This window comes from Phytoactinopolyspora limicola (assembly GCF_011320225.1).
GTDB lineage: Bacteria > Actinomycetota > Actinomycetes > Jiangellales > Jiangellaceae > Phytoactinopolyspora > Phytoactinopolyspora limicola.
Genome location: NZ_JAAOEN010000001.1, coordinates 1 through 53,846, shown reverse-complemented (window position 1 = coordinate 53,846; position 53,846 = coordinate 1). Strand labels below are relative to the sequence as shown.

The window sequence follows — 53,846 nt, the reverse complement described above, 5'->3', positions numbered from 1 at the left end:
CTGGTGTGGTGGCTTGGGGGTTGGCCACGCGCCGTCCTCCTTCGGTGGGGTGTGAGTGTGCCCCGCCCGGCGCGTGTGGCCGGGCGGGGTCGTGTGCTGCGGGGTTCGGGTTAGGCGGGTTTGCCGTGCATCACCGTCCGTTCGGTTTCTTCGGCGATCTGGGCGACGGTTTCGTTGAACGCGAGTTCGAGGACGTCTTCGGGGCGGTCGAGGGCGTAGGACATGAGGAGGTCGCCGTTGTTGAGGCGGTAGCGGAACCGGGCGGGGACGCGGTAGTGGGGTGTGCCTTGGTAGGGCTGGAGGAGAACGGTGAACTGCTGAGGGATGGTGAGGTCGCCTTTGCGGCCGGCTTTGGCGTCGGTGTCTTCGCGGTAGACGAGGTGAACCTCGCCGGTGGAGAGGCGGGTTCCGGACTCGAAGGTGACGCTGGTGGCGGCCTGGATGCTTTGGGCGATTTCCAGCATGGTGGCTGCTGCTGGTTCTTGGATGTGGACCTGGTTGTCTTCGATGAACTCGGCGAAGGTGGCCTGGTTCATGGGTTTCTTGTCGTTGGCTAGCCAGGTGGTCCAGGCGGGGGTCTTTTGGAGTTGGAGGATGGCGCGGTGGTCTCCCCAGCCGGCTGGGCCTTCGGTGTCGCCGCGGTCGTTGATGCCGTCGTGGGCGTTGATGACGGCGGTGATGGTGGAGGTGTTGAGGTCGGCCCAGGTCTCGGTTTCGGGGAGGCCGTGCTTGTCGACGTAGTGGATGAACGAGGTGGCGGTGTCGTGCCGGACGACGCCGGTTTTGCGGCGGGGCCGGTCGCGGCGCTTGTCGTAGAGGTCCTCGAGGTCGATGGTTTTCTGTGCGGCGCCGGCGGGGACGACGGTGCTGTAGAAGCGGCCTTCATCGTCGAGGGGTGCGGGTTTGGCGATGGCGGTTCCGGCGTCGATGGCGGCTTGGGTTTCGTTGGCGCCGGCGGTGAGCGCGGTGGTCTGGTACGTCATGGCGGCGGGTGTGCTCCTTTGTCGGTTCATCGGGGGTCCCGGATGTCCCGGTGGTGTTCGGGGGTGTCGCGGACGTCGAGGGTGAGCTGGTTGGGGTCGTTGCGGCTGAGGTTGTTGTGCTCGTCGGCGTAGTACAGCGACGCTTTGCGGTCGTGTTCGGGGAGGTTGAGTTTGATTTCGTCGTTGACGACGAGGGGACCGTCGGGGTTCTTGTCGAGTAGGCCGACTTTGACGGTGAGGACGATGGAGCCTTTCTTGCCGGTGTCTTTGACGCGGGCGATGAGGTCGCGGAGGCCGTCGGAGAGTTCTTCGTGGGTGCGTCCGGCGGATTGGGTGAGGAGCCATTCGGCGAAGGTGCCGTCGAGTGTGTCGGGGTCGGTGGTACCGCTGTTGGTCATTGCGCGTTGATCTCCTTCTTGGGTCGTTTGGGTGTGGGTTCGCTGGTGAGGTGCCATCCGTGTCGGTCGGGGCAGCGGTAGGGGCGCAGGCGCATGTCGCGGAGTCGGCGTTGTGTACGGGCGCCCTTCTTGGCGCGGGTGAACGACTGGTAGGTGCCTTTGCCGCAGGTGGGGCAAAGGAGTTCAGGTGGGGTGCGGCTCATGGGGCTTTGCCTTTGCGCGCGGCTGGCGTCGTTGTCATGTCGGGGATGAGGTCGCGAATGGTGGCGACCTGGCGGCAGTTGCGGGTGTCGCAGGTGTAGCAGCGCCATCCGTCGGCGGGGTGGTGTCCGATGCGGTGGTTGCGGCCGTCTGGGGTGGTGACGACGGCGTCGGCGACTTGGTGGGCGGTGACGACGTGGCGGATGTGAACGCTCATCGTGTGCCCCCTCGGGGGTGCTCGGCGTACCACCTGATGGCGTTGACCAGGGCGGCGGCGTGTGCGCCGCGGTCGCGGCGGTAGGTCACGCTGATGCTCGTTCGGAGTTTGGTCGGGAGTCGGTACCAGCAGGAGCGGCAGGCGAGGTGGTGGTGTGGGACGTTGCGGCCGCAGCCGCCGGGGCAGGCGTGTGTCGTGCTCATGCGACACTCCCGAGCGCTGTGTCGAAGAGTGCCGCCTGCTCATGCGGGTCTTGCTCACTCGTACTCGGCCGGGGCTTGGTCGCCTTCCGGACAGCCCCGCCGGCGTCGCCCATGGCGGTGATGCTTCGCCTCAGCGCGTCGAAGGTGGAGAAGCCTCCGTCGGCGAGGACGCGGGCGAGCGCGTCGACGACCGGGACGCCCTCGGCGGTGACCATGTTGAGCATGTCGGGGACGTTCTCCATGACCATGGTCTTGGGCGAGACCTCAAGAACGAGGCGTGCGAACTGGAAGACCAGCGTGTTGCGGGTGTCACGGGGGGAACGGTTGGGGTTGGCCTTGCTGAACCCTTGGCATGGTGGGCCGCCCATGATGCAGCCGACGTCGCCGCGGTTCATGCCGAGCCAGGTGAGGATCTCGGCGCCGGTGACGTCTTGGATGTTGCAGTGCCAGAAGTGTTCGACGGGGTGTTGATCGGGCTGGGTGAAGATCCAGCCGGTGCCAGCCGAGGGGAAGGTGTCACGGGCGCGTTGGTGGGTCCACTCGGTGGTCTTCTTGCCGTGGCCGAGGTGGATTCCGGGCCCGGTGTGGATCATGGTGTCGGGTCCACCGAGATTTAGCAGGTAGCTGGCGGTGGCATGTAGGTCGTTCTCCACGGCCGCGGCTACGTGCCATCCGGCTTGGTGGAATCCGAGGGAGAAGCCGCCGGCTCCTGCGAAGAGGTCGATGGCCACGGGTTTCGGGTCCGGGATGGCGTTGGCGGGGATGTAGAGTCCGGCGGTGTTGGTGACGAATTCGCTCATGCCGGCACCGCCGCGGGCTCGGGCCAGACGACGGCGTCCATGGCCGTGAGGTTCACCTTCGGCAGCTCGTCGATCGGCTCACCAAGACGGCGGGCTCCCATGGCGGCGAGCACGAGCGCGTCTGCCTCGTCGTTCCCTCTGACTTCGACGTTCGGGTACCGGCGGATCACGGCGGCGAGAACCTCGTCTTTGCTGGTGTTGCCTTTCCCAGTGGCGTACTTCTTCACAGTGGCGGGCGGGACCTCTGCCACTGGGTGATCCCAGTGGAGGAGTTGGGATATGACGAGCCACCACAGACCAGTTCGGTCGTGTTCGCCGGCCTGGCGTCCTTGGCCGAAGGAAGGTCCTTCGACTACGACAAGGTCTGCACCGACGTTGGAGACGGTGAGAGTTAGCTGGGCGACGAGGTCGTCGAGCCGTCGATGCCGTTGAGTGAGGGTTGGCGGGGTTGGTTTCCCGGTGCGCGGATGGCGTGGCGTGGTGGGTGACTTGGTGCGGAAGCGGGTGGTTTCGGCCTGGCTGTTGTAGACGAAGCCGACGCCGGTGGATACGAGGGATAGGTCGAGTCCCACGGCGATCATGGTGTGTCCTCCTCGGGTGGCTCGTGGTCGGGGGCGTCGGTGTGGCGGGGTGGCCATCGGCGGGCCGCGGCGAGGAGTAGGCCGAGCGCTGCAAGTCCGGCGAGGCTGATGGCTTCGGTGGTGGTCATGGCCTGGGGTCGCCTCCGCGGTCGCTGGAGTGTTGGCGTATGCGTGCCTGGTGACGGCGTTGTTGTTCGGTGGCTTTGGTGCGGTATTCGTCGAGGCCGAGGAGCTGGTCGACGCCGTCGGGGTTGGGCTGGTGGTCGGAGGGGTCGTTGCTCATCGGCGTGCTCCGCGTTCGCGTTTGGCGATCCGGTCTACCTTGCGGGCGAGGTCGGGCCGGCCGTGCCGGTAGAGCGCTTTCGCTAGCGCGGCCGCGGTCGTGCCGAGCCGGGTCGGCCATTGCTCGGGTGACTCGCCGGTCTGGACGAGCCATTCGAGGTCGGCGACGTAAACCTCGAATAGGACGCTGCGGGTTGGCCACTGGTCGAGGCGTCCGGCGCGTTTTTCGCGGTGGTAGCAGGTGCCGCAGAGTCCGCGTGCGTAGTGCGGCATGATCCCGGTGTTGGCCTGGTGGCGGTGGCGGGGTGTCATGGTGCGGCGGCAGGAGGCGCACGTCTGGTCAGGCATCGGTGTCACCCCCGTCGAGGGCGAGGACGTCCACGCAGTCCCTGCACATCTCTGGTTCGGTCGTGACGATCCCGCAGCGGGAGCAGCGGCGCACCAGGTCGTCGGCACCTGTGGCTCGGCCGTGTTGGTCGATGGCCCTGTGGCCTTCCGCGCCGTGTCGTTTGAGCTGGTAGCGGATCGCTCCTGTCGAGCAGCCGTACCGGCGGGCGATGCTCACCAGGGTCTGGCCGGCGTTGTATGCGGCGAGGATGGCGCGGATGTCTTCCTGCGTGAACCTCGGCCGGCCGTAGCCGAAGCCGCCGTTGGTCCCTGGTGTGCGAGGGGCAGGCGTTGGTGGCGGCGGGAGCATGTCCTCGGTGATGTCGAAGATCGACACGGAGGCCATCACTGACCACCCCCGTTGAGGGCGCGGCGTAACGACCTCCGCTGCGCCTCAACCTCGTCACGTAATCCGTTGACCTCTTTCAGGAGCTCAAGCGCGACGATCCGCCACTTGATGTGCGCCAGGTGATCGTCGGTCATGCCGACAGGCTCATCTCCAAGACCTGGAGCGACTTGCAGATCAGTTGGAGTTGCAGACGACGGCTCCACCGCCCGGCGGTACGGGTTAGCCGGCGGGTCATTCGGGACGCCCGATGGGCCACTGGGCCGCCACGTAGCGCCGGCCTCGAATCCCTCATCCCACAGCTCGGCCTTGTCGGGCTCATCTGGGTGGACAGCGACGACGGCTTCGTAGAGGTCGTCTTGGTTGACCCACACGATCGCCGCCGTGCGGGTCATGTCGACGACGGAGATCTTGATCTCGTTGATCTGCGACGACTCCAGCCGAACGCCGGGGTGTCCGTAGCGGCCGGGGATGAGCGCCGAGCCGTCATCGAGGAGACGCCAGTTTGGCCGGTCGCTCATCTCCACCACCTCGCGGGCTTCGACCACACGATCGACAACGACAGATGAATGGGGATGCGCACGTTGGGACCGAACCCGATGTGGTCGTTGATGCTTGGCAGCCGCACGCCGATTCCGATCACTTGCCTGGGGTAGCGGTTCAGCACCACGAGCCGACGCTGCCGATCGGCAGGTCGGTACACCACGACGCGGGGAGCGAACGGCCACCCCAGAGGTGGGACGAACCAGCGGCGTTTCTCCTCACTCGCCATCGGGTACCTCAATCCCGTTCTTCTCGGCACACCGCCGACAGCAGGGAACATCGCTAGCCGTGGAACTCGACGGCCAGAAGTCCACCGAGAACTCGGCAGGCCGATCGCAGTGGGGATCAATCTGACACCTACGCATCGGGTACCTCTTCCCACTCGGTCACCAAGCGGCGGACGACCACGACACCGGTCACGTCCGGGTGCGGATCCGCGTTGATCTCAGCGGCCAGGTAGCGAGCCGTCTCCTCGTCGGGCTGCGGCACGAGGGTGTAGCGACCCTTCGTGGCCCACTCCTCGGTCATCTCTTGGGGCAGCAGGCCAGCAGCGTCAAGCGCACGCGCCCTCGGCAGCCACCTGTGACACGCGCCAGCCCACGAAATGTCGGAATAGGGGAGTGCCCCGCGTTCGGCGGCCTCCGAATCGGCCAACACCCGTGCTGCCTCGCGGATGGTTTCCTCACTCGCCATCGGACACACCGCCACGACGCGCGTCCCCGATCAAACGCGGCAGGAACACGTCATACACCCACCACGCCTTTGTCCCGCCACACTTCCGACCGAAGGTGGACAACTCGGCCGCCAACGCGGCACGCGCATCCGCGAGAACCCTGGCCCGAAGCTCGGCCGACACGCCCGGCTCACGGTTGTCCTCGATGACCTCAGCCAGAATCGTCAGAGACCCGTCGTCCTCGCGTTGCGCCGAGTAGACACGGCCGAAGACCCGATCACCAGCCGTCGCATCGTCGGTCGACACATCGACCGACACCGTTGCTCCGTCGATCAGACGAGCGATGTCGCCTATATTTTCGCCGCTCATAAGGGGTTCCTTCCATTCGCAGAGTCGTAGGCGCGGCGCAACCGGTCCTGCTCGCCGCGTTTCCACGGCGGAACCGGCACCCAGCCGCCCAAGTAGCCGAATCGCCACGGCCGATCCAGCTCCCGACGGGGCTGCTCCTCGAACGGCCGCTCGGTCAACGGGTCGGTATCGGCGAGATCCAACTGACGAAGCAACGGCCGGTTACGCCACCCGCCGCTGATCAGCAGCACCCCCGCCGCAACGACGAGGACAAGCCAGATCGCGATCAGATGCGTCACAGCTGCCACCCCGCTTCCCGCAGGAACTCGGCCGCCGCCTGAACACGGTGGAAACTGGCGGCGTCGCCGCCCCGGTCGGGGTGGTGTCGTTGAACAGCGATTCGGTAGACCACCCGCACCACCGACGGATCAGCCAAGTCCGGCGGGGTTTCCCAGCCAGCCAGCTCGCTAAGCACTCGGAATGCGTCCTGGACCGAGGCCACACCCCCAGGGGCAGCCTCGATCGCGAGCCAACCGCGGTACTGCTCGGCCGAGCGTGTGATCCCGTACCGGTCGACCGCGCGCAACGCCTCCAGGCCAAGCGCAATGCTGCGGATGTTGTGCTGCCAGTACTCGCAAGAATCCGTCGCGTAGCTGAGGGGCCCGTGACGCGACTCGAACGACAGCCGCACGCCAGGAAACACCGGCTGGCGAGCATGGGAACGTGGCATACCGTCGAGACGGATGTCACGCTTGGTGAAGTCGGCCTCGATGACGGCCCGCTCGGCGTCGAGGTAGTACAGCTCCCGGTTGAGCAGGTTCAGGGTGTCGCCCCACGTGGCCTTAAAGGTGTGGCGGGAGCGACGATCCTCGATCGGTGTCTTGGGCCCGGTCCAGGTGATGGGGCGAAAACGCATATCCATCAGCGGGCACCTCCCCTCGTGAGGGCCGGAACGGTGCGAACGTGACGCGCGAACATCGTGTAGAACTCCGCATCGACGCACGCCGCACACGTTGTGCACTGGTGGTTGCGGTGGCGGCGGCGGTGCCGGCCGGGATCAACGTCGACCATCCGGCGACCGGCGTGACGCGGCGAGTAGAAACCCTCGGGGGCAGTCACTGGGACTCACCGCCCTCGCCGTTGCGCAGCCGCATGACCTCGGCTTTACGGAACCGACGATGCCCGCCCGGCGTCCGGATCGACGTCAGCTTGCCCGTCTTCGCCCACTTGGTCACCGTCCTCACGTCCACCCGAAAAAGGCGCGCGACTTCGCCGGTGGTGAGCAGCTCTTCGTACTCCTCGCGGGTCACGACGAACCACCCCCGGACACGTTCGTCAAGCGCGTACCGTCCGGAGCGTCCACACACAACACGACGCTGTACCCAGGCGACCCGTCGCCGCGCTGGCCTTGCTCGAACCGCAGCGGCCACTGCGGCAACGGAACGTCTTCGTCGACCTGGCCGACCGCGACGTGCCAGCAGCCGTCGAACAGCACGTGAACCCGCATCTGCTCCCCGTTCGGGGCGATCAGATCAGCCCGCCACGGACCCTGGTCGTAGTGGCTGAACTCCTCGGCGCCACGGCAGCCCTGAACCTCGACAAGGTCGTCGGACGCGCCGTAGATCAGGATGGTGTCCGTCATGCCGAGACCACCTGTCCGTCATCGATGACCACACCGACCCGGCCCGACTCATCGACCCGCTCAACCCACACCTGGAAATCGCGCTCGGCCGCCATCGCCTCGATCAACTGGAGGTTGTCCGAGTCCAACAGCGACCCGTCGGTGATCCGAATAACCCTGATCTGCGGGTTGAGTGCCATCGCCATCGCCAGGCTGACGCGCAGCTGCTCCGCCGCCGAGGCCTGCTTGAACGGCACTCCCAGGTACGTCACCCCGTCGGCGTCGAACCCGAGACCATCGATCGGGAGCTTCGCCGCGGCGAGACCGTCCTCTTTCGCCCGGTCGATCGCGGCGATGTTGTCCGAGTGCCCCTCATACCGCGCACGGGCATCCTGGAGCCGCTGCGACACCGCTCGCCGCTCAGCCGCCGCGCGTACCGCCGCGTTGGTCTCCTCGACTGTGGCGAGCTGGTCCTCCAGCGGTTCCACGTCGACCGGGTCGGGTAGCTCGGCCTCCAGCTTCTGAACCTCACGCAGGCCGACCTGCGCATCACGGAGCCGCTGTTCGAGATCCGCGACGAGATGCCTGTATTCCTTGACCCTGGCCCGGACCGAGTCAGCCTTGGCCGCTTCCTGGCGCGCCGCCTGGATGCGGGCGATCAGCTCGGACGCCGAGACCTCCTCGTCGGGAAGGTCTTTCGCCGGGGTGGGCATGCCGTCGAGCTGCCCTTCGAGCTGGCGGACCTCGCGGCCGACGATGGTGCGCTCGTCGTACTCGCCCTTACGCTGCGCGTCGAGGTCAGCCGGATCGAACGGCAGCTCAACCACCGACAGCAGCGTGGCAAGCTGGTCCTTCTCCTTGGCGTGCGCGAACTCCAGGGGGTCGAACGACAGGCGCCCAACGAGGGAGTCGAGGAGCTGCTGTGGGCTCTTGTGGGCGGTGGTGCCGTCGGCGTTCTCCACCCGCAATGTGCTGGTTTTCGACCCGGCGACCCACTCGCGAGTGACCCGGATGTCGTCGAGCTCCACGACCACTCGGGCCGAGTCCTCGCCGTCCCGCACGGGCCGGGTGGTCTTGTTGCCGGGCTTCCCGCCGAGGGCTGCCCAGATGCTGTCGAGCACGCTGGATTTTCCTTGAGCGTTGCGGCCGGAGATGGTGACGACGTTGCCGTCGGGTGTGATCTCGACGGCGCGCAGCCTTTTATAGTTTTCGCTGGTCAGCTTGACGATCTTCACCGCCAATCACCTCGCCCCGATTTCTCGTAGGCGGCATCGAGGGTGGCCGAGACCAACGCCAACGTCGCGTGTGCCTGGGCGACCAGCGCTTCCCGAACCGCCCCGAGGGCGGAGTGCAGATCGTGGGAGTCCTGCCACTGGTAGTCGCTCGCATCGATCCGGCGCTCAGCCTCTTCGTAGTGGCGTGGACCGTTCAACTGCGCCATCTGGGTCACCGCCTCTTCCGGTTGACCTGACGCGACCGTCGAGCAACCTTGTTCGCGGCGCGCCGGCGCCGAACGGTGGACTCAGGGACGGTGCCGGCGTAGACATGCTTGCCCGACGAGACATCGGGCTGTAGAGCGCGAAGCATCGCCAGCATGTCTCGGGTAGGGCCTGTTCGTTCACTCATCGGTGTGGTTTCCTTTCGGTGTCGGTGCCCCTTTCGCGGTCCTGCTGTTGGTGCGGCTCCCGCGAAGGGGCACTGGCCTTGCTTCGGTCTCCGGGGATGTCCCGCCCCCGTCATGCGCGGGGCATCCCCGTGGATTGGTCCGGGCGTTTCGAGGGGTTCAGTAGGCCGGCCGCGGGTCCACCCGGAGGCACTAGTAGGGCGGCTCGTCCGGCTGGCCAGCCGGCGGACTCCATGGATCAGCGCCCCGCCCCGCGGCCGACTGCGGTGTCCACGGATCAGCCGGGGGCGGCGGCTGATCACGCCGCTGGGCTTTCGTGACCTTCGCCGTGGCGTACCGCAAGTCGGGGCCGATCGCGTCGACGTTCATCTCCAGCGAGTAACGGGTCTCGCCCTCGTTGTTCTCCCACCGGCGATTGGAGATCCGACCGGTGACGATGACCCGCATGCCCTTCTCGATGGACTCGGCCACATGCTCGGCCAACTCGCGCCAGATGTTGAGCCGGACCCAGGTGGTTTCGCCGTCCTCCCATGCCTGGGTGAGGCGATTAAACGTCCGCGGTGTTACCGCCACCGACGCGTTGCACACCGCCGCACCGGTCGGGGTGAACCGGAGTTCCGGGTCTCCGCCGACGTTGCCGACGATGGTGGTGGTCATGTCTCCGACGGCCATGCTCAGACCTCGATCTGTCGTTGTTCGTTGGCGGGGCGGATCGGCCATGCCCGATCGACCTCGGGGTCGTCCTTGCCGATGCGGCGGAAGTACCGCTCCAACGAGGCGGCCTGATCGGCGTGCCAGTCGATCTGATGGGCGTGCAGCTCCGAGAGCGGCATCGTCCCGACCTCGGGGTACTGCTGGGCGATGCGCCAGGCCACTCGCGCGGCGGCGATCGCATCAAACGACGCGTCGTGGGCTCCGTCGATGCGGACGTTGTAGTGCTCGCAGAGGTCGGTCAGCTTGCGGCTGCCCTTCCGGTACGGGTCGACGAACTTGTCGAGCACACGGACGTCGATCACTGGTGCCAGTGGTGCCCCGTCGAGGCGTTCGGTCACGGTGGGGACGCCGTGGCGGCGGCAATCACGGTCGAGGATGGTGAGATCGAATGGCATGTTCATGCCGACGATGGGGATGCCGCGACGTACCGCCAGGGCAAGGTCGGCGGCGATCAGGTCGAGGACCTCGGGCGGCGGCTTGCCGTGCGTGGCGGCGTACTCCGTGCTGATCCCGTGGACCTCGGAGGCCGCCTCGGGGATCTCGACACCGGGGTTGATCAGGTACGACTCCGTGGTCGGGACGCCGCGGAAGTTCCCGGTTGTGCCGGGTATGTTGATGACGCTCGCGGTGACGATGCGGTCGGTCTCAACGTCTACTCCGGTTGTCTCCGAATCGAACGGGAGCATCGGCCCGTTAGTCCAGTTCATCGGCTTCCCTCTCCAGTTGGCGTCGGTGTCGTTTGCATCGGTTGTTGTGCGGGGCTCCGCCGTGGCGAGGGCAGTCGACGCAGTCGAATTCGGGCCACTCATTGCTGGGTCCCTGACCTCGGTTGCCTCTTGCTGCGCCCCACTGGCAGCAGCAGCCACGGCCGGTCACTGGTGGCCCCGCAGGTGTTCCAGGTAGCCGGCGAGCTGCTCGGCCGTGGCCGATACAGCCATGACGCCTTGGCCGTTCCAGGCGGCGAAGCCGTCCTCGACGTCGGCCGTGCTCATGCCGATCTGGCCGGCGACGGTGAGGATTTGCAGCCAGATGGCGTCCTCCTGCCCGGCCTGCGGGTTGGGGGTGGGCGACGGGGCAGCGGGCGGAGGTGCTGCCCCGTCGCCGTTCTCGACCGGTGCGGGCGCACCACCGCCAGGGGGGCTGGTGGTGGTGTCTTCCCCGGTGCCCGCACCGGGAGCCTGTTGGGCGTTGTCCAGGGCGTTGCCGATCGGGATGAGCTGGGCTTGGAGTTCGTCGGTGAGGTGCCCGGCCTCTGCTGCGCGGTTCCAGATCTTGCGGACCTCGGCGAGGGTCTTTGCGGCTTTGGCCTCGGCGAGGTAGTCCGGCACCGCCGCAGGGGCGGCGGGTTCGATCGCGGCACGCTCCGGACCCGAGATCGCCGCCCGCGCATGTGGGGCCGCGCCGAGCGCGGTGCGCTCCATGTAGCCCGCCAGCAGCTCACCCGTGGTCACACCCCGCAGGTCGACCCACGGCATCAACCAGTGCTTCGTCTTCCCGTCCACCGTCCGCGACCGCGGCACGATCGACAGCTGGATCGGCACGAGCTGCCGGTCACCGACCGCCTCGCGGATCGAGTCGACGATCCCGGCGATCTCGTCCATGGCGTAGTGCGACCCGGTCTCCATCCGCCACACACCGAGGCCGGGCATCTCCGGCAGTAGCACCTTGAGCCGGGACTTGTTCTCGCAGACGTCGCCCTGGGGCTGCTCGTACCAGTAGTCACCGAACTCGGCCAGGCAGATGCACGGCGACCCGGACAGCTGCTCGGTGGCGCCATTGCACCTGCGCTGGCATCCGCTGCCTTTCCACAGCTCGTACGCCTGCGAGAGCGGGTCACCAGGCGGGAGGATCGCGTCGATCTTGGACGCTTCGGTCTTGACCCGCCACTGCTCGGCGCCGTGCCCTAGCGGCTTCCAGCGTTCCGGTGTGCCGCCCCACTGCTCGGCCGCGACCCGGACGTGTTCCTCCGAGTGCGACGTAACGATCCACGTCTGGGACGCGGCGGGCCGCTTCTTGCCGTTCTTCGCGGCGACTGTCTCGCCGAGCCGCAGCCGGCCCTGCTCGGCCATCTGCCGCTGGCGGTCGATGATCCGGCTACCCATCAGCTTGCCTTCCTCAACGCGCCCCGCCGCGTTACGGGCGGGGCGATCGGCTTGTACGGGATCAGGTCCAGCTCATGCGCGAAATACGCGAGCCGGACCATGCGGCAGAACGCCTCGAACGCGTCCCGCTCCACGAGCGGGGACAGCGGCACGAACGCATACTCGGTCTGCCGAAGGTTCAAGATGGCGGCGCCGACGAACGCGGGCGGGACGTCGACCTCGGTTCCGTCGCGGAGCTGCGCGAACTCCGCGAACCGCAGCCCGGCGAGCTGGAGAATCATGTCGCGGTAGATCTGATAGGCGGGCTTGGTCATCGACGTCTTGATGTCGACCAGCCACAGCCCGGACGGCGTTTCCTGCGCTACCGCCCGGCGCCCTTTGTGTTTGGGATGAGGACGCCCGGTGCCCTCGGGAAACTCAAGGTTGATCCAGAGGTCGGCGGTGCCGGCGTAGCGGTGGGTGTGGTTGACCACCGTGATCTCGACGGCGTCGATGTCACGGTCGATGTCGACGTTGAACTCGTCGAAAAACGTCAGGTACTGCTCGACAAACGGCTCGGCCTCGTCGTCCGCGGGCATCGGTGTGCCGAGGACGTGCGCCTCAGCGCGGTCGTGAACGCGGGTGCCGATATCGGCGCGGCGCTCCCACAGGGTCTTGTAGTGGGCCTTGGCCTCCGCGATGAACTCCTCGAACCGGGCCGGATCGCGGGACAGCGCGACTGCGCGGGGCAGGTTGCGCGCGAAGAACGCGGCGGTTTCCTTCGCGGCGGCGGGCGCGAGGCCCTCGATGTGCCACTGGTTGAGGGCGTTGGTGACGGAGATGTACCGTTCGCCGCGGGTGGGGATGTCGTAGTAGCGGCCCTTGTCGGTCGCGATGGCGAACTTCGGAGCACCCATTAGTGGCCTCCTCGACGTGTGCGGTGGCGGCCGCGTTTGGGGCGTCGCGCCTGGGCGACCAGTGCCGCCGCGGCGCCGATCATCACGGGCAGGCCGCTGATCCACATGGGGCTGGTGAGGGCGCTCATGACGTCGTCCATTCCGGAACCTCGGGGTGGCACTCTGGGCACCACCCGCATCCCTCGTGGTCGCATTCCGCGCAGGGGGTCCGGCGGCAGACGCACGAGGCCGGGCACCTCGGGTCTGTCTCGTCTCGGGGCTCGTCTCCGTCGGTGCCGCCGCGTCCGGCCTCGACGTCAGCGATAAGCCGGGCGATCAGGGGAGTGGACCGAAGCCACGTGACCGGGTCAGCGTCGCGGCGCTGGTCTTCCTCGTGCATCTGCCGCTCGAAGTGGTCCACCGTGGATTCGGTCATGTGGGCTTCTTGGGTTCCAAGCCAGATGGATGCACCCCACTCGTACATGCCGGCCCACCGCTTCGCGCGGCGTTCGGCCCAGGCGATGCAGTTCGCTTTGTACCGGACCGACATCTCGCTGATGTCGTGGCGTACCTGGTTCCGGTCGATCCACATCTCGGCCTGGTGCAGGTAGTAGTAGATAGCCAGGAACCTCTTGCGCTCAGGCATCTTGTCGGTGATCACGCCGGTCACCTCCCTTGCCCGTTGCAGGTGCCGCACACGTCGAACAGCACGTGCCCGCGGACACTGCGGCCGAGCTGACCAGTGCCCTCGCACTCGTCACACGGATCGGTGTCGTGGCAGTCGCACACGCACTCGACTTCCTCGCCGTACCAGGTCTCCCACGACCCGCGGCACTCGTCGTGCTCGTCCTGATCACACGACGGCCCGGTGACCTCGATCAACGCCAGCGCACCCATGTCAGGCCGCCGTTCCCGCCGGGTCCAGGACTGCCGGCTTGTCGACGACCTGCTGATCGCCCCAGACACGGGCGTGGTCGGGGCGGGCGGACGCCGCGACGACGATTCCGGATGCCCACTCGGTGCTCGCGGTGGCATAGTCCGCTGACTGGTGAACACTCACGCCGTCGAACAGCTCGTTCGCGATGCGGTCCACGGCACGACGGTCGTTGCCGTAGTCGAGGGTGACCCTGGGGGGCCGGTCGAGAATGGGGACCTCGGCGACCGTCGCTGTTGTGATGCCGACGAATTCTGGTTCGGGGAGGCCGGCGTGGTGGATCGCGTCGAGGACGCTGGCGGCTACGCGGGTGACGTCGTGAATGAGCATTAGACTGTCCTTTCGGTTCGTGAGGCTCCCCTTGCTCTCCAGGCGGTGGGGGCCTCGCGGCTGTTTATGGGCTGGGTGGGGGTGGGGTTGGTGTCACCCCCATTCCGAGCTGGCATCCGATGAGCAGCACGACACACACGACGAACAGCACTGCGGCGAACACGGCAGCTCGGGGAGCGGCGTAGGGGCCTTGCGTGTCCATGTGTCGGCCGGCGCGGTGTTGGTAGTGGGGGTTGTTGTTTGTGATTGGTGGCGTCATGACGCGATGGCCTGTGGGGTGGCGGGTGTGGCGCGGAGGAATCGACCGTGTAATGCGACGAGTCGATTGATCTCTTGGTCGGTGAGTGGCGTGTCGGAGGCTCCGTCGTCCCATCCGGCTCGAAATGCGTCCTCGGGGGTGCGGCAGAGCGTCATGGGTTCACCTCCGGTGGCCCTCTGGGGTGGGTTTGATGGGGGCCGGTTGTCTGGTGGGCGGTTGTCTGGTGGGCGGTTGTCTGGGGGCCGCTCGTGGGGTCGTGGGTTGTTCATTGGGTGCGCCCGTCCGCGGGGATGCGCTTGAAGAGCACGTTGAGCGGCACTCCGAGGGCGTCGGAAATCCGCATCGCGGAGGTCAGCCCTGGCGCGTCGCCGCGGCGAATGCGGTAGAGCGTGCGTTCTGGGACCCCGGTGAGGGCTGCCTGTTGCGCGACGGTGACCGCTTCTGCCTTGGCGGTGAGCCGGTCGAAGACATCGCGCCGCAGGACTAACCTGTCATCGGTGGCAGTTTCGGGACTGGCCGGAGTGCCATGCATGGCAGTCACGGTAGTCCGCCATTAATGGCGTGTCAAACGTTTCGCGGCCACTTGTCGTTGCAGGCTGACAACGGCTAACCTGCCATGCATGGCAGTATCTAGGGGTCCACGTGACCGGCGTCCACCCGGCAAACCTCGGCGCCACAGGCGGTATTCACTGCCACGTATGGCGGCTGACGGACTGCCACGAGTGGCATATGGTGCCGATATGGCCGATGAACCCAGACCGGCATTCGCTCGTGTGGTAGTAGATGCGCGCACCCGCCGCGGCTGGACGCAAGAAGACTTGGCGCTCGCGAGCGGCATCGGCGAGCGCACGATCTCGCGATGGGAGAAGCGCGGGGCCGAGCCACGCATTGGTCAAATCCGCGCCTTCATCGACGCAACGAATGCCGCGCCCGAGGACATCCTCCGGGCCTTGGATCTCCTGCCGGCCGAGCCGACGTCGCGCATCAGCGACGACCCGGACGAACAAGCGATCTGGAGCCTGGGGGAGCGGCGCGGCTGGCCAGAAGATCTGCGCCGGGACCTGATCGATTTCCTACGGGTCCGTCGGCAGCGGTACAGCGACGGCCAGTCGAGTGACCAAGAGGGCGGTCGAACGGCACGACCAGGGGAGCGGCTAGACGCGCTCTTGGAGGCTCGCCAAGCGCAGGCGGCTGCGGCGGAGGCTCGCATCGACGCGGAACCGGGCGACGAACAGCACGCGCCCCCGGTCAGCTCCTAGCACATAGGTCACTCATGTCACGACTTCGGTAACGATCATGTTTCGGCCACTAATTGAACTCTTGATTTCGATCTTCGTCAGGTGAAACGTACCGCCCATGCAAAAGGGCGGAGATCCCCAGAAAATACCCAGACCGAGGAAAACCACCGAAGACCGAAACGAACTAGACCTGGCGATGCAAAAAGCGGCGGAAGATTTGCCGTGGTGGGAACGCCGGGAATGGATCCGCAGAGTCAACCTCACCAGCAAGGCCATACTTCTAGCCGTACTGGGCTGGATGGTCGACCAGATCCGCGACCACACCGCACGGACGGCCGTCGCCGCATCATTGACCCTCGTCGCAGCCGGTACTACCCAAGTAGCGACCAACCCCAGCGTCGGCGCTCCGACGCACGCTCAGCCGGTCGTGATGATCGCAGCCCCGACCCCCACCACCGAACAGCGGCTCGCACCTGCACCACCCGCACCAACCCCGGCGATCACGACGACCGTGACGCTGGCACCCACGCAAGCGCCAACCCGCGACGACCAACCACGGCCAACGGCGACCGTGACAGTTCCCACCGAACCGCGCGAGAGCGAGCTGGTGGTGTCGGCATCGCCCCCCGATGCCGACGCCACCCCGGAACCGACCGAAACGCCGACATGGCGCATTCCCGAACGCGACTACCAGCTCACCCCGCCACCCATAACCCCAACACCGACCGACAAACCTGAACCGACAACCGCCCCACCAGGAACGCTCAACCCGACACGCACACCGGAGTCAACACCAGAGCCGGCATGTACGCCACTTCCCGAGCGGGTCGGCGTGAGCGGCACCGTGTGCGCACCGCCAATCGAGGTTGACCAGGATCGCCGCTGGACCGAATGCCTCGACCTGGAGCGCGCTATTCACATCCTGCGGTGCCTACGTAACCCTGACGGATGGTTCACCTAGGCGCCGTTGGACAAACGGATCATCCGAACGCTTGCCGGATCGAACCCCGGCCCGCGCCACGTCGCAGGCAACACGATCACTCGAAACAGAGCACGGACAGTCTCAGCACGCACATCGATCGGCTCAGCGTCCCACTGGTCGCGGGTAATCCCGGACATCCGTGCGAGCAATCGTTGCCGCGTCGTGGACACGAGGCGCGCGCGTAGCTCGCGAATCCTGCGATCGAATGACTCAAGGGACGCGGCGACGACCTCGGCGCTAACGTCTGGATGATCAGCGAGCGATCGCAGCGTCGCGAGCGCTTCGTTCTTGCGACGCTCCAGCGTAGCGATTTCGGCGCCGACTCCGGGCTGCTCATCGTCGGCATGCAACGCCTCAACGAAGCCGGGTTCGTTGAGCCGGCGGAGCACCCGGCCGGAGACGTAGGCGTCGAGCCTGTCGACATTGCGGGACACACGTCCTGGGCAGTCCCGGTTCGTGCAGTGGTAAAGCCTGGACGTCACACGGTTGCGTCCGCCAGACGGCTTGGTTCGCAGCTTCCCGCCGCAACGGGAGCATTCAGCGACTCCCGATAAAAGGTACCTCCGTTCGCGGCCGGCGTACCCGTGCTCGGCCGCGGAACGCCGGAGGATCGCCTTGACGTCCTCCCACTCCTCGACGCTGAGCAAGGGTTCCCAGGCCGCCTCGTGCAGCTGCCCGCCGTGTTCAATGAGCCCCGCGATCCGCGGCGACTGCATGAGGTTCTTCAAGGACTTCGGCGTCCAGAGTGCGCCCTGTGAGGTCCGCGAAACCTCGTTCATCCAGGCCACGATTCCGCCCTGGGACTGCCCGGCCATGAGCCGATCCGCCGCCTCGCGGAGTACCGAGGCCTCGCCGGGGACCTGTTGCGTCGTGTCATAGATCGGCTTGCCGGTCTTGCCGGTCTTGCCGGACGGCACGCCCCACCCAAACGGGCGTTTGCCGCCGCCGATGGGCTCACCGCGCTGTGCTCGGGCAGCCCAACCGCGCTTTACTCGGCGGGAGGTGTCGGCTGAGGATCGGCAAGCCTGGGCGGCTTCGATGCGGAGAATGAACCGGTCGTCCTCTGAGTTCAGGTCGCGGGTGCCGGTTACCGATGTCAGCGGCAGGCGTCGATCATCGGCCAGCTTGAGCAGCAGCTCTAGGTCCCATGGTTGCCTGATGAGCCGGTCGCCGTGGTAGACGATGATGCCGTCGATCCTCCCGGCTTCAATGTCGGCTAGCATGCGTTCCCACTGCGGCCGCTTCCGGTTCCGCTGCCAGGCGGAGCGTGAATTGTCGGGGTAGATGTCCGCGACGGGCCAGCCGAGGCGCGCCGCGAGTTCCCGGCAGTCCGCCTCTTGTCGCTCCACCTTTTCGAGGGATCCGTCGGGAGCGTAGGAAAGGCGACAGTAGATCGCGGCGGCTCGTGGCGGCATCGGCGCAGGTTCCCTCGGGTCGTCGGACCGGACGTCACTCACAGTAGTGTAGGTGCCATCTTGACATTGGGGGAGACCATCTCCTGGCCGCGGACCTCACCGACCACCAGGCGGTCCGGACGCATCCGTAGTGCCTGCCGGACGAGGTCGTCCAGCCCGACGTGTCCGGCGCCTTCGACGTTGGCCGACCGGCCTTCCAACCGGACCACGTGTGGATGGTCGGGCCGCAACTCGCCGGAGTCTTCGACCAGCACGATGCGCTCGCGGTGATCGGCCTGCGACAACAGGCTCTGCAGAACGGTTGTCTTGCCGGTGCCCGTCCCGCCTGTGACGAGGAACGCCAGCCGGGCCTGGACGATCGCCCGCAGCCAGGGCGCGAGCTCGCCCGGAACGCTGCCGCGGGTGACGAGTTCGTCCAGGCCGAAGGTGATCCGCGCCGGAACGCGCAGCGAGATCAGGGGACCATGAGGAGCGATGGGCGGCAACACGGCGTGGAGCCGCACCCCGCTGGGTAGGCGAGCGTCGACGAACGGCACCGCGTCGTCCAAGCGCCGCCCGGCAGCCGCGGCGAGCCGCTGGGCCAGGCGGCGGACGGCGGGCGGATCACGAAAGCGTACGGACACCCGCTCCGGGCCGTGTCCGCGGTCGACCCACGTTCCCTCCGTGCCGTTGACCAGAACGTCGGTGACACTGCTGTCGTGTAGGAACGGCTCCAGGGGCCCGGCACCGGAAATCTCGGCCCGCAGCGAGTCGGTCACCTCCAGCACCGCGGCGTCGCCGAGAGTGGCCCCGGCGGTGCGCAGGGCGGCCGCTACCCGTGCGGGAGTGACCTCTTCCGCGGACGCCGCCAGGCGCGCCCGCACCTGATCGAGAAGTCGCTCGGGCACCAATGTGTGAACGGTCATGCCGCGCTGGCCGGATGATCGTTGAGGAGCATGTCCAGGAGTTGGCCGCATGCCATGCCGAGCGGGCTGCGTTCGCGAAGACCGGGTGTCTCCCCGCGGTCGAGTTGTTCGGTAAGCCGTCGTTCGGCCCCCATGTGCAGCGCAAGTGGCAACCCAAGCGCGGTAGCGACGTCTGAACCGTCCAGGCCGGCGTGCGAGGGGCCTCGGCTGACAACCCGAACGTCATGGGCGACCGTAGTCAGGGCGGCCGCTACCCGGGACGCGGCCGCGACGGCTCGGACCTCGGCAGGGACGACGAGCACGACGGTGGAGCATACGGATAGTGCTTCTTCGGTGGTGTGGTCGAGGGTGCGGGGGAGATCGAGGACCACGAGGTCGCATCCGCGCCGGGCCGCGGCGAGCACGACCCGTGCGGACTCCGCGGGCACAGCGAGGAGGTCGCCACGGTCCCACGACAGCACAGTGAGCCCGTGCCGGCCCGGCAGTTCGGTCTGTAGGGCGCGGGCGCTGAGCCGGCCCCGGCTGCCCACCAGGTCCGGCCACCGGACACCGGAGGCATCCTCGGCGCCGAGCACGAGGTCGAGCCCTCCTCCCAAAGGGTCGAGGTCGATCAGCATGACCGCGAGACCGCGCCGGCAGCCGGTGACGGACAAGGCCGTGGCCAGCACCGAGGCGCCGGCGCCGCCACGACCACCGACGACGCCGACGACGCACGCGTTGGCGGTCTCGCCTTCGGTGGCGTCGGCCAGCCGGTCGGTCAGCCATGGTTCGTCGGCCGGGAAATGCAGGACACGTTCCGCTCCGAGTGCTACCCCGCGCCGCCAGACAGCGGGGTCGTCGGCGGTCCGGCCGATGAGATACACGTCGTGCCGGCGGGTGGGGGTGAGGCGGGTGAGGCCCTCCGCTTGGTCGTCGCCGATGATGACGACGGGAGCGGTTGGCCAGGCCGATCTGGCCGTACTCGGGTCCGACGCGACGTCGACCTCTGCGCCGGCCGCCGCGGCCAGCCTCAGTAGATCATCGAGAAGGTCGTCGTCCGCGGTGATCAGCAGCGGTCGGGGCCTCGCCGGTGACACGGCACGCTTCGGCCGCGGACCCTGGCTTGGTAGGTGGATCACGGACACCTCCGGATCGGGAATGGGAACGGTATCCACGATGGCCAGCGGCATGACCGTCCCGCCAGACCCAGATTGCGGCTTGTGGATAACCAACGTCCGGAGGGACGTGGACTGTGGATAGACCCGTGTGCGGGCATTGCCGTGGGCGCGCACGTAAGGGCGCGGCCCCCGCCGGGTGGGAGGACGGGGGCCGCGCGGACTCGGTCAGGGGGGTGGACCGAGTCGCGGCGGCGAGGGGGTGCCGCCGGGGCCATCCTGCCCCATACCGACGGCGCCGAAACACCGAACCCCATAGATTCTTGGTGTTGAATTCGTGGCAAGAGTCACGCCGCGTCGTGCCGAACCGGGTGAACCCATATGCTCGATGTTGTGGACAACGAAGCCCACTCAGCCCGAAGTGGATCACCTCACATGACCCAAACCGGTACGGACCAATCGGCCCGGCGAACCGCTGCGTTCTTCGACCTTGACAAGACCGTCATCGCCAAGTCGAGCACGCTGGCCTTCTCTAGAAGTTTCTACCAGGGCGGGCTGATCAACCGCCGCGCGGTGTTGCGGAGTGCTTACGCTCAGTTCGTCTACCTCGTCGGCGGCGCCGATCACGACCAAATGGAGCGCATGCGCGAGTACCTATCCGGTCTCGTGACCGGCTGGGACGTGCAGACCGTCAAAGACATCGTCGCCGAGACGCTGCACACCATCGTCGACCCGATCGTGTATGACGAAGCCATCACGCTTGTCGAGGAGCATCACCTGGCCCGGCGTGACGTCGTCGTGGTGTCGTCCAGCGGAACCGAGGTCGTCGAGCCGATCGGCGAGATGCTCGGCGCGGACCGGATCGTCGCCACCCAGATGGCCGTCGAGGACGGCAAGTTCACCGGCGAGATCGACTTCTACGCATATGCGGAGAACAAAGCTGAGGCGATCCGGAAGATGGCCGCAGACGACGGCTACGACCTCACCCGCAGCTATGCCTACTCCGATTCCGTCACCGATCTCCCCATGCTGGAGGCGGTCGGCCACCCGTACGTGGTTAACCCGGACCGAGCCTTGCGGAAGATCGCGGCGGAGCGCGGTTGGCCGGTCTTGATGTTCTCCAAGCCGGTTGCGCTGCGGCAACGTGGTTCTTCGATTCGTGAAGCGCCGAAACCGGCCATCGCGGCCGCGGCTATCGGTGCTGGAGCGGCCGCCGCTGGCCTGGCGTGGTACGCCGTGCGCCGCCGTGGTCGTTGACCGGGTGGGCGGCGCCCTGGGGAGTCAGCCTCGGGTGATGCCGTACACCATCAGGTCGTGGGCGATGACGAGGCGGCCCCGATAGCCGCTGGCACGCGCTTCGTCGACGAAAGCCTGCTCGTCCGCGACGGAGTGTGGCGCCGGCAACAGATGAGTCAAGATCACATCGTTCAAGCTGAGTTCATGGGCGAGTTCACCAACTGATCCCGCGCTTGCGTTCCACTCCAGCGACCGCGCGGGGACGAGGTCGCTGCGCAAAGCTTCGTGCACCAGCACGTCGGTACCGGCCGCCAGCCCGGCGATGCCGTCGCAGACCGCGGTGTCGCCGCTGACGACGACGCTACGTCCGTCGGCCTCGATCCGATAGCCGACGGCAGCTTCGATCGGATGGTGGTCGACGAGTGCCGCGCTCACCAGCCAGCCGGCGTCATGCCATACCACCTCCGGCGAGCTGTCGGCGCGGAATGTGTTGACCGTTATCGCCGGCCGCTTCGGCGACGATGGTCCGACTTGAGCATGGAACGCCTGGTCCTCGAAGGAATCGAGGCAACTCGTCGCGTAGCGTGCCGACGGACCGTTCGCAGCGACGACCGTGAGCGGATTGGGGGCGCCGGCCACCCAACGTGTGATGGCCAAGGTGGCGAGATCGCTCACGTGATCGCTGTGATGGTGCGTGATCAAGACCGCGTGGAGCGATGGAAGGTCCAATCCGGCTTGTAGGGCCCGCTGGGTCACCCCGCGACCACAGTCGACGAGAACCCATGCGCCGCCCCTGGTCACTGCCGTACCTGACCCGCATCGGGTGGGGTCCGGCATCGGTGTCCCGGTGCCGAGCAGAATCAACTGAACCATGCCCCATTGTGACTGGTCACGAGGTAGGCGTTGTCTGGTACGCCAGACCCTCTGGTGGCTGAGCTCTGGTCCCGGCCAAGCTTGTCGGAAGAGCTGTCGCGATATATCGTCTAAATATCGCGACAGCTTGAGTTGTAAGGCGGGAGAGAATGATGACTCGTGCTACGTACTCGGCCCGAGGGCCACGGACATGGGGCAAACATGGGTCGTGCGGCGGCCCGGTTGGAGAGTGGATGTCGATGATGTCGGGTAAGGGTGACGCCAGGTTCGGCGGCTTCGGGCCCTGGGCCGTCTTCGGGTCCCCGCCGCCCTGGGCCGGCCATGGGCGAGGGCCCCGCGGCTACGGCCGCGGCCCCAAAGCCCGGCGCGGCGACATCCGGGCGGCCATCCTCAGCGTGCTGGCCGAGCAGGCGATGAACGGCTACCAGATCATCCAAGAGATCGCTGAACGCAGCCGAGGCGCCTGGAAACCGAGCCCTGGTTCCATCTATCCGACGCTGCAACAGCTGGAGGATGAGGGCTTGGTGCGGGCGGCCGAACACGCCGGACGACGCGCATTCGAGCTCACCGACGAAGGCCGGGCTTACGTCGAGTCTCACCCAGACGAGATCGCCGCGCCCTGGAAGGTCTTCAGCCAGGCCGACGACCAAGACGAGCATGATCTCCAGCCACTCATCGCGCAAGCGGCTGCCGCCATGTGGCAGATCATGGCCACCGGGAGCACCGATCAGCAGGCGCGCGCCCGCGAGGTGCTCGCCGACATGCGGCGCCGTCTGTACGGCATTCTGGCCGACGGCGACGATACCGACGAGGACGCCGACGGAGGTGGGCGGTGATGGCATCCGAGGGTTCGCTGCGCATCGGTGACGCCGAACGCGACACAGCAGCTGCCGCCCTCGGCGAGCACTATGCGGCGGGGCGGCTGACCAAAGCCGAGTACGACGACCGACTGGAAACGATCTGGAAGGCGCGCTTCGGCACCGACCTGCAACCCGCTTTCGCGGACTTGCCGAGCACTCATCCAGTTGCGCCGGCCGGTACATCGGGTCGTACCGAGCGCACCGCCTCCGGTCGGGTGGCCCCGGCCCGCACCCGTCCTCGCTCAGCGCGGCCGCGCTGGTCCGCCCCGGTGCTGGTCATCGGCTTCCTGGCGGTGGCCTTCGTGGCTTTGCAGGGTGCGCCATGGTTGGCCTTGATCGCGTTCTGGTTCCTCGCCTGTGGTGGATTCGGCCACCGGCACCGACACATCCACCGTCATGGCCATCATCACGCCTGACATCCGAGCCCGGTGCGTCGCGCCGGATGTGACCCCATAAGCTCGGTGGCCGTGGACGATCCCCTCGCACGCGTCGCTGCCCTCGACGGAGTCGGGACGGCTGCCGCCCATGCTCGTGACGCGATCGACGCGTTGCTCCGGCACCGGGTGATGCGTCGCCAGGCAGCCCGCCTGGCAGCGGAATCGGCGGTTCGTGGCGCTCGTGCCTCGGCCGGACTCGATGGTGCCGACGTCGACGATGTCAGCGACGCCCGCGTGCAAGGTGCGCTGCGAGCTGTAGCGGATGTCCCCGAGTTGGCCCGGCTCTGGGAACACTCGCCACATCAGGCGCTGGCGCGGCTGCACGTGTTGGCCGCGCGCGACCTGGTCGCCGACGCCGATCGGCTCGGCCGGCCACGCCCGGATGCCGACACCGCCCGGCTCGATCAGATCCTGCGCCTATCCACCGCACGGACGGACGCCCCCGGGGTAGTGGTCGCGGCGATCGTCCACGCCGAGTTGGTGGCCGTCGGCGTGTTCGGCGTGGCTGATGGGATCGTCGCGCGGGCAGCGGAACGGGTGATCCTGGTGGCGAGAGGGGTCGATACGAAGGCGGTCAGCGTCCCCGAAGCTGGACACCAGGCGTTGGTGTTGGCCTACCTGCCGCTGCTTGAGGCCTACCGGTCGGGCACGCCGGACGGCGTCGGGGCATGGGTGCGGCACTGTGCCGAGGCTTATGCCCGGGGTGCCGACGTGGGACTCTCCCTGGCGGAAGAGATCACCGACGCCTGATCACCGGCGAGCTGGCAGCACACACGCGAGCCTAACCCCCCGTGTGCACCTGATCTCCGTTTTGTCACCTGATCTTTTTCTGTGGGGCGATCAGGTGTGCCAACGGCGGACGACGGCGCGGTGTGGTGCATCTGATCGCCTCCACCATGCGGACGCGCGGCGATCAGATGCGTCACCGCGGCCTGCCGGTCAGTTGATGCATCTGATCGTCACGCCCGATGACGACCGCGCGGGATGCGAACAACGACGAGTCTCCCCACCACCAACAACACGAGCGCAACATCCCCGGCCGGACCCCCGGGGTGACTGGGCCCGCCCACCGGACCTCCAATGACCGACCCACTCGCCGAACCCGACTCGCCAGACCCGCCACCGATCCGCTGACCGGACACCTGCTGCCGATCAGATGCACAACCCGCCCCAAAAACGCCGATCGTGCATCTGATCGCCACGCGTCCACATCACGGGACGCGATCAGATGCACCACACCGCGCCGTCGTCCGCCGTTGGCACACCTGATCGCCCCACAGAAAAAGATCAGGTGACAAAACGGAGATCAGGTGCACACACGGGGTGGGAGGGAGCGGACACACAGTCGCCACATGCGAGCGGCGCCCCGTAAGGAGCGCCGCCGCTGACACGTGCCGGTCGGGCTACCAAGCGTGCATTCACGTCTGTCGCCTCGGCTGGCCCGGAACGACTGCCCGTACATGGGCTGATCGCCGCGTGGGTACCCGCCGGCCGTGCTGTGGACCTATCCGGTCCGCTACCTCCTTGATATCCGATACCCGCAGGTTAGGCCAAGGAGAACGCGTAGATCTTTACACTCGGCGCCAAGCGGGCGAGAGCTCGCCGGGGCTGACCGACGTCCGCCGGGCCGTTGGACCCGAAGCCCAGCATCCGGAGCCTGATGGCCCGCAGGCCTCAGGGCCCGCAGACCTCAGCGCCCAGCCGACCGATCTGGATGAGGATCCGCTCCGGGACCCCGAGGTTTTGTAGGCGGGTCGCGGACCCGCCGGATTGGGCTCGGACATGGAAACCCAACTGCGCTTCCGTCAACGTCTCGAACTCGGCGCAGTCGACGAGTGTCCATTCGGTGACGAGTTGCCCTTGAGTGGACTCGCCTATGGGTACGGCGACGGGTAGGTCCGGTGCGGACACCTCGAACCCTGGGACGACTGCTCCAATCCGGTGGATCTCGGTGGCGTGGGTCGCCGAGAACTCGGAAAAGTGGTGACCGTCCATATGAAGCTCGACCCACAGCGTCGCGTTCTCTACGTCGAGTTCAAGTACGACGACGTCGTCTATGTACAGGTCTGGATGTTCGTAATCGCGGGGTGTGCAGACCGAGTCCCATACAAAGTGCCGCCAGTCATAGGCGTAGGGAAACTCGACGGGGGTGGTCGTCGACGTTGAACCGCTTCGTACCTGGGCGCTGGCGCTCAAGGTGCTGGCTGCCTGGTCGTCCAACAACTCGGTGCAGTCCGGCATGATGTGCGAGCTGATGGTGATCCAAGTGCCTGGTTGAGCTGTTCTGGGAGCTGGGTCATTGACTTGCTCCCAGCCGGCGACGTCCACCGAGACGATCTCGATCTCGCGTTGGCTGGCGTTGAACACCTGATACAACGCTCGCAACGGCCCGCCGTCGCCGGGATCCTGCGGGGGGAACTGGACGTCTAGGGCCCCGCCCACGAGCTCGATCCGGGACTGCTGGAGGGCGTCATGGCGGGCATTGGTTCCGACCACGCCGATGGCGGCCCCGATGGCGAGCGCTACGCCGAGTCCGATCCACCGTTGCCAGGACCGTGACCCGGCGACGTGGCCGGTGTGGTGAAGGTCGCCGGACGGGGCATCCTCGATGTTCAGCCGCAGCGGCGGGAGGTGAGCGTCGTCGTCTCCGCGAGCGCCGGTCTCGCTAGCGGCGCCTGCCGACGATGCTGTCGACCTGCCGCGGCGACGGTACCCCGGACGCCTCATAGGGCCCAGTGTGCCTTCTAGAGTGCCGGTTCGACAGTGGCGATCAACGTCGTTGGCACCGAACACCCCGAGCGACGTGGAGCGCACGGTATCGTCTGGTGGCGTGAGAGACGATCATCATCGGCAGTTGGCTTCCTCGTTCGGCTCGGTGGCCGATGTCTATGAGAGATCCCGCCCCGGATATCCGCTCGAGGCTGTGCGATGGCTGGTCGGTGAACGTCCGGCACGTGTTCTCGATCTAGGGGCCGGTACGGGCAAGCTGACTCGGACGTTGTTGGACGCGGGGCACGACGTCGTTGCCGTCGACCCGTCGGAGCCGATGTTGGCGCATCTGTCCGCTGCGTCGCCGAGCGCTGATGTGAAGGTCGGTACGGCCGAGGCGATCCCGGTGCCCGATGCCGATGTCGACGTCGTCGTGGTGGCGCAGGCGTTCCATTGGTTCGACCACGATGTCGCGTTGCCCGAAATCGCCCGGGTCCTCAAACCCGGCGGGTGGCTGGCGCTGGTCTGGAATTTCCGCGACGCCTCGGTGCCCTGGGTTGACGAGCTGTGGACCATGATCAACCCGGAGGAGCCGCAGCGCATCGATTACACCGATGTGACGGAGGGGACGGCGTTGGGTGCCAGCGAGTGGTTCGGTCCGGTCGAGTCAGCTACTTTCCAGCACTCCCAGCAGCTCGGCGGACAGGGCCTGCTCGACCTGGTGACGTCGCGCTCGTATGTGGCGATTCAGTCTCCGGAGGAGCGCGCGCCGCTGCTGGATGCCGTCCGGGCGGTCTATGCCCGGCAGGCGACGGCCGACGGTGTTGTGTTGCCTTATGTCACCTACTGCTTCCGGGCGCCGGTGGTCCGGTGACCCTTGTCGCCCGCCCAGGTTGGTGGAGGGTGGGTGCCGTCTCACAACGTGGAACTGAGACGATCAGATGACAAAATGGTCCCGCTTCACCGCTGCCCTGGCTCGTCTCGTTCCTCGTGCGTCCGAGGTGAGGGACGGGTCTTGCCGTGGGCACAGGTGCATGGTGAGCTAGTGGCGCGGACATCCGGGCCGCGACACTAGGCCACGGGGCCACTCAGGTACGAGATGTGAGGAGCAGACAAAGGTGACCAGCGACGCTCTCTCCAATCTGCTGCATGAAGATCGCCGTTTCCCGCCAGCGGAGGAGTTCGCGGCCCAGGCCAACGCCACCGCCGGCCTCTACGAGGAAGCCGCGGCGGATCGGCTGGCATTCTGGGACCGGCAGGCTCGAGAGCTGCTGACGTGGGACACCGAGTGGGACCAGGTGCTGGACTGGAGCAATCCACCCTTCGCCAAGTGGTTCGTCGGTGGCCGCCTGAACGTTGCGTATAACTGCGTCGACCGGCACGTGGAGGCCGGCAACGGTGATCGCGTCGCTATTCACTGGGAGGGTGAGCCGGGGGACTCGCGGAGTCTGACGTATGCGGACTTGCAGCGTGAGGTCAGTCAAGCTGCCAACGCGCTCATCTCGCTCGGGGTCGGGCATGGCGACCGCGTGGCTATCTACATGCCGATGATCCCTGAGGTCGCTGTCGCGATGCTGGCGTGTGCTCGGATCGGTGCGATCCACTCCGTGGTCTTTGGTGGTTTCTCCGCTGAAGCACTCCGCAGTCGGATCGAGGACGCCCAGGCCAAGCTCGTTATCACCGCCGACGGTGGCTACCGCCGAGGTAAGCCGGCGTCGTTGAAGCCGGCCGTCGACGAAGCGGTGGCCGCGGCCCCTTCGGTCGAGAAGGTGCTCGTCGTTCGCCGCACCGAGCAGGACGTCGACTGGAATAGCAGCCGCGACGTCTGGTGGCATGACATCGTCACCTCGCAGCCGGTCGATCACACCCCAGAGGCGCATGACGCCGAAGATCCGCTGTACATCTTGTACACCTCGGGAACTACTGGAAAACCGAAGGGCATCAAACACACCTCCGGCGGATACCTGCTCCAGTGTGCTTACACCCACCGCAACGTCTTCGATCTCAAGGCGGAGACCGATGTGTATTGGTGCACCGCCGACGTCGGCTGGGTGACCGGGCACAGCTACATCGTCTACGGTCCGCTGGCCAACGGTGCCACCCAGGTCATGTACGAGGGCACCCCTGACTTCCCCGAGCCCGGGCGGTGGTGGGACATCGTCGAGAAGTACGGCGTGACCATCCTTTACACCGCACCGACGGCTATCCGCACCTTCATGAAACAGGGTGAGGAGATCCCGGCCCGGCGGAATCTCTCCTCGCTGCGGCTGTTGGGTAGCGTCGGCGAGCCGATCAACCCGGAGGCATGGGTGTGGTATCGCCGGGTCATCGGCGGCGACCGCACACCGGTGGTCGACACTTGGTGGCAGACGGAGACCGGGTCCATCATGATCAGCCCGCTGCCGGGTGTCACCGCGGCCAAGCCCGGATCGGCCCAGGTGCCGTTGCCGGGGATCGCGGCGGACGTGGTCGACGATGCGGGCGAGATCGTGCCCGATGGGCACGGTGGATACCTGGTGCTCACCGAGCCATGGCCGTCGATGCTCCGCACTATCTGGGGCGACGACCAACGCTTCATCGACACCTACTGGTCCCGGTTCGCGGGTCGGTACTTCGCTGGTGACGGCGCAAAGAAGGACGACGACGGTGACATCTGGCTGCTCGGCCGGGTGGACGACGTCATGAACGTCTCCGGGCACCGCATCTCCACGACGGAGGTGGAGTCCGCGCTGGTGTCGCATCCGAAGGTGGCCGAAGCGGCGGTGGTCGGTGCATCCGACCCGACGACCGGCCAGGGCATCGTGGCCTTTGTGATCCTGCGCGCCGACGCGGGTGATGGAGGTGCGGACATCGCTGTTGAGCTGCGTAACCACGTGGCCAAGGAGATCGGCCCGATCGCGAAACCACGGCAGATCCTGGTGGTCGCCGAGTTGCCGAAGACCCGCTCGGGGAAGATCATGCGGAGGCTGCTCCGCGACGTCGCCGAGAACCGGGAGATGGGCGACGTCACCACGTTGGCCGACCCGACCGTGATGAACCTGATCAGCTCCGGACCTTGGGGGTTCCCCCGCGGCCGCGTTTTTTGTGGGCGGGGGGCAATGGGGGGGTGGGGCCCCCCCCCCCCCCCGGCTGGGCGACGTACCGGCGACGTCAGTTGGTGTGCTGCTCGGCCTCGAACTTCGCCGCGTACGCTGCCACGCCCGGCACCGCGTCGACGGCGAACGTGACGTGGCCGACCGGCACGTGGTCGCCGACGGCTTCGACTACTCGGGCGGCATCGAGCAGGCTGAAACCTCCGCACAGTTCGATCAGTTCGACGCCTTCGCCGACGAGCCGTAGGGCTACCTCAGGTGCAGCCGAAGGGTCGGGCACGGGTACCAGCAGCGTCCGCTGACCGGCCCGATCGATGACCGTACGGTCGTCGATCGGGTCGGTTTCGGGGTGCTCGTAGATGTACGCCCAGGTGGTCATGTCTCGTTCGTCGCCTTTCGATGATCCGAATAGGTGCCGGCCGTCAGCGCCGGGCGCTGATACGTTATCCGACGCGTCGGGACAGGGCGCCGCCGGTCTGTCCGCAGCGGTGGAGAGACGTGAATACAGTCAGCCGACGGATTCGCCGGCCCGGTCACCAGCCCTACCGTCATGTATGTCGAGTCTCTTCGAGAGAAGGAACATCCATGACGCAGGCAGTGAAGGTCGCGGTTATCTACTACAGCTCTACTGGGAACGTATATGCGCTCGCGAACGGTGCCGCCGAGGGCGCCGAAAAGGAAGGTGCCGAGGTCCGGCTGCGCCGGGTGGCAGAACTGGCACCGTCCGAGGTCGTCGCCGCCAAACCTGAGTGGGCTGGGCACGCGGACGCGACGCGGCACATCCAAGAAGCCGGTGTCAACGATCTGATCTGGGCCGACGCGGTCCTCTTTGGAACTCCTACCCGCTACGGGGCGATGGCCAGCCAGCTCAAGCAGTTCATCGACACAACGGGGCCGATCTGGGAGAAGGGTCTGTTGGCCGACAAGGTCTACTCGGCGTTCACGTCGACGTACACGCAGCATGGAGGCCAGGAGAGTACGCTGCTCTCGCTGTACAACGTGGTCTACCACTGGGGTGGCGTGATCGTTCCACCCGGCTATACCGATCCGGTGCAGTTCGAGCTTGGCAACCCCTATGGCACGGCCCATATCAGCGCCGAAGGAGCCCCGACCGAGGTTCACCTCCGGACGGTCCGCTACCAAGGAGCCAGGGTCGCCGCCATGGCGCGAGCACTCGTTCAGGGCCGGAACTGAATCACCCCGAGGTGGTGCCCCGCGCCGTAGCCCACCTCGTGGTGGCCGAACTCGCGATTCTTGCGGGCTCACAACCAGCCGGCGTCGGTGGCGATCCGGATCGCGTCGATCCGGTTGCGTCCGCCGAGCTTGCTGATAGCGCTCGACATGTAGTTGCGGACTGTCGCCGGCGACAACGAGAGATCGACGGCTATCTCCTCGGTGGTGGACCCCGACGTGGCCATCCTGAGCACGTCCGCCTCCCGACTGGTCAACGGACTGGCACCAGTCTGGAGGGCGAGGGACAGCAGATCTGGATCGATGACGCGCTCGCCACTCCGCACCCGCCGGATGGTGCGCGCCAGTGTGTCCGCCGGTGCGTCTTTCATCAGGAAGCCGTGGATACCGGCCTGAAGCGCCCGGAGCAAATGGCTCGGCTGGCTGAGGCCGGTCAGGATCACCACCCGGCAGGACGGCAAGCTCTGAGCTAACGATTCCGCGGCGGACAGGCCGTCCTGTACGGGCAGGTCGATGTCGAGGAGCGCCACGTCGGGCTGGGCGCGCAGTGCTGCTTGCTCCACTTCGTCGCCACGGTCGACCTCCGCCACGACCTCGAAATCGGCTTCGGTGCGGAGGAGGGCGACCAGGGCGCCGCGGATCATGTGCATGTCCTCGGCGATCAGGACCTTGATGGTGGTCTCTTGCACTGTTGTCTGCGCTTTCCGTGACCGGTCGCGTGGTGACGACGGTCGACGGAAGCTCGGCGTGACCGTGATGACGTTCCCCTTCTCCACACGGATGAGTCGTGGTGTGAAGATACCGCGACGACGTGTGGTGGTCATCACCCAAAGGTGGAACTCATGGTGTAACGTCCACCGCACACGTGGCCGGTTCAGCCCGGGTTGAACCCTTGCTGCCACGAAGGATAGGTCGGCGTCCAGTCCAGCCGCGAGAGGGCGCGAGAGTTGTTGGCGCCCCGCAGGCTCGACATGAACGCGACACCCCAACTTCCGACCGCGGCACGGGCCAGCCAGGCGGGCACCTTCTTGGGCGCGGGTGCGTGCAGCAGCTCCGCCATCTCCGGCAGCCAGGCTCGCATCGGGGTCGGGTTGTTGTCGACGATGTTGAGGGCACCCGTCGTCGGACTGTCGAGTGCGGCCACGATGGCACTGGCCGCGTCGAACGCGTGCGTGAAGGAGAAGACCGACTCTCCACCTGCGACGAGTGGCACCTTGCCGGAGCGGACTTGGTGGGTGAAATCGCCGTCCGGTGCGTAGATGCTGCCCGGCCCATACAAATGCCCGAAGCGCAGCACCAGTCCGCCAGCCTCCTGGGTGAGCCGCTCGTGCTCGACGAGTGCCGCGGCGACCGGCCGGAATTGCTTGGGGCCGTCGGTCCAGAACGGGGTGTCCTCGTCCGCAAGCCCCGCACCGGCAGGCTGATACCCGTAGGCCAGGCCTTGCGCGATGATCCGGCTGGCTCGCGCGGCCCGGGCGGCGTCGAACAGGTTCCTGGTGCCGATGGTGCGTAGCTGGTTCGTGCCGGCGAACTGCGTCGCCAGCCGTTTTGGGTTGATCCTCTTCGGTATGGCCGTGAGCAGGTGAATCACCGCGTCGGGAGCGGCTTTGTCGACCGCTGACGAGGTTGCGTCACGGTCCAGCGCGTCGGCGACGACCACGTCGTGCCGGGTGGCCGAGTTGGGTGAGGTCCGGGACAGAGCCACCACGTCATGGCCGGCGTCTTCGAGGAGTGGAACCAGTTGTCGGCCGATGACGCCCGTCGCTCCGGCAACCAGAACTCGCATGTCCGCTCCCATCGTGGTCCGATCCAGTGCGTCGACCGTAGGGTCGCGCCGCCCGGGCCGAATCCGTCACGTGACTGGGCTCGGGTCTTGATCTGGGCTGCTGCGCACGCCGTGCATGACGTGGCGGGGATGGGGCACGACGCTGGTGGCGGTGTGCTTGCGACCATGGACCATTGGGACGGTGACGGAGACGACGAACCGACCGTAGCCGTCCATGCCGCTGGTGAGGCGGCCGCCGGCGGAGGCCGCCCGGGCCGACAGGTTGGCGAGGCCGCTGCCGGTGTTGGTGCCGGTGCCGGTGTCGGTGCCATGAGCGTGCTCGATAGCGCCGTCGTTGACCACTCGCAGCGAGATCATCCCCGCGGCGATGGACGTGGAGATGCTGCAGGTGCGTGCGGCGGAATGGCGGATGACGTTGGTGACGGCCTCGCGGAGGGTGACGCCCAGAAGGTGGTCGATCTCAGGGCGCGGGCGCACCAGAGTCAGTTCGATATTGGTGTCGATGCCTGCTGCGGCCAGTAGAGACTTAGCGCTGTCGACTTCTTGGGCCAGCGTCGCGCTCAGCGGACCAGCGGCCACCGACCGGAGATCGCCCAGGGTGCGCCGGGCGATGCTCAGTAGCTCGTCGAGGTGGTTGGTGCCGTGGGCCGTCTGCGCCGGCGGAACCCTGAGCGCCACCTCCCCTTTGAGGGCGATCGCGTGGAGATTGGAACAGATGAGGTCATGGACGTCGCGTGCGATCCGCAACCGCTCCGCGTCGGCGATCCTGGCGACGAGCTCCGAGTTCGTGGCTTCGAGCTGTCGGGTGAGGTCGGTCAACCGGCTGGCCGCGAAGACGACCAAGCTGATGGACAGGATGTACGACGTCATCGCAAGGCGCTCGACGATCGCCAGGTCGGACGGCGCTGGGATGGTCATGATGCAGACGACTACGCAGCCGAGGAGCGGAAAAGAAAGACGCGGAGGTAACAGCAACAGCGCCGAACCCGCGAAGAACGGGATCATGTGCGTCGCTGGGAAGTGAAACACGACGATGAGTACTGCGACGAGCGCCCCTTGGGCGGCCAAAGACCATGCCCACCACCGACGGCGGCGCAGACCACCGGCCGGTGGTGCGTGGTACAGGTGGAGAACACAGACGAGCACGCAGGCGACGATCGCGGCCGCGACGACCGTCACGTGCCATTCCTCCGGGTGTGTGATCTCCAGATTCTGCCCGGTGCTGATCACGTGATTGACCATCAAGACCAGGAGGAGACCAGTAGTCAATCGGGTGTCGACCACCTCGGACGGCCCCACGCGGGTGGGCTCGTCGCCCACCCGGCCAGAGTTGTCGGCAGCGGTGAGAACACGTGCTTGACGGGCTGCGGATCGGGCGGTCAGCACGATCTTGCGCAGGAGTTCCGGGCGCGCCGGGTCGGCCTTGCCGGTCGGGTGCGCTGCCGCGCGGCGGGCGTCGTAAATGATGGTGGAGAGAGTGGTCCCGAGGTTGGCACGCAGGCCCTGCGCGGTGCGCCGCCGCTCGGCGACCCGGGCTAGCCGGGACACCTTGGAACGGGCCGCATGGGTCTGCCGAGCGAGGTCGGCCAGCCGGGTGATGACGAAGATGATCAAGCCGTTGGCCAGGACGACGCCAACCTGATAGAGGATGAACGGCGCGTCCGTCACGCCGGACATTGCCATGGCGGCCGCGGCGATGCCGGCGACGCTCGTGTAGCCCACCCAGGGCCAGATACCTCGTCCGAGAAGAAGGATCGTGCCCGCGAGTAGTCCGAGGCCGACCGCCCAGCTGACGCCGATCACGCTGTACCCAATCGCACAGATCAGGGCCTGAGCCGGGAGCAGCCACCACGCCCAGCGGCGTCGGTCTGGCGCGAACGTCACCGCCACCTGGACAGCGATCAGCGCGGCCAGCAGAGGGAGGCCAAGGATGGGTGGCGTCGACGTGTGGTGATCCGGATGGCTCCCGGGTGCGCTGATCAGGTAGCCGGCCCGGCACCAGAAGAGGCAGCCCAGATATGCCAACGGCAGCGCGACGGCGAGACGTGGGTTGACGTATCCGCTCAGGGAAGAGGTCCTTCCTTAGAACCGCGCGGTTCTTAGAACTCTGGTCCAGAGCATAGCCCGCACCTATCGACGCTCGAGCCGTGATGTTCGTCATGGCCAGCACACGACATTCGTGTCTACCGGCATGTCAGCAGCCTGCCGACACTGGGATCGTGGTGCTTCATGGACGGGCGGCCGAGCAGGCCGAGATAGGGACCCTCCTCGCGGCCGCGAGGTCGGCCTCTGGCACCGCCATGGTCGTCCGGGGCGACATAGGTATGGGCAAGAGCGCGTTGCTCGAGCAGGCGGTGCGGTCCGCGGGCGACCTGCGTGTGCTGGTCATCCGGGGTGTACCCGCGGAAGCCCACGTGCCGTATGCGGCGCTACACCGCCTGCTGCGCCCAGTGCTCGGCGGTGTGGAGTCACTCGACGCGCCGCACGCCGCAGCGCTGCGCGGTGCGTTCGGACTCACCGGCAGCATGGTGCCGGACCGTCGGGTGGTTGGCATCGCGACCTTGATGTTGTTGGCTCAGCTCGGCGCTCATCAGCCGCTGTTGTGTGTGGTCGACGATGCACACAGCCTGGACAGGCAGTCGGCTGACACCTTGTTGTTCGTCGCGCGCCGGCTCCACGATGAGCACGTGGGGATGATCTTCGCTGCCGATCCGCTGGGTGCCGGTCATGATCAGGTCCTCAGCGGTCATGGGCTGCCGGAACTGCTGCTTCGAGCACTCGATCAGGACGCCTCCTACCAACTTCTTGCTGACCAGTGGGGTGAGGTGAACCCCTACACATGTCGGCGGGTCGTGGACGAGGCGGCGGGTAACCCGCTGGCTCTCACCGAGCTAGCCGGAGCGTTGACGAGCCGGCAGCTGGCAGGACAGCTTCCCCCGGTGGTGTTGGGCCTGGGCTCGTTGAACGTCCGTGCCAGTTCGTACGCCCTGTTCACAGCGCGGATCAACCAATTGCCGGAATCGACCAGAGTGCTACTGCAGGTCGTCGCCGTCGACGGGCGGGGTGAACTCACGAAGGTGGTGGGTGCGGCGACCCGCCTCTCCGCCGGGGTCGACGACGTGGCCGCGGCCGAACGTGACCGGCTGGTCCGGGTCGACGGCGATCGGATCACCTTCTCGCATCCGTTGATCCGCCAGGCGGTATATCACGAGGCGACGATCAGCCGCCGAATTCAGGCACATGTGGCATTAGCTGAGGTCATGGAGGACTTCGGGGACAACCCCGGGTCGGTCTGGCACCGAACGGCCGCCGCGGCCGGCGCGGATGAGGGTCTGGCCGGTGATCTCGACCAGCTGGCGGAGCAAGCGGCCGCTCGCGGGGGATGGCGTTGCGCGGTGGCCGCCCATCAGCGGGCCGCCGAGCTTAGCCCCCGTCGATCCAGCCGTGGTCGCCGGCTCACCGCCGCCGCGACGGCAGCCGCCTACTCGGGTGACATGTGCCGCGCGGCCGCGTTGGCCGACGACGCACTGCCGATGATCGACGACGTTGGTGCGCAAGCCCGGCTGGCGGCCGTCCGGGCCGACATCGAGGCGGAGCGCGGATCGCTCCGGGATGCTGCCTGGATCCTCTTGCAAGGCGCTGGGCCGGTCGCGGACGCAGACCCGGCCAGGTCGGCGACGCTGCTGCTGACCGCGGCGCGGCAGGCCTGGGCCAGCGACTATCGCGAGGCGGTAGCCCTGGCCGCGGTCAATGTGAAGAAGTTGGACAGATCCGCCGCCGTCGACATCTGCGCGGCTGGTGTACGCGGCTTCGCCGGTGTGGCGGAGAACGACGCGGAAGGATGGCGATGGTTCCGCCGGATGGTGTCCATGGCGCGGACCGACCGGACGGGGATTGCTCCCATGGTCCAGCTGCGGGCCATCGAGGCAGCCCTGCTGGTGGGAGACGACGTGAGCGCCCGCGATCTCGGGCTGCGGCTGGTCGACTCGTGTCGAACTCAGGGCCGCGCCGACCTCCTTCCACAAGCCCTCCATCTGATCGCCCAGGCTCACCTGTTTCTTGGTACCCACCCCGAGGCGTTGGCGGCGGCAGAGCAGGCCATCGAGATGTCCACAGCCACGGGCGCCGTCCGGTTGGCCGCCCAGGCCAAGGCGGTGGTTTCCAGGATCGCAGCGATGGAGGGCGACGAAGCACGATGCCAGATGCTGACCACCGACCCCGCCGGGGCGGGTAGCAGAGCAACCTACGAATGGGCTGCCGCCTCGTGGACGCTCCTGGACCTCGGACTGGGGCGGGCGGAGATAGCGGCCTGCCGCGTCAGCGAGGACGGTGCAGGTCCGTTCGGGCCAACCATCGTCAGGCCGGAGTTTCTAGCGGACATGATCGAGGTGTGGGTCAGAACTGACCGGCACGATCAAGCACGGCTCGCGCTGGCAAAGCTCACCGCGTACACCGACCACGGTGGTGCGGCCTGGGCGGCGGCCGTAGCGCTGCGGTGTCGCGCGCTGATGAACGACGACGCGGCGGGTGACCTGTATGCGGAGGCGGTGCGGTGGCATGGACGTGGGCCTGGCCGGCCGTTCGAGCGTGCCCGGACGGAACTGTTGTACGGCGAGTGGTTGCGGCGACACCGCCGGCGCACCGACGCGCGCGAGCAGCTCCGTTCCGCCTTGGCGGGATTCGAGGCTGCCGGCGCCGCGCCGTGGGCGGATCGTGCGCGCTCGGAGTTGCGGGCGGCAGGTGAGTCGTGGCCGCGCGGAAACGGGTCGGGCAGCGTATTGCGAGCACTGACCACCCAGGAACTCCAGGTTGCCCAGCTAGCGGCCGCCGGGCTGAGTAATCAGGACATCGCGGTGCGAATGTCCATCAGTCCGCGGACGGTCGGCTATCACCTTTACAAGGCTTATCCCAAGCTTGGTGTCACCAAGCGGATGGAACTCGCCAGGTTCGATTTCGCCAACTCGGGATGACCGAGGTGGTGGCGTTGACACTAGGTATGCGGTCCGTGCCGTCAGCGCGCCCAGACCATGCAGGCCGGGCTCGGTACCTGAAAGGCGGTGCCGATCCGGGTCGGGATGCCGGTCTCCTGATCGATCTGGAACGTGGTGATGGTGTCGTCGAACTGATTGGCCGAGTAGAGGTAGCCGCCGTCCGGTGTGAGCACCATGTCGCGTGGGTGAGCGCCGTCGCAGGGAACCGTTGTACGTAAGGTCAGCTCGGATCCGTCGACGGCGAGGACCGCGATCTCGTCCACGAAGCGGTTGGCCACATAGAGGTGCCGGCCGTCGGCGGACAGTCGGATGGCGGAGGGGTGGCTCGTCGCGGTGGCTCCAGGCGGGCGGGTCGAGACCGTGTGGAGAGGTGACCCGGCGTCGAGGTCGAGAACCGTAACCGTCGAGTCGAGTTCGTTGGCGACGTAGCCGAACCGATCCTGGACCACGAGGTGACGGGGGCCGGCGCCGGGCGGCGTGCGGAGCTCATCGGCCAGGCGCAGCGTGCCGGTGGTTTGATCGAGGTGGTAGCGATACACGGTGTCGGTACCGAGGTCGACGGCGAGCACGTGTCCGCGGGCCGGGCCGGCAGCCGGGTCGGTGACGATCATGTGTGCGTGCGGCACCTGTTGCCGCTTGGTGTCTGGACCGGATCCGGTGTGCTGGACGATGTCCGACGGGGCGCCGAGGGAGCCGTCGGAGCGGATCGGGTGGACGGCGAGAGTGCCGGAGCCGTAGCAGGCGGTCAGCAGATGACGGCCGCTCGGATGGACCGAGAGGTGGCACGGGCCCGATCCACCGGCGGGTTGGGTGTGGCCCAGCGGCTGGAGCCCGCCGCCGTCGACTCGCCACGCCATGACCTGACCGGTATCGGTCTCGGCGAGCGAATAAAGGGTCCGGCCGTCGTCGGAGAGCGCGAGGTACATCGGATTCGGGGCCTCTACGGTGTCGACGACGGTGAACGACGCGCCGTCGACATCGAGGACCGTGATGCCTTTCGCCGGTGTGCCGTTTCCTGTGGTGGACGCTCCGAGGTATAGACGCATACGCACCATCCTGCCGGAGCTAGTGTCCTGCGCCGCCGACGACCGTCCCGGTCCAATCGTCGGCGGCGGACGATAGGGTCGGCAGCCATGGGCAGTGAAGGGGTGGTCCGGCAGGCGGTGATCCTCGCCGGTGGTAAGGGTTCGCGGCTTCGGCCGCTGACCGACACGGTTCCCAAGGCGATGGTGGAGATCGACGGCAGATGCATCATCGACCATCAGATCGCGTGGCTGGCCGAGGCCGGAGTCACCGAGGTCGTGGTCTCCGCCGGACATCTGAGCGACACCCTGGCGGCTCACCTCGAGTCGACCGACCAGCCGGTACGAGTGAACACGGTGGTCGAGGGGGAACCGCTCGGTCGCGGCGGCGGCCTGAAGTTCGCCGGTCAGCAGTTGCCGGACCGGGAGGCGTCGTGGTTCGCGCTCAACGGCGACATCTGGACCCGATTCGACCTGCGCGCCATGGTCGCTTATCACGTCGAGCGCGACGCCGTGGCCACCATCGGACTGGCTCGGCCGCGGATCCCGTGGGGGGTGGTGGACCTGGACGAGTTCGGCCGGGTGATCGACTTCGTGGAGGCGCCCCCGTCGCCCTATCCCGTCAACGGCGGCGTGTACGTGTTCGCGCCGGAGATGCTGGGTCTGCTACCTGACATAGGCGATCACGAGCGATCGACGTTTCCCTTGCTGGCCAAGCAGCGTCGGCTCGCCGGGTTCCCGATCGAGGGGTATTGGCGAGCGATCGATACCGCCAAAGATGTCGCCGAAGCTGCCAAGGAGCTGAAGACGTCGCGCTGAGGCGGCCGAAGATAGGTACGGCACACCTTGGCAAGGGCAGGCATCGCTTCGTGGAAATCTCCTCTGAGCTGCGTTAACGTCGTTGACATGAAGCTGAATGACACCCTTGCCAAGGCGTTCTCGGAGCAGATCACCCTGGAGCTCGAGTCGTCTATCGCGTACCTGCAGCTGGCTATCGCTCTCGACGACGCGGACCTGCCCGGTATGGCCTCGTGGATGCGGATCCAATCCGACGAGGAGCGCGATCACGCGGCCAAGTTCGTCGCCCATGTCACCGACCGGGGCAACCGGCCACAGATCGGCGACATCTCCGCGCCAGCCGACCCGGGAGATGAGGTCAAGGCGGCCTTCGAGGCGGCGCTGGCCCATGAGCAGAAGGTCTCGGAGTCGATCCGCGCGCTGTACCGATTGGCGCAGGCCGAGGGCGACATCGACAGCCTGCCGCTGCTCAGCTGGTTCATCGAGGAGCAGATCGAGGAAGAGGCTACGGTCTCGGAGATCCTCGGCCGGTTGCACATGATCGGTGACGACGGCCCCGGTCTGCTGCGCCTGGATGGCGAGCTGGGCTCGCGGTCGCCGTCGGAGGACTAGCCCGTCGCACGGAATGGGGCGGTGTCGCAACGGGCGTGGCCGCTAGGCCTTGAGACTCGCCTGAGCTGCTTTGGCACCAGCTGCCGCCGCCGCTTCCAGCGGTCCGCGGCCGATGAAGCGGCGCCACGGCACCGCCACCCCCACCACGATCACGACGTGCCAGAGCAGCGCGTGCTCGTGGTCGCGGGGCAGGATCGTCGCGAGTAGCACGACGTGCAGGGTGTAAAGAGTGAACGTCATGCTTCCGACGTCGGCGAGTGGCGTCAGCGCCGTCGGCAGTCGGTGACCGAGGAGCAGCATGAGACCAAGCACGGCGGCCGCGGTGCCGATCGTGTGTAGCAGATCGAACGGGGTCGACGAGTGTGGCGACGCCACGGTCAGCCACCACCAGCTCGTGGTCGGGGTGGTGCCGTAGAAGGATGTCGTGAGGGGTCCGTCGGTGAAGGGGCGGCTGGTGGGGTGTGCCCCGGTTCCAGCATCGATGAGCCGTTCCAGGACACCCTGCCGGAGCAGTAGCCACGAGAGCAACGAGCAGATCGTGGCGAGTGCGGCGCCGCCGACGAGCAGCCGCCAGGCGACGGTCGCCGAGGCCAGGGCCAGCCGGCCGAGTCCGATCCCGGCCAGCAGATATGCCATCCACGGCAGGGCCGGGTAGTACCCGGTCAAGATCAGCTGGCGGAGCAGGTCCGCGGGTTCGGCCAGCGACTCCACCGTAGGGTCGCCGGGAGCCGACCGTGGTGCGTCGATCCGCAGGAGGTGGCTGATCAACGGGGCGAGGACGGCCCAGGTGGCTGCCAGCGGCAGCAACGTCCGTGCGCGCAGGCCCAGGAACGGTAGTGCGAGGATGAAGAAGAGCCCGTAGTAGACCAGGATCACGGCCACGCCGGAGTCGAGCTGCCCCAGGATCATCCCGACCGTGATCAGCAGGGCGGCCCGAGTGGCAGTGCCGGCGAACGCTTGGCGCAACCGCGCTCCTCGTGGCGGGATCGTACCCCCGCTGGCCAGCGCGAGCCCCACACCGGCGAGGAGCGCGAACAGCGCTGAGGCTCGTCCGCTGGCGAGTAGGTGCGCCAGGGTGGACTGACCGTCGTCGCCGATGGACGGCGTGATGTGTACCGCAATCATGCCGATCAGCGCCACACCACGGGCGGCATCGACACCTTGGAGCCGACGGCCGGCCCGCTTCGCGTGTGCAGGCATCGGCGGCGGTGCTGCCGTCAGAAGATCATCGAGGCCAGGAACGGTGCCATGGTCAGCACGAGGCACGCCACCAGAACAACGGCGACGAGCCGCTTCCGGGGATCCGTTCGGCGCGGGGTGTCGTCGGTCTCATGCATAGGCCCCACCATACGTGGTGCCGGTCGGATGGCAACCTTCATCGAGGTTCGGGAACATGCCAGCAGAATCGTACGTTGGACCGGTTGGAAGAAGTTGAGTCGTATAGGCTCAAGGAAGATTTGACAAGCACCTGAGTGGATACATACTTGAGTCTGACTGACTCAACAGTAGAGTGCACTCGATACGAGATGTTGGAGGAAACGCCATGGCACGAGCTGTCGGCATTGACCTCGGTACCACTAACTCCGTCGTCGCTGTCCTGGAGGGCGGCGAACCAACGGTCATCGCCAATGCCGAGGGTGCGCGGACCACGCCGTCGGTGGTCGCGTTCGCGAAGAACGGCGAGGTCCTGGTCGGCGAGGTCGCCAAGCGCCAGGCGGTGACCAACGTCGAACGCACCATCCGGTCGGTCAAGCGGCACATGGGCACCGACTGGAAGACCGAGATCGACGACAAGACGTTCAACCCGCAGCAGATCTCGGCCTTCGTGCTGCAGAAGTTGAAGCGTGACGCCGAGGCCTACCTCGGTGAAACCATCACCGACGCTGTCATCACCACCCCGGCCTACTTCAGTGACGCCCAGCGTCAGGCCACCAAGGAAGCCGGTGAGGTCGCCGGCCTCAACGTGTTGCGCATCGTCAACGAGCCGACCGCTGCCGCGCTCGCCTACGGACTCGAGCGGGGTGAGCACGATCACACCATCCTCGTCTTCGACCTCGGGGGCGGCACGTTCGACGTCTCGCTGCTGGAGATCGGCGAGGGTGTGGTCGAGGTCAAGGCCACGAGTGGCGACAACCACCTCGGTGGTGACGACTGGGATCAGAAGATCGTCGACTGGCTGGTGGAGAAGATCAAGTCGTCCTACGGGCTTGATCTCTCCAAGGACAAGATCGCCATGCAGCGCGTCCGCGAGGCGGCCGAGCGGGCGAAGATCGAGCTGTCGTCCAGCACTCAGACATCCATCTCGCTGCCGTACATCGCGCAGGATGCCGAGAAGAACCCGGTGCATGTTGATGAGAGCATCACCCGGGCCCAGTTCGAGCAGATGACCAGCGATCTGTTGGATCGCACCAAGGCGCCGTTCGAGGCGGTTATCCGCGATGCCGGCATCTCGGTCGACCAGATCGACCACGTGGTGCTCGTCGGTGGCTCTACCCGGATGCCAGCCGTGGCTAACCTGGTCAAGGAGTTGGCCGGTGGCAAGGAGCCACACAAGGGTGTCAACCCGGACGAAGTCGTCGCGGTGGGCGCTAGCCTTCAGGCTGGTGTGTTGCGTGGCGAGGTCAAGGACGTGCTCCTGCTCGACGTCACACCGCTGTCCCTGGGCATCGAGACCAAGGGTGGCGTCATGACCAAGCTCATCGAGCGGAACACCACGATCCCCACCAAACGGTCGGAGATCTTCACCACGGCCGAAGACAACCAGCCCACCGTGGGTATTCAGGTCTACCAAGGTGAGCGAGAGATCGCGGCCTACAACAAGAAGCTGGGCACCTTCGACCTCACCGGTCTGCCGCCGGCCCCCCGTGGAATGCCGCAGATCGAGGTCACCTTCGACATCGACGCGAACGGTATCGTTCACGTCTCGGCGAAGGACCTCGGCACCGGCAAGGAGCAGTCGATGACCATCACCGGCGGATCCGCGTTGGGGAAGGAAGACATCGACCGGATGGTCAAGGACGCCGAGCAGTACGCCGAGGAGGATCGCCAGCGCCGGGAGGCCGCGGAGAACCGCAACCAGGCCGAATCGCTGGTGTACCAGACGGAGAAGTTCCTCGCGGACAACACGGAAAAGGTCGAATCGTTGTCCACCGAGGTCCGCGACGACGTCAACTCCGCACTGGAAGAAGCCAAGAAGGCGCTCGAAGGCACCGACGAGGCAGCCATCAAATCCAGCTCGGAACGGCTGCAGACGGCCTTCCAAGCACTCGGCGCTGCCATTTACGCCACGGCGCAGCCGCCGACGGGTGACGCCGGTGCGCAGGCCGGCGCTGAAGACGACGCGCAGGCCGAGGCTGCCGGCGAAGAAGACGTCGTCGAGGCTGAGATCGTGGACGAGGACAAGGACGACAAGTGACCGACGAGCAGCACGTTCCGGAGGAAGGTGAGACACCGGTGGTTCGTGACCGTCGGCGGATCGATCCGGAGACGGGCCTGCGGCGGGAGCAGCCGGAGCCCACAGCCGGCGCGGGCGGTCCACCACCGTCGGACGATTCCGACGCGGTGGCGGCCGAAGGTGTCGCGGCCGATGGTGTCGCGGCCGATGGTGCGGCCGAGGCGCTGACACAGGCCTTGGCCGAGGCCGCCGAACGGTTGGACGATCTCAAACGGCTGCAGGCGGAGTACACGAACTATCGTCGCCGTGTTGAGCGAGACCGCGAGGCGGTTCGTGAGGCAGTCAAGGTCGACGTGCTGTCCGGCTTTCTCGGTGTCCTTGACGACATCGGCCGCGCCCGCGAGCACGGTGATCTGAACGGTGCGTTCAGATCGGTGGGTGAGGCGTTGGAGGCGGCGGTCGCCAAGGCTGGACTTGAGCGGTTCGGCGAGGTGGGCGACGAGTTCGACCCCACCATCCACGAGGCGCTGATGCACGGGTACTCCGACGAGGTCACCGTTACCACGTGCACCCAGGTCCTGCAGCCCGGATACCGTGTCGGCGACCGGATCGTCCGCCCGGCGCGGGTGGCCGTCGCCGATCCGACCGAAGCGCTGCCGGCGGCGGGGACCGCCTCGGCGGCCGATGCGATGCCTGGTCCGGACCAGGCCGACGTCGGACTGGATACTGACGCGGAGGCGCGTGAGGATGCCGATCGGCCGGACAACGGAGACAATTAGGTCGACGTAATCAGTAGGAGGGAGGGGAGCAGCGCGTGAGCACCAAGGACTGGCTCGAGAAGGACTACTACAAGATCCTCGGCGTGTCGAAAGACGCTGACGCCGCGGAGGTGAAGAAGGCCTATCGCAACCTAGCCCGCGAGCTGCACCCTGACCGCAACAAGGACGACAAGAACGCCGAGAACCGGTTCAAAGACGTCTCGGAGGCGTACTCGGTCCTGTCCGACCCGGAGAAGCGCAAGCAGTACGACGAAGCACGCACGCTCTTTGGCGGCGGTGTCCGGATGCCCGGCGGGGGCGACGGTGGAGGTTTCAACTTCGACCTCGGCGACATCTTCTCCGGTAGCGGATCATCCGGCGAGGGCGGTCTGGGAGACGTCTTCGGTGGTCTGTTCGGTCAGCGTTCCCGATCTCGTGGGGCTGGCGCCCGGCGGGGCTCGGATGTCGAGACCGACGTCTCCATCGGTTTCGCCGAGGCGGTTCACGGCAAAACGGTGCCGCTGCGGATGACCAGCGCGTCGGCGTGTACGTCGTGTGCGGGTACCGGTGCCCGGGCCGGCACCGTGCCCAGAGTCTGCCCGGCGTGCACCGGAACCGGGTTCACCAGTACCGACTCCGGTGGGTTCGGCATGGCCGAGCCGTGCCGCGACTGCAAGGGTCGGGGCCTGTTGGTGGACGACCCCTGTCCGGTTTGCAAAGGGTCCGGGCGCGGCACTACCAGCAAGGTGATGCACGTGCGGATCCCCGCCGGCGTTGTCGACGGCCAGCGGATCCGGCTGCGCGGCAAAGGAGCCCCCGGGGAACGCGGGGGCCGGCCGGGCGACCTCTACGTGACAGTGCACGTCGGTCAACACCCCGTGTTCGGACGTAAAAGCGAGCACCTCACGGTTGCTGTTCCGGTCACCTTCCCGGAGGCTACCCTGGGGGCAGAGGTCAAGGTGCCCACGTTGAACGGCGCTCCGGTCACCCTCAAGCTGCCCCCGGGTACACCCAACGGGCAGACGTTCCGGGTCCGCGGCCGGGGTGCCACCCGTCGCGACGGAACGAAAGGTGATCTCCTCGTCACGGTCGAGGTGACAGTGCCGGACAAGGTCACCGAATCGGCCCGCAAGGCGCTGGAGGACTACCAGAGCGAGACCTCGGGTGAAGACATCCGGGCTGAGCTGATGCGTAAGGCGGCGGAAGGAGGTTGACATGGACGCACGAACTCGATTCGTCGTGGCGATGTCGGGCGCTGCCCGGAGAGTCAGTGACGACGAACCCCTCTACGTCATTTCGGTCGCGGCCGAGATGGCCGGTATGCATCCGCAGACGCTGCGCCAGTACGACCGACTCGGCTTGGTCTCGCCAAGGCGCACCGGTGGTGGAGGCCGGCGGTATTCGCTGCGAGATGTCGAGCAGCTCCGCGAGGTCCAGCGCCTATCTCAGGAGGAGGGTGTCAACCTCGTCGGGATCAAACGCATCCTCGAACTCGAAGCTGAGGTAGAGCACCTCAGGGCGCAGTTGGAAGCGTTGTTGGAGCGTGCCCGGCAGTCCGAGTATCTTCCGGCGCCGGCCTTCGGCGGCACCACACTCGCCATCTATCGTTCTCGTCCCTAGTCCTCGTTCCGACGACGTGGCTGGTACGTCACGCCGTGAGAAGGCCCACGCCGAGTGTGATCAAAGCCGCGGCCAGCACGATCGCGCCGGTCCACACGAGAACGATCAGCCCGTTTGGCTTGGTGCGCCCCGCTCCCATCGACGAGAAGAAGAACCCGGCGGGCATCAGGATGGCGGCGATGGCGACACCGCTGCGGGCTAGCCACGCGGCGGCACCATCCAGGTCGGTGGCGTCGGTGAGGATCGCGGCCACGATCCCTAGGGTGACGAACATCCCGGCGTGCCCGTGACCAGCCCGGGCGAAGGCGCGTTGAAAGTCCGTGGCGGGCGTCTTTCCGCGGATGATCCGGGTGAGATACCAGCCGCCGGACTCCACCGTGACGAGTGCCAGCAGGAGGATGCCGATCAGGCGGGTGGCCTCCGAGCTGAGTTCCAGCATGACAACTCCCCGATTGTGGTTTACCAACACCGTTATAAAACAGCGTTAGGTTAATCTTGTCAAGGAGCACGATGCGGACGACAACGTAAGGGGCGGCGATGGGGCGACCACGCATTCACGACGAGGCGGTCGCCGGCAGGCTACTCGAACGCGCGGCGGAGACCGTTTCGTCAGAAGGGGTGCGAGCGCTCAGCCTGCGCTCCCTGGCCAAGGCCGCCAAGACGTCGACCACCGCCGTCTACTCTCTCTTCGGCGGAAAGCCGGGGCTCCTGGCCGCCCTGTACAAGAAGGTGTTCGCCCAGCTCGGTGAAGCTCTCGACAATGTCGCGCCCAGCGCCGATCCGCTCGACGACATCGTCCGGCTCGGTCTGGCCTACCGAGAGGTCGCGGTGGCTGACCCGCACGGTTATCGGATCATGTTCGGTGACGAGGTCCGGCCCGCCGATCTGGATCCGGAAACAGTGAGCCTAGGTGCACGCACCTTCGACCCGTTGCTGGCCGCTGTGCAGCGGGCCGTGTCGGAAGGCCGGTTCCCCGTATCCCCCGCGCCACCGTTGATCGCCACGGCGCTGTGGGCCAACGTCCATGGTTTGGTCACGTTGGAACTCGGGCAATTCATGCCTCCGCAGGCTGGCCCGCCGGCCGAGGTGTTCGAGTCCGCCGTGCGGGCCAATGTTGCGGGTTGGGCCTGCGCGGCCGGCCGTGCGGCAGACTCGCAACGCTCGGCGCCGAGGTGAGTTGCGCGCTGCGCGGGTTCACCCAGCGTCCTGCAACGGTGCCCCTAGGGCCACGTTCGGCGGGACGCTCCGAGGTGGAGCCGCATCACGAGAACCAGCGACGGAAGCGCTCGGCATCCACGTCACCCACCGCGTTGCGGACGAATTCTTCTACCGTCGAGTGCATCGCGTTTGCTGGCATCTCGATCGACACCGGAGAACCAAGCTCCGACAGAGCTAGCCGCATGGTCGTGAGCGAGGTAGGCAGTTCCGAGTCGGACGAGATCGGGCTGAATGGGTCTGGCAGCGTGGGGATGAGCGTGCTGACAGTGCGGATAAGCCCAGTTGCCCCAAGCGCGAGCCGCATCCCGAGCCGAGAGTCAGACAGGTCGATCCCCGCTTCGGTGAACGACGCGGCGACGGGATCTCGATCAGGGGCGGGCGCGTTTTCGACAGCCAGCTCCGGTAGGACGTCTACCCGCAGCCACGTCGTCGAAGACTGCACAGATTCATCACCGGAGTCCAGATCATCGGCCGGCCCGTCGGCCGGCCCCGCATCCACGGCTCCCAGCAGCCAGAAGAGCGGAGCCAAGGGGCTCGCAGCCAGGCCGCTTCCGGGCACGGCGATCCACCCGTCTTCTTCCTCCGGTCCATCGGTGTAGATGGTGGTGCCGGCGATGACCGACGGCACCACCGAGCTGACAGTGCTCTCGTCGGTGGGTGCTTCGGCCGAAGCACCCACCGAGAAGGTCGACCACATCGCCAGCCGTCGCGTGTTGAGGTCGAATAAGAGGTCGGTTATGGTCGCGATGCCCGCGGCGCTAGGTTCACTCGATTCTGGGCTGGATGGCACGACGATGAGGGACGATCCCCGGCCGGTGCCGGCGGCGAACGTGTCGCGTACAGCGACCTTCACGGTGTCCAACGGCTGCGAGTTCAACAGCATCTCCGGTTATGGCTACCAAGCGGTGCGGCACCGCCACGGCAGATTGTTGTGGCACCGCCAGGCTATCTGGCCAGGGAAATCCGGGCTTCACGCGTCGAAGCGCGGTGTCATCGCTAGCAGCCGGCTCAGGTCTGCGCCGCTGGCGATTTCGGCTGGGTTGACCCCACGTTCGAACAGCCGCCCGCCACTCTCGCCGCCGGCTAGGGTCAGCGTGCCGCCGCCACGGCGAAGCCAGGTACCTTCGCGCAGGGCGACCACCGGCACGTCGTTCTCCTCCAAGAACTCGATAAGGCGCCCTTCGCGAGTCTCACCCATATGGGTGTCTCCCGGGACGGGGTCGACGTAGTGCGGGTTGATCTGGAAGGGGACGAGGCCGAGAGTGTCAAAGTTCGGTGGCTGCACAATGGGCATGTCATTGGTGGTCCGCAACGTTGGTGCCGCAATGTTGGTGCCCGCGCTGGAGCCGACGTACGGCATGCCCCTGTCTACCCGGTCGCGAATCCGCGTTATCAAGCCGTGCCGGTGCAATGCTGAAACCAGCCGGAACGTGTTGCCACCTCCGACGAACACCGCTTCGGCTTCGGCCACCAGCGCGGCCGGATCTGCGGTATGGGCGCCGACGACGTCCATACCGAGCGGCTTCAACGCGCTGGAGAACATCTCTGTGTAGCCATCATGGTCAGCTAGCGCGAATGGTACGAACGTTACTGTGCTAACTCCGTTGAGTGTCTCGGCCAGCACGTCGTGTGCGTGTTCGAGGTAGCGCCGGCCGGGCGCGGTTGAGTTGGACAGTAGGAGCAGGTTCACGCTCTCTCCCGAGGTTCGGCCTGGGCACGAGTCCCGATCCGTACCGGAACTGGGACTCGTGCCCAGTTGCGACTACTCCACGGCACCGCCGCGATTCAGCTCTGCGTTGGCGTGGAGAGCGGCGACACCGCTGCCGAACGTGCCCTCCGGACCGGCCGGCTCGGGCAGGTCGATCGGGCGTCCTGGCACCCGCATGCCGCGAACGCCGTTCACCGACTCGGTCGAGTAGGCGAATGTCAGCTGCGCGAACGCGATCAGGTCGCTGTTGACCTCCAACGCATGCAGGTCAAGGTTGTCGATCGTGTCGCAGGCCTCGTGGTAGCACTGATCGAACTGCTCGCCGGCAGTGCCGCCCCAGATCGCCTCCTGCTGTGGAGTTTTGACCCCTTCGGCCCCGGTGAACAGGCCGCCGGACGGGATGCCGTTGTTGATGAACGCCTGGTAGTCACTGCGTCCGGAGAATTCGGCGTCGTCGTACGGCTCGCCGATCCAGGTGTAGTACGACTCGTACAGATTCTCGATCGCGGTGGACCCGGGCGGCACGGGAACCGGTGCGTCGAAGGTGGATTCGTCGGCGTCGTAGACCATGAACACGTGGTTGGGTGAGGCGACCATGTCGTAGTTGAGGTAGAGCGCGATCCGGTCCAACTCGTCGGCTGGTAGCCCTTCGACATATGCGTTCGAGCCGATGAGGCCGAGCTCCTCCGCGCCCCACCAGGCGAAACGCAGCGTATTTTGGGGCTTGATGTTGGCCATCATGAGCGCCGTCTCGAGGATGGCCGCTGATCCGGAGCCGTTGTCGTTGATGCCCGCCCCAGCGGCGACGCTATCGAGGTGGGCGCCGGCCATGACGACATTGTTGTTGTTCCTGCCGGGCAGTTCGGCGATGACGTTGACGTCGGTGCGCGTTTCGGGCTCGATCACATGCACCCGAGCGGTCGAGCCGGCCTGGGCCAGCGCGACACCGTCGGCGAAGCTGGCTCCGACCACGGGGATCACGACTCCGGAATCATCGCCGAGTGTGCCCACGATCAGGCCCTCTCGGGTGGGGTCGTCGCCCTGATTGAAGATGACGACGGCTTCGGCGCCGGCGTCCTGGGCATTGCGTGCCTTATCTGCGAAGGGGCAGGTCCCACGTTGGACGAGGGCGACATCGTTGGGTCCGCTGAAGTCGAGTCCGTCGAAATCGGACGGTTCACAGCCGCTGGTCGAGTCGCGAGGTGGGTCGAGCGCGAGGTTCACCGGGATCACCGGCCCGGTGACGTCGCCGGCCCCACTGTTGGTGAACGGACCAGTGTCGTACTCGCCCTGTACTGGAGTGAGCTGTTCGAGAACGGCCGGGAATGCGAACTGGAACTCGAACTCGTCGAGTGTCACGTCGTAGCCGGCATCTTCCAGCAATCCAGCGACGTACGCGGCGCTGTCCGCGTATCCCTTGGTGCCGGCGGCGCGGGAACCCGGGTAGTACGGATCGTCGTTGTTGTCGGCGATCTTCTGGAACTGTTGAAGATGGGACCGGACGCCGTCGAGTGTGACGCATTCGAGCAGCATGCGGTACGTGAGATTCTTGCGGACCTCGCACCGAGTGTCCGACGGCGTTGCCGTTGCGGTCGTGCCGGAGCCAGGTGCTGACACCGGCGCTACCATGGCGAGCCCTAATCCGGTGACGGCCGCGAGTGCCGCAACCCGGGTACGGGTGCGTCGTGTCGCGCGAACAGTCATGGCGACCTCCTTGTCGCATAGTGTCGCCCACCCCGTGACGGAGATCACGGAAGAAGCATGATCGACTAACCGTATTCCCGGATCGATGCGAGCGTAAGGGGTTCGTGCTCGAAATCGATCCGGTCGTCCACGCGGAGCGCTAAGCCCGATGGTTCGGGGTAGCCGTTCGGTCAGGTAACGAGGTGGCGGGCTCGGCTAGCCTGACTCGCGACAAGGCTGGTCTGCTCTGCGGCCGAGCACACGGTGGAGGCGGACGACAGATGAAGGAGAGCAATGGTGGAACCTGCACGGAGCCCGCAGGAACGGAAGCGAGACACGTTGGGCCGGCTGGAATCCGACGTGGATGCCTGGGTCGCCACCGCGGATTCCAGGGGTGATGCTCACATGGTGCCGCTCTCGTTCCGCTGGGATGGTGTCGGGATGATCGTTTCCATACCTCCGAACAGCGTCACCGCGCGCAACTTTGATCAAGGTGGCCGAGTTCGGGTGGGGCTCGGAGAGTTGCGAGACGTCGTCGTCATCGACGCGGCGGCGGAATCGATCGACGACGACGCGTCGAAAGACGCATTCGCCCAACTCGGCTGGGATCCACGCGATGAGACGAAGGACTACGCCTACTTCCGTCTCGTGCCGGATCGGATTCAAGCCTGGCGTGAGTCGAACGAACTGTCCGGCCGGACGCTGATGCGCGACGGCGTCTGGCTGCTCTGACGGTGTGCTCCGTCAGGTCGCTGATCGGTGTACGCCGACACGGGCGGCCGCTTTCGCATTGAGGTTGAGTGGAATAGACTCAACTTTGGCGTCGTTGTATGAAGCGGCAACCCCGAGCAAGCATTGAGGAGACACTGGAGACTGATGAACGACCAGCTGACCACCAAAGCGCAGGAGGCACTGTCGGTAGCGGTGCGGACCGCCGCTACCTCGGGTAATCCTGCGGTAGAGCCGATCCACCTGTTGCGGTCGCTGCTCATCCAGGCAGATGGGCTCACCAGTCCGCTTCTGGAGGCCGCTGGCGCCGACGTCGCAGCTGTCCGCCGCGATGTCGACGCGGCCTTCGCGGCACTGCCATCGGCGGCCGGCTCCACCGTGGCCGCCCCCAACCTCGCGCGTCCCACGTACTCGGTCCTATCCCATGCGGGTGAGGTCGCGCGTGAGCTCGACGACCAGTACATCTCCACGGAGCATCTGCTGGTGGGGCTCGCGCATGTGGAGTCCCCGGTCAAAGACCTTCTCGCTCAGCACGGCGTCACCGCCGAGAAGATCCGCGCCGCTTTCACCGACGTCCGCGGCTCAGGGCGCGTCACCAGTCCGGACCCCGAAGGCACCTACGACGCACTCAACAAGTACGGCGTCGACCTCACTGAACGCGCCCGCGAGAGCAAGATCGATCCAGTCATCGGGCGTGATTCGGAGATCCGACGGGTTGTGCAGGTGCTGTCGCGGCGTACCAAGAACAACCCCGTTCTCATCGGCGAGCCGGGGGTCGGCAAAACCGCGGTCGTCGAGGGCCTGGCGCAGCGGATCGTCGCCGGCGACGTCCCTGAGTCGTTGCGAGGCAAACGCCTCGTCGCCCTTGATATCGGCGCGATGCTCGCCGGTGCCAAGTACCGTGGCGAGTTCGAGGAGCGGCTCAAGGCCGTGCTCGACGAGATCAAAGCCAGCGACGGACAGGTCGTCACGTTCATCGACGAGTTGCACACCGTGGTTGGTGCCGGAGCCAGCGGAGATTCCGCGATGGATGCCGGCAACATGCTCAAGCCGATGCTGGCCCGGGGCGAGCTGCGGATGGTGGGTGCCACCACACTCGACGAATACCGTGAGCGGATCGAGAAGGACCCAGCCCTAGAACGCCGATTCCAGCAGGTCTACGTTGGTGAGCCCAGTGTCGAGGACAGCATCGCCATCCTCCGTGGGCTCAAGGAGCGCTACGAGGCGCACCACAAGGTTCAGATCTCCGACGCGGCGCTGGTAGCGGCGGCATCGTTGTCACACCGCTACATCACCGGCCGCCAACTGCCGGACAAGGCCATCGACCTCGTCGACGAAGCCGCGTCGCGGCTGCGTATGGAGATCGACTCCTCGCCCGTCGAGATCGATACTCTGCGCCGGCAGGTCGACCGGCTCAAGATGGAAGAGCTGGCGCTCGAGAAGGAGCAGGACGAAGCGTCGCGGGAACGTCTGGCCGTGCTCCGCGCCGAACTGGCCGATCGCGAGGAAGAGCTGCGTGGGCTTGAGGCCCGGTGGGAGCAGGAGAAGACCAGCCTCAACCGGGTCGGTGCGCTAAAAGAGCAGATCGACGAGCTACGGGGCCAGGCCGAGCGGGCCCAGCGCGACGGCGACCTCGCCGGCGCCAGCGAACTGCTGTATGGCCGCATCCCGGAACTCGAGAAAGAGCTGGCCGCGTCCGAGGTAGTCGAGAGCCCTACGGCTGAGACGATGGTCAAAGATGAGGTCGGCCCGGACGACGTCGCCGACGTCGTCGCCGCCTGGACGGGTATTCCCGCCGGCCGGCTGCTGGAGGGAGAGACCGGCAAGCTGCTGCGGATGGAGGACGAACTCGGCGCGCGGGTGGTCGGTCAGCACAAACCGGTCGCCGCCGTATCCGACGCCGTCCGCCGGGCGCGCGCGGGCGTGTCCGACCCCGACCGCCCTACCGGTACTTTCCTGTTCCTGGGGCCGACGGGCGTCGGCAAGACCGAACTAGCCAAGGCGTTGGCCGACTTCCTGTTCGACGACGAGCGGGCCATGGTCCGCATCGACATGAGCGAATACTCCGAAAAACACAGCGTAGCCCGGCTCGTGGGGGCACCACCCGGCTACGTCGGCTACGAGGAAGGTGGCCAGCTGACCGAGTCGGTGCGCCGCCGCCCGTACTCGGTGGTGCTGCTCGACGAGGTCGAGAAAGCCCACCCGGAGGTCTTCGACATCCTGCTGCAGGTGTTCGACGACGGACGGTTGACCGACGGTCAGGGCCGCACGGTCGACTTCCGCAACACCATTCTGATCCTCACCTCCAACCTCGGCTCGATGTTCCTCGCCGACCCGGCTCTGGATGAGCCGGCGAAGGAGAAGGCCGTGATGGAGGTGGTGCGGAGTTCGTTCAAACCTGAGTTCCTGAACCGCCTGGACGACATCGTCATGTTCCAGCCGCTGGGTACGGACGAACTCTCACGTATCGTCGACCTTCAGGTGGAACGCCTCGCGGAGCGGCTGGCCGACCGTCGTCTGGTGCTCGACGTCAGCGACGGCGCCAAAGAGTGGCTGGCGCTGACCGGCTACGACCCCGTGTATGGTGCGCGGCCATTGCGGCGGCTGGTGCAGACCGCCATCGGAGATCAACTAGCCCGCGCCATACTGGCCGGCGATATCCGCGACGGCGACACCGTCACCGTCGACCTTGACGAGGGCGCTGATCAGCTCAGCGTGCGTCGCGCCTGACCACTCACCCCAGCGCAACAGTGACGACAACGGCGGCTGGCACGACTGACCTGTTGTGCACCTGATCTCCGTTTGTGCGCCTGATCGTTTCTATGGCGACGATCAGGCGCACAAACGTCGGTGACATCGCAGGGCGATGAGCGGCGGCATGCATCTGATCGCATCCCACGACGCGGACGCCTCAGCGATCAGATGCGTCGCAAACGTGTGCGGTAGCTGTGGTGTCTCGGGACATCGCTGACGGGTGTGTCTCGGGACATCGCTGACGGTTTGAGTGTGTCATGTGGGTTGGGGTTCGCGGTGGCCGCGTAGGTCGTAGCGGGGTTGGGCGCTGGGTTGGTAGC

Annotated in this window: 64 protein-coding genes and 1 pseudogene (1 of these 65 running past the window's edge); 19 read left to right on the top strand and 46 right to left on the bottom strand. The window is 66.7% G+C overall.

Translation table 11 applies throughout. The annotated features are described in order from the left end of the window. From G8760_RS00320 to G8760_RS00175, 31 genes are all read right to left on the bottom strand, one after another. A protein-coding gene (locus tag G8760_RS00320) for an AAA family ATPase (protein WP_166345029.1) crosses the window boundary here: on the bottom strand, positions 1–28 show its 5' portion. The gene continues 1,391 nt to the left of window position 1, outside the view; the window shows 28 of its 1,419 coding nt (coding positions 1–28); the start codon lies at positions 26–28; the stop codon falls past the left edge of the window. Positions 29–110: 82 nt separating this feature from the next. Continuing rightward, entirely contained in the window at positions 111–983 is an 873-nt protein-coding gene (locus tag G8760_RS00315) for a DUF2303 family protein (RefSeq protein WP_166345026.1), read from the bottom strand. A 26-nt stretch (positions 984–1,009) separates the two neighbouring features. Continuing rightward, positions 1,010–1,381 (bottom strand): hypothetical protein, encoded by a 372-nt coding sequence (locus G8760_RS00310; RefSeq protein ID WP_166345023.1) that lies wholly within the window; start codon positions 1,379–1,381, stop codon positions 1,010–1,012. After that, positions 1,378–1,584 carry a hypothetical protein gene (locus G8760_RS00305; RefSeq protein WP_166345020.1) on the bottom strand — a complete coding sequence of 69 codons (207 nt, stop codon included), beginning with the start codon at positions 1,582–1,584 and terminating at the stop codon, positions 1,378–1,380. Before G8760_RS00305 ends, G8760_RS00310 begins: the two co-directional genes overlap by 4 nt. After that, entirely contained in the window at positions 1,581–1,799 is a 219-nt protein-coding gene (locus tag G8760_RS00300) for a hypothetical protein (RefSeq protein ID WP_166345017.1), read from the bottom strand. The genes G8760_RS00305 and G8760_RS00300 overlap by 4 nt, the downstream gene beginning before the upstream one ends. Then, positions 1,796–2,002 (bottom strand): hypothetical protein, encoded by a 207-nt coding sequence (locus G8760_RS00295; protein ID WP_166345014.1) that lies wholly within the window; start codon positions 2,000–2,002, stop codon positions 1,796–1,798. The genes G8760_RS00300 and G8760_RS00295 overlap by 4 nt, the downstream gene beginning before the upstream one ends. After that, on the bottom strand, positions 1,999–2,802 hold the full coding sequence (locus G8760_RS00290; protein ID WP_166345011.1) for a DNA cytosine methyltransferase: 804 nt from the start codon (positions 2,800–2,802) through the stop codon (positions 1,999–2,001). The genes G8760_RS00295 and G8760_RS00290 overlap by 4 nt, the downstream gene beginning before the upstream one ends. Beyond that, positions 2,799–3,383 (bottom strand): RuvC family protein, encoded by a 585-nt coding sequence (locus tag G8760_RS00285; protein ID WP_166345008.1) that lies wholly within the window; start codon positions 3,381–3,383, stop codon positions 2,799–2,801. Before G8760_RS00285 ends, G8760_RS00290 begins: the two co-directional genes overlap by 4 nt. After that, complete coding sequence (locus G8760_RS30495; RefSeq protein WP_281355124.1) at positions 3,380–3,511, bottom strand: hypothetical protein; 132 nt, start codon at positions 3,509–3,511, stop codon at positions 3,380–3,382. The genes G8760_RS00285 and G8760_RS30495 overlap by 4 nt, the downstream gene beginning before the upstream one ends. Next, entirely contained in the window at positions 3,508–3,666 is a 159-nt protein-coding gene (locus G8760_RS00280) for a hypothetical protein (RefSeq protein WP_166345005.1), read from the bottom strand. Before G8760_RS00280 ends, G8760_RS30495 begins: the two co-directional genes overlap by 4 nt. Continuing rightward, positions 3,663–4,013: a hypothetical protein gene (locus G8760_RS00275; protein ID WP_166345002.1), complete on the bottom strand. Its 351-nt coding sequence runs from the start codon at positions 4,011–4,013 to the stop codon at positions 3,663–3,665. Before G8760_RS00275 ends, G8760_RS00280 begins: the two co-directional genes overlap by 4 nt. Continuing rightward, the gene (locus tag G8760_RS00270) at positions 4,006–4,398 is read right to left on the bottom strand and encodes a helix-turn-helix domain-containing protein (RefSeq protein ID WP_166344999.1); all 393 of its coding nucleotides are present in this window, start codon (positions 4,396–4,398) and stop codon (positions 4,006–4,008) included. The genes G8760_RS00275 and G8760_RS00270 overlap by 8 nt, the downstream gene beginning before the upstream one ends. Further along, positions 4,398–4,919 (bottom strand): hypothetical protein, encoded by a 522-nt coding sequence (locus G8760_RS00265; RefSeq protein ID WP_166344996.1) that lies wholly within the window; start codon positions 4,917–4,919, stop codon positions 4,398–4,400. Before G8760_RS00265 ends, G8760_RS00270 begins: the two co-directional genes overlap by 1 nt. Before the next feature lie 379 nt (positions 4,920–5,298). Continuing rightward, a complete protein-coding gene (locus G8760_RS00260; RefSeq protein ID WP_166344993.1) occupies positions 5,299–5,634 on the bottom strand; it encodes a hypothetical protein in 336 nt (111 codons plus the stop codon). After that, positions 5,624–5,983, bottom strand: coding sequence for a hypothetical protein (locus tag G8760_RS00255; protein WP_166344990.1), 360 nt, complete (start codon positions 5,981–5,983; stop codon positions 5,624–5,626). The genes G8760_RS00260 and G8760_RS00255 overlap by 11 nt, the downstream gene beginning before the upstream one ends. After that, complete coding sequence (locus tag G8760_RS00250) at positions 5,980–6,261, bottom strand: hypothetical protein (protein WP_166344987.1); 282 nt, start codon at positions 6,259–6,261, stop codon at positions 5,980–5,982. The genes G8760_RS00255 and G8760_RS00250 overlap by 4 nt, the downstream gene beginning before the upstream one ends. Further along, positions 6,258–6,884 (bottom strand): molecular chaperone DnaJ, encoded by a 627-nt coding sequence (locus G8760_RS00245; RefSeq protein WP_166344984.1) that lies wholly within the window; start codon positions 6,882–6,884, stop codon positions 6,258–6,260. The genes G8760_RS00250 and G8760_RS00245 overlap by 4 nt, the downstream gene beginning before the upstream one ends. 193 nt (positions 6,885–7,077) lie before the next feature. Then, positions 7,078–7,272 (bottom strand): BldC family transcriptional regulator, encoded by a 195-nt coding sequence (locus G8760_RS00240; RefSeq protein ID WP_166344981.1) that lies wholly within the window; start codon positions 7,270–7,272, stop codon positions 7,078–7,080. Continuing rightward, a complete protein-coding gene (locus tag G8760_RS00235; RefSeq protein WP_166344978.1) occupies positions 7,269–7,604 on the bottom strand; it encodes a hypothetical protein in 336 nt (111 codons plus the stop codon). The genes G8760_RS00240 and G8760_RS00235 overlap by 4 nt, the downstream gene beginning before the upstream one ends. Next, complete coding sequence (locus G8760_RS00230; protein WP_166344975.1) at positions 7,601–8,818, bottom strand: AAA family ATPase; 1,218 nt, start codon at positions 8,816–8,818, stop codon at positions 7,601–7,603. Before G8760_RS00230 ends, G8760_RS00235 begins: the two co-directional genes overlap by 4 nt. Then, a complete protein-coding gene (locus G8760_RS00225; RefSeq protein WP_166344972.1) occupies positions 8,815–9,024 on the bottom strand; it encodes a hypothetical protein in 210 nt (69 codons plus the stop codon). The genes G8760_RS00230 and G8760_RS00225 overlap by 4 nt, the downstream gene beginning before the upstream one ends. Positions 9,025–9,029: 5 nt before the next feature. Beyond that, a complete protein-coding gene (locus G8760_RS00220) occupies positions 9,030–9,209 on the bottom strand; it encodes a hypothetical protein (protein ID WP_166344808.1) in 180 nt (59 codons plus the stop codon). Positions 9,210–9,399: 190 nt separating this feature from the next. Next, a complete protein-coding gene (ssb, locus tag G8760_RS00215; protein WP_166344969.1) occupies positions 9,400–9,879 on the bottom strand; it encodes a single-stranded DNA-binding protein in 480 nt (159 codons plus the stop codon). Between the two features lie 2 nt (positions 9,880–9,881). Next, a complete protein-coding gene (locus G8760_RS00210) occupies positions 9,882–10,628 on the bottom strand; it encodes a 3'-5' exonuclease (RefSeq protein WP_166344966.1) in 747 nt (248 codons plus the stop codon). A 165-nt stretch (positions 10,629–10,793) separates the two neighbouring features. After that, entirely contained in the window at positions 10,794–12,023 is a 1,230-nt protein-coding gene (locus G8760_RS00205; RefSeq protein WP_166344963.1) for a recombination directionality factor, read from the bottom strand. Continuing rightward, entirely contained in the window at positions 12,023–12,919 is an 897-nt protein-coding gene (locus tag G8760_RS00200) for a hypothetical protein (protein ID WP_166344960.1), read from the bottom strand. Before G8760_RS00200 ends, G8760_RS00205 begins: the two co-directional genes overlap by 1 nt. Positions 12,920–13,043: 124 nt before the next feature. Beyond that, the gene (locus G8760_RS00195; RefSeq protein WP_166344957.1) at positions 13,044–13,559 is read right to left on the bottom strand and encodes a hypothetical protein; all 516 of its coding nucleotides are present in this window, start codon (positions 13,557–13,559) and stop codon (positions 13,044–13,046) included. A 5-nt stretch (positions 13,560–13,564) separates the two neighbouring features. Beyond that, the gene (locus G8760_RS00190; protein WP_166344954.1) at positions 13,565–13,795 is read right to left on the bottom strand and encodes a hypothetical protein; all 231 of its coding nucleotides are present in this window, start codon (positions 13,793–13,795) and stop codon (positions 13,565–13,567) included. A 1-nt stretch (position 13,796) separates the two neighbouring features. After that, the gene (locus G8760_RS00185) at positions 13,797–14,162 is read right to left on the bottom strand and encodes a hypothetical protein (protein ID WP_166344951.1); all 366 of its coding nucleotides are present in this window, start codon (positions 14,160–14,162) and stop codon (positions 13,797–13,799) included. Between the two features lie 255 nt (positions 14,163–14,417). Continuing rightward, positions 14,418–14,576, bottom strand: a complete 159-nt coding sequence (locus G8760_RS00180) for a hypothetical protein (protein WP_166344948.1) — start codon at positions 14,574–14,576, stop codon at positions 14,418–14,420. 110 nt (positions 14,577–14,686) lie between these two features. After that, positions 14,687–14,953, bottom strand: coding sequence for a helix-turn-helix domain-containing protein (locus G8760_RS00175; protein WP_166344945.1), 267 nt, complete (start codon positions 14,951–14,953; stop codon positions 14,687–14,689). A 208-nt stretch (positions 14,954–15,161) separates the two neighbouring features. Here G8760_RS00175 and G8760_RS00170 point away from each other — a divergent pair, with 208 nt between their 5' ends. After that, a complete protein-coding gene (locus G8760_RS00170; protein WP_166344940.1) occupies positions 15,162–15,680 on the top strand; it encodes a helix-turn-helix transcriptional regulator in 519 nt (172 codons plus the stop codon). Between the two features lie 175 nt (positions 15,681–15,855). After that, positions 15,856–16,620, top strand: coding sequence for a hypothetical protein (locus G8760_RS00165; RefSeq protein WP_166344937.1), 765 nt, complete (start codon positions 15,856–15,858; stop codon positions 16,618–16,620). Here G8760_RS00165 and G8760_RS00160 read toward each other — a convergent pair. From G8760_RS00160 to ssd, 3 genes are read right to left on the bottom strand one after another with little or no spacing between them, the layout of a single operon-like run. Next, positions 16,617–18,056 (bottom strand): recombinase family protein, encoded by a 1,440-nt coding sequence (locus G8760_RS00160; protein WP_166344934.1) that lies wholly within the window; start codon positions 18,054–18,056, stop codon positions 16,617–16,619. The genes G8760_RS00165 and G8760_RS00160 overlap by 4 nt on opposite strands. A gap of 38 nt (positions 18,057–18,094) precedes the next feature. Beyond that, positions 18,095–18,961: a TadA family conjugal transfer-associated ATPase gene (locus G8760_RS00155; protein WP_166344931.1), complete on the bottom strand. Its 867-nt coding sequence runs from the start codon at positions 18,959–18,961 to the stop codon at positions 18,095–18,097. Continuing rightward, on the bottom strand, positions 18,958–20,115 hold the full coding sequence (gene ssd / locus G8760_RS00150) for a septum site-determining protein Ssd (RefSeq protein ID WP_207781874.1): 1,158 nt from the start codon (positions 20,113–20,115) through the stop codon (positions 18,958–18,960). The genes G8760_RS00155 and ssd overlap by 4 nt, the downstream gene beginning before the upstream one ends. Positions 20,116–20,490: 375 nt before the next feature. On the opposite strand from ssd, the gene G8760_RS00145 reads away from it, so the two are divergent. Next, positions 20,491–21,312 (top strand): HAD family hydrolase, encoded by an 822-nt coding sequence (locus G8760_RS00145; RefSeq protein WP_207781873.1) that lies wholly within the window; start codon positions 20,491–20,493, stop codon positions 21,310–21,312. A gap of 24 nt (positions 21,313–21,336) precedes the next feature. Here G8760_RS00145 and G8760_RS00140 read toward each other — a convergent pair whose 3' ends face one another. Further along, positions 21,337–22,164, bottom strand: coding sequence for an MBL fold metallo-hydrolase (locus tag G8760_RS00140; RefSeq protein ID WP_166344922.1), 828 nt, complete (start codon positions 22,162–22,164; stop codon positions 21,337–21,339). A gap of 233 nt (positions 22,165–22,397) precedes the next feature. On the opposite strand from G8760_RS00140, the gene G8760_RS00135 reads away from it, so the two are divergent. From G8760_RS00135 to G8760_RS00125, 3 genes are read left to right on the top strand one after another with little or no spacing between them, the layout of a single operon-like run. Next, positions 22,398–23,000 carry a PadR family transcriptional regulator gene (locus tag G8760_RS00135; RefSeq protein ID WP_207781872.1) on the top strand — a complete coding sequence of 201 codons (603 nt, stop codon included), beginning with the start codon at positions 22,398–22,400 and terminating at the stop codon, positions 22,998–23,000. Then, the gene (locus tag G8760_RS00130) at positions 23,000–23,440 is read left to right on the top strand and encodes a DUF1707 SHOCT-like domain-containing protein (protein WP_166344916.1); all 441 of its coding nucleotides are present in this window, start codon (positions 23,000–23,002) and stop codon (positions 23,438–23,440) included. The genes G8760_RS00135 and G8760_RS00130 overlap by 1 nt, the downstream gene beginning before the upstream one ends. Positions 23,441–23,491: 51 nt before the next feature. Next, positions 23,492–24,211, top strand: coding sequence for a Fic family protein (locus tag G8760_RS00125; protein WP_207781871.1), 720 nt, complete (start codon positions 23,492–23,494; stop codon positions 24,209–24,211). Positions 24,212–25,135: 924 nt separating this feature from the next. On the opposite strand, the gene G8760_RS00120 is transcribed toward G8760_RS00125, so the two are convergent. Further along, positions 25,136–26,188: a hypothetical protein gene (locus G8760_RS00120; RefSeq protein ID WP_166344910.1), complete on the bottom strand. Its 1,053-nt coding sequence runs from the start codon at positions 26,186–26,188 to the stop codon at positions 25,136–25,138. Positions 26,189–26,291: 103 nt separating this feature from the next. Here G8760_RS00120 and G8760_RS00115 point away from each other — a divergent pair, with 103 nt between their 5' ends. Both G8760_RS00115 and acs read left to right on the top strand, forming a co-directional pair. After that, a complete protein-coding gene (locus tag G8760_RS00115; RefSeq protein ID WP_166344907.1) occupies positions 26,292–27,044 on the top strand; it encodes a class I SAM-dependent methyltransferase in 753 nt (250 codons plus the stop codon). 244 nt (positions 27,045–27,288) lie between these two features. Beyond that, positions 27,289–29,220: pseudogene (gene acs / locus G8760_RS00110) on the top strand (acetate--CoA ligase); the annotation flags it as partial. Positions 29,221–29,320: 100 nt separating this feature from the next. Here acs and G8760_RS00105 read toward each other — a convergent pair. Continuing rightward, positions 29,321–29,641, bottom strand: coding sequence for a DUF6506 family protein (locus tag G8760_RS00105; protein ID WP_166344901.1), 321 nt, complete (start codon positions 29,639–29,641; stop codon positions 29,321–29,323). Between the two features lie 206 nt (positions 29,642–29,847). On the opposite strand from G8760_RS00105, the gene wrbA reads away from it, so the two are divergent. Continuing rightward, on the top strand, positions 29,848–30,456 hold the full coding sequence (wrbA, locus tag G8760_RS00100; RefSeq protein ID WP_166344898.1) for an NAD(P)H:quinone oxidoreductase: 609 nt from the start codon (positions 29,848–29,850) through the stop codon (positions 30,454–30,456). A 68-nt stretch (positions 30,457–30,524) separates the two neighbouring features. Here wrbA and G8760_RS00095 read toward each other — a convergent pair whose 3' ends face one another. The 3 genes from G8760_RS00095 to G8760_RS00085 form a co-directional block, all read right to left on the bottom strand. Then, positions 30,525–31,277 carry a response regulator transcription factor gene (locus tag G8760_RS00095; RefSeq protein ID WP_166344895.1) on the bottom strand — a complete coding sequence of 251 codons (753 nt, stop codon included), beginning with the start codon at positions 31,275–31,277 and terminating at the stop codon, positions 30,525–30,527. Positions 31,278–31,327: 50 nt separating this feature from the next. Beyond that, the gene (locus G8760_RS00090) at positions 31,328–32,239 is read right to left on the bottom strand and encodes an NAD-dependent epimerase/dehydratase family protein (protein WP_166344892.1); all 912 of its coding nucleotides are present in this window, start codon (positions 32,237–32,239) and stop codon (positions 31,328–31,330) included. A gap of 66 nt (positions 32,240–32,305) precedes the next feature. Continuing rightward, complete coding sequence (locus G8760_RS00085; RefSeq protein WP_166344889.1) at positions 32,306–34,264, bottom strand: sensor histidine kinase; 1,959 nt, start codon at positions 34,262–34,264, stop codon at positions 32,306–32,308. Between the two features lie 194 nt (positions 34,265–34,458). On the opposite strand from G8760_RS00085, the gene G8760_RS00080 reads away from it, so the two are divergent. Further along, complete coding sequence (locus G8760_RS00080; protein WP_166344886.1) at positions 34,459–37,209, top strand: helix-turn-helix transcriptional regulator; 2,751 nt, start codon at positions 34,459–34,461, stop codon at positions 37,207–37,209. 41 nt (positions 37,210–37,250) lie between these two features. On the opposite strand, the gene G8760_RS00075 is transcribed toward G8760_RS00080, so the two are convergent. Then, positions 37,251–38,276: a lactonase family protein gene (locus G8760_RS00075; RefSeq protein WP_166344882.1), complete on the bottom strand. Its 1,026-nt coding sequence runs from the start codon at positions 38,274–38,276 to the stop codon at positions 37,251–37,253. Between the two features lie 87 nt (positions 38,277–38,363). Here G8760_RS00075 and G8760_RS00070 point away from each other — a divergent pair, with 87 nt between their 5' ends. Further along, on the top strand, positions 38,364–39,071 hold the full coding sequence (locus tag G8760_RS00070; RefSeq protein ID WP_166344850.1) for a nucleotidyltransferase family protein: 708 nt from the start codon (positions 38,364–38,366) through the stop codon (positions 39,069–39,071). Positions 39,072–39,158: 87 nt separating this feature from the next. Further along, positions 39,159–39,662: a ferritin gene (locus G8760_RS00065; protein WP_166344847.1), complete on the top strand. Its 504-nt coding sequence runs from the start codon at positions 39,159–39,161 to the stop codon at positions 39,660–39,662. 42 nt (positions 39,663–39,704) lie between these two features. On the opposite strand, the gene G8760_RS00060 is transcribed toward G8760_RS00065, so the two are convergent. Beyond that, a complete protein-coding gene (locus tag G8760_RS00060; RefSeq protein ID WP_166344844.1) occupies positions 39,705–40,862 on the bottom strand; it encodes a heparan-alpha-glucosaminide N-acetyltransferase domain-containing protein in 1,158 nt (385 codons plus the stop codon). A 343-nt stretch (positions 40,863–41,205) separates the two neighbouring features. Here G8760_RS00060 and dnaK point away from each other — a divergent pair, with 343 nt between their 5' ends. The 4 genes from dnaK to G8760_RS00040 are packed head-to-tail and all read left to right on the top strand — an operon-like array spanning position 41,206 to position 45,434. Further along, positions 41,206–43,077 (top strand): molecular chaperone DnaK, encoded by a 1,872-nt coding sequence (dnaK, locus tag G8760_RS00055; protein ID WP_166344841.1) that lies wholly within the window; start codon positions 41,206–41,208, stop codon positions 43,075–43,077. Positions 43,078–43,136: 59 nt separating this feature from the next. After that, a complete protein-coding gene (gene grpE, locus G8760_RS00050) occupies positions 43,137–43,835 on the top strand; it encodes a nucleotide exchange factor GrpE (protein ID WP_207782046.1) in 699 nt (232 codons plus the stop codon). Positions 43,836–43,870: 35 nt separating this feature from the next. Further along, positions 43,871–45,028: a molecular chaperone DnaJ gene (dnaJ, locus tag G8760_RS00045; RefSeq protein ID WP_166344836.1), complete on the top strand. Its 1,158-nt coding sequence runs from the start codon at positions 43,871–43,873 to the stop codon at positions 45,026–45,028. Between the two features lie 31 nt (positions 45,029–45,059). Then, a complete protein-coding gene (locus G8760_RS00040) occupies positions 45,060–45,434 on the top strand; it encodes a heat shock protein transcriptional repressor HspR (protein WP_166347711.1) in 375 nt (124 codons plus the stop codon). 28 nt (positions 45,435–45,462) lie between these two features. Here the strand turns inward: G8760_RS00040 and G8760_RS00035 are convergent, their stop codons facing one another. Beyond that, positions 45,463–45,873 (bottom strand): hypothetical protein, encoded by a 411-nt coding sequence (locus G8760_RS00035; protein ID WP_166344832.1) that lies wholly within the window; start codon positions 45,871–45,873, stop codon positions 45,463–45,465. Between the two features lie 98 nt (positions 45,874–45,971). Here G8760_RS00035 and G8760_RS00030 point away from each other — a divergent pair, with 98 nt between their 5' ends. Then, the gene (locus tag G8760_RS00030) at positions 45,972–46,610 is read left to right on the top strand and encodes a TetR/AcrR family transcriptional regulator (protein ID WP_166344828.1); all 639 of its coding nucleotides are present in this window, start codon (positions 45,972–45,974) and stop codon (positions 46,608–46,610) included. A gap of 85 nt (positions 46,611–46,695) precedes the next feature. Here G8760_RS00030 and G8760_RS00025 read toward each other — a convergent pair whose 3' ends face one another. The 3 genes from G8760_RS00025 to G8760_RS00015 form a co-directional block, all read right to left on the bottom strand. Further along, the gene (locus tag G8760_RS00025; RefSeq protein WP_166344825.1) at positions 46,696–47,529 is read right to left on the bottom strand and encodes a hypothetical protein; all 834 of its coding nucleotides are present in this window, start codon (positions 47,527–47,529) and stop codon (positions 46,696–46,698) included. Positions 47,530–47,622: 93 nt separating this feature from the next. Next, the gene (gene pepE / locus G8760_RS00020; RefSeq protein WP_166344821.1) at positions 47,623–48,342 is read right to left on the bottom strand and encodes a dipeptidase PepE; all 720 of its coding nucleotides are present in this window, start codon (positions 48,340–48,342) and stop codon (positions 47,623–47,625) included. Positions 48,343–48,414: 72 nt separating this feature from the next. Continuing rightward, positions 48,415–50,064 carry a M28 family metallopeptidase gene (locus tag G8760_RS00015; RefSeq protein ID WP_207781869.1) on the bottom strand — a complete coding sequence of 550 codons (1,650 nt, stop codon included), beginning with the start codon at positions 50,062–50,064 and terminating at the stop codon, positions 48,415–48,417. A 276-nt stretch (positions 50,065–50,340) separates the two neighbouring features. Between G8760_RS00015 and G8760_RS00010 the strand changes: the two genes are divergently transcribed. Beyond that, positions 50,341–50,775 (top strand): pyridoxamine 5'-phosphate oxidase family protein, encoded by a 435-nt coding sequence (locus G8760_RS00010; protein WP_207781868.1) that lies wholly within the window; start codon positions 50,341–50,343, stop codon positions 50,773–50,775. A 144-nt stretch (positions 50,776–50,919) separates the two neighbouring features. Then, positions 50,920–53,502 (top strand): ATP-dependent chaperone ClpB, encoded by a 2,583-nt coding sequence (gene clpB / locus G8760_RS00005; protein ID WP_207781867.1) that lies wholly within the window; start codon positions 50,920–50,922, stop codon positions 53,500–53,502. Positions 53,503–53,846 lie beyond the last annotated feature (344 nt).

What these genes read in the sequence shown, in the direction of transcription:
- G8760_RS00315 (WP_166345026.1), bottom strand. Translation starts at nt 983, where the DNA reads ATGACGTACCAGACCACCGCGCTCACCGCCGGCGCCAACGAAACCCAA.
- G8760_RS00310 (WP_166345023.1), bottom strand. Translation starts at nt 1,381, where the DNA reads ATGACCAACAGCGGTACCACCGACCCCGACACACTCGACGGCACCTTC.
- G8760_RS00305 (WP_166345020.1), bottom strand. Translation starts at nt 1,584, where the DNA reads ATGAGCCGCACCCCACCTGAACTCCTTTGCCCCACCTGCGGCAAAGGC.
- G8760_RS00300 (WP_166345017.1), bottom strand. Translation starts at nt 1,799, where the DNA reads ATGAGCGTTCACATCCGCCACGTCGTCACCGCCCACCAAGTCGCCGAC.
- G8760_RS00295 (WP_166345014.1), bottom strand. Translation starts at nt 2,002, where the DNA reads ATGAGCACGACACACGCCTGCCCCGGCGGCTGCGGCCGCAACGTCCCA.
- G8760_RS00290 (WP_166345011.1), bottom strand. Translation starts at nt 2,802, where the DNA reads ATGAGCGAATTCGTCACCAACACCGCCGGACTCTACATCCCCGCCAAC.
- G8760_RS00285 (WP_166345008.1), bottom strand. Translation starts at nt 3,383, where the DNA reads ATGATCGCCGTGGGACTCGACCTATCCCTCGTATCCACCGGCGTCGGC.
- G8760_RS30495 (WP_281355124.1), bottom strand. Translation starts at nt 3,511, where the DNA reads ATGACCACCACCGAAGCCATCAGCCTCGCCGGACTTGCAGCGCTCGGC.
- G8760_RS00280 (WP_166345005.1), bottom strand. Translation starts at nt 3,666, where the DNA reads ATGAGCAACGACCCCTCCGACCACCAGCCCAACCCCGACGGCGTCGAC.
- G8760_RS00275 (WP_166345002.1), bottom strand. Translation starts at nt 4,013, where the DNA reads ATGCCTGACCAGACGTGCGCCTCCTGCCGCCGCACCATGACACCCCGC.
- G8760_RS00270 (WP_166344999.1), bottom strand. Translation starts at nt 4,398, where the DNA reads ATGGCCTCCGTGTCGATCTTCGACATCACCGAGGACATGCTCCCGCCG.
- G8760_RS00265 (WP_166344996.1), bottom strand. Translation starts at nt 4,919, where the DNA reads ATGAGCGACCGGCCAAACTGGCGTCTCCTCGATGACGGCTCGGCGCTC.
- G8760_RS00260 (WP_166344993.1), bottom strand. Translation starts at nt 5,634, where the DNA reads ATGGCGAGTGAGGAAACCATCCGCGAGGCAGCACGGGTGTTGGCCGAT.
- G8760_RS00255 (WP_166344990.1), bottom strand. Translation starts at nt 5,983, where the DNA reads ATGAGCGGCGAAAATATAGGCGACATCGCTCGTCTGATCGACGGAGCA.
- G8760_RS00245 (WP_166344984.1), bottom strand. Translation starts at nt 6,884, where the DNA reads ATGGATATGCGTTTTCGCCCCATCACCTGGACCGGGCCCAAGACACCG.
- G8760_RS00235 (WP_166344978.1), bottom strand. Translation starts at nt 7,604, where the DNA reads ATGACGGACACCATCCTGATCTACGGCGCGTCCGACGACCTTGTCGAG.
- G8760_RS00225 (WP_166344972.1), bottom strand. Translation starts at nt 9,024, where the DNA reads ATGGCGCAGTTGAACGGTCCACGCCACTACGAAGAGGCTGAGCGCCGG.
- G8760_RS00220 (WP_166344808.1), bottom strand. Translation starts at nt 9,209, where the DNA reads ATGAGTGAACGAACAGGCCCTACCCGAGACATGCTGGCGATGCTTCGC.
- ssb (WP_166344969.1), bottom strand. Translation starts at nt 9,879, where the DNA reads ATGGCCGTCGGAGACATGACCACCACCATCGTCGGCAACGTCGGCGGA.
- G8760_RS00210 (WP_166344966.1), bottom strand. Translation starts at nt 10,628, where the DNA reads ATGAACTGGACTAACGGGCCGATGCTCCCGTTCGATTCGGAGACAACC.
- G8760_RS00205 (WP_166344963.1), bottom strand. Translation starts at nt 12,023, where the DNA reads ATGGGTAGCCGGATCATCGACCGCCAGCGGCAGATGGCCGAGCAGGGC.
- G8760_RS00200 (WP_166344960.1), bottom strand. Translation starts at nt 12,919, where the DNA reads ATGGGTGCTCCGAAGTTCGCCATCGCGACCGACAAGGGCCGCTACTAC.
- G8760_RS00190 (WP_166344954.1), bottom strand. Translation starts at nt 13,795, where the DNA reads ATGGGTGCGCTGGCGTTGATCGAGGTCACCGGGCCGTCGTGTGATCAG.
- G8760_RS00185 (WP_166344951.1), bottom strand. Translation starts at nt 14,162, where the DNA reads ATGCTCATTCACGACGTCACCCGCGTAGCCGCCAGCGTCCTCGACGCG.
- G8760_RS00180 (WP_166344948.1), bottom strand. Translation starts at nt 14,576, where the DNA reads ATGACGCTCTGCCGCACCCCCGAGGACGCATTTCGAGCCGGATGGGAC.
- G8760_RS00175 (WP_166344945.1), bottom strand. Translation starts at nt 14,953, where the DNA reads ATGCATGGCACTCCGGCCAGTCCCGAAACTGCCACCGATGACAGGTTA.
- G8760_RS00170 (WP_166344940.1), top strand. Translation starts at nt 15,162, where the DNA reads ATGGCCGATGAACCCAGACCGGCATTCGCTCGTGTGGTAGTAGATGCG.
- G8760_RS00165 (WP_166344937.1), top strand. Translation starts at nt 15,856, where the DNA reads ATGCAAAAAGCGGCGGAAGATTTGCCGTGGTGGGAACGCCGGGAATGG.
- G8760_RS00160 (WP_166344934.1), bottom strand. Translation starts at nt 18,056, where the DNA reads ATGCCGCCACGAGCCGCCGCGATCTACTGTCGCCTTTCCTACGCTCCC.
- G8760_RS00155 (WP_166344931.1), bottom strand. Translation starts at nt 18,961, where the DNA reads ATGACCGTTCACACATTGGTGCCCGAGCGACTTCTCGATCAGGTGCGG.
- G8760_RS00145 (WP_207781873.1), top strand. Translation starts at nt 20,491, where the DNA reads ATGACCCAAACCGGTACGGACCAATCGGCCCGGCGAACCGCTGCGTTC.
- G8760_RS00140 (WP_166344922.1), bottom strand. Translation starts at nt 22,164, where the DNA reads ATGGTTCAGTTGATTCTGCTCGGCACCGGGACACCGATGCCGGACCCC.
- G8760_RS00135 (WP_207781872.1), top strand. Translation starts at nt 22,398, where the DNA reads ATGTCGATGATGTCGGGTAAGGGTGACGCCAGGTTCGGCGGCTTCGGG.
- G8760_RS00130 (WP_166344916.1), top strand. Translation starts at nt 23,000, where the DNA reads ATGGCATCCGAGGGTTCGCTGCGCATCGGTGACGCCGAACGCGACACA.
- G8760_RS00120 (WP_166344910.1), bottom strand. Translation starts at nt 26,188, where the DNA reads ATGAGGCGTCCGGGGTACCGTCGCCGCGGCAGGTCGACAGCATCGTCG.
- G8760_RS00105 (WP_166344901.1), bottom strand. Translation starts at nt 29,641, where the DNA reads ATGACCACCTGGGCGTACATCTACGAGCACCCCGAAACCGACCCGATC.
- wrbA (WP_166344898.1), top strand. Translation starts at nt 29,848, where the DNA reads ATGACGCAGGCAGTGAAGGTCGCGGTTATCTACTACAGCTCTACTGGG.
- G8760_RS00095 (WP_166344895.1), bottom strand. Translation starts at nt 31,277, where the DNA reads ATGACCACCACACGTCGTCGCGGTATCTTCACACCACGACTCATCCGT.
- G8760_RS00090 (WP_166344892.1), bottom strand. Translation starts at nt 32,239, where the DNA reads ATGCGAGTTCTGGTTGCCGGAGCGACGGGCGTCATCGGCCGACAACTG.
- G8760_RS00075 (WP_166344882.1), bottom strand. Translation starts at nt 38,276, where the DNA reads ATGCGTCTATACCTCGGAGCGTCCACCACAGGAAACGGCACACCGGCG.
- G8760_RS00070 (WP_166344850.1), top strand. Translation starts at nt 38,364, where the DNA reads ATGGGCAGTGAAGGGGTGGTCCGGCAGGCGGTGATCCTCGCCGGTGGT.
- G8760_RS00065 (WP_166344847.1), top strand. Translation starts at nt 39,159, where the DNA reads ATGAAGCTGAATGACACCCTTGCCAAGGCGTTCTCGGAGCAGATCACC.
- G8760_RS00060 (WP_166344844.1), bottom strand. Translation starts at nt 40,862, where the DNA reads ATGCCTGCACACGCGAAGCGGGCCGGCCGTCGGCTCCAAGGTGTCGAT.
- dnaK (WP_166344841.1), top strand. Translation starts at nt 41,206, where the DNA reads ATGGCACGAGCTGTCGGCATTGACCTCGGTACCACTAACTCCGTCGTC.
- G8760_RS00040 (WP_166347711.1), top strand. Translation starts at nt 45,060, where the DNA reads ATGTCGGGCGCTGCCCGGAGAGTCAGTGACGACGAACCCCTCTACGTC.
- G8760_RS00035 (WP_166344832.1), bottom strand. Translation starts at nt 45,873, where the DNA reads ATGCTGGAACTCAGCTCGGAGGCCACCCGCCTGATCGGCATCCTCCTG.
- G8760_RS00030 (WP_166344828.1), top strand. Translation starts at nt 45,972, where the DNA reads ATGGGGCGACCACGCATTCACGACGAGGCGGTCGCCGGCAGGCTACTC.
- G8760_RS00015 (WP_207781869.1), bottom strand. Translation starts at nt 50,064, where the DNA reads ATGACTGTTCGCGCGACACGACGCACCCGTACCCGGGTTGCGGCACTC.
- clpB (WP_207781867.1), top strand. Translation starts at nt 50,920, where the DNA reads ATGAACGACCAGCTGACCACCAAAGCGCAGGAGGCACTGTCGGTAGCG.